Origin of the sequence: Mesorhizobium sp. NFR06, assembly GCF_900115245.1 — a bacterium.
Taxonomy (GTDB): Bacteria; Pseudomonadota; Alphaproteobacteria; order Rhizobiales; family Rhizobiaceae; genus Mesorhizobium.
Genome location: NZ_FOVT01000006.1, coordinates 274,857 through 323,307, shown reverse-complemented (window position 1 = coordinate 323,307; position 48,451 = coordinate 274,857). Strand labels below are relative to the sequence as shown.

The 48,451-nt window shown below is 64.8% G+C and carries 59 protein-coding genes and 1 riboswitch; of the genes, 36 read left to right on the top strand and 23 right to left on the bottom strand.

Features of this window, described 5'->3' with window-relative positions; genetic code table 11:
* From F3H96_RS14280 to lptF, 8 genes are all read right to left on the bottom strand, one after another.
* Window positions 1-246 (bottom strand): hypothetical protein (locus tag F3H96_RS14280; protein WP_149802358.1); only part of this gene is annotated, 246 nt, incomplete at its 3' end.
* A 38-nt stretch (window positions 247-284) separates the two neighbouring features.
* Window positions 285-626, bottom strand: coding sequence for a type II toxin-antitoxin system RelB/DinJ family antitoxin (locus F3H96_RS14275; protein ID WP_149802357.1), 342 nt, complete (start codon window positions 624-626; stop codon window positions 285-287).
* 114 nt (window positions 627-740) lie between these two features.
* Window positions 741-1,586 carry a 16S rRNA (adenine(1518)-N(6)/adenine(1519)-N(6))-dimethyltransferase RsmA gene (gene rsmA, locus F3H96_RS14270; RefSeq protein ID WP_149802356.1) on the bottom strand — a complete coding sequence of 282 codons (846 nt, stop codon included), beginning with the start codon at window positions 1,584-1,586 and terminating at the stop codon, window positions 741-743.
* A gap of 7 nt (window positions 1,587-1,593) precedes the next feature.
* Window positions 1,594-2,625 (bottom strand): 4-hydroxythreonine-4-phosphate dehydrogenase PdxA, encoded by a 1,032-nt coding sequence (pdxA, locus tag F3H96_RS14265; protein ID WP_149802355.1) that lies wholly within the window; start codon window positions 2,623-2,625, stop codon window positions 1,594-1,596.
* A gap of 177 nt (window positions 2,626-2,802) precedes the next feature.
* A complete protein-coding gene (locus F3H96_RS14260) occupies window positions 2,803-3,726 on the bottom strand; it encodes a peptidylprolyl isomerase (protein ID WP_149802354.1) in 924 nt (307 codons plus the stop codon).
* A 233-nt stretch (window positions 3,727-3,959) separates the two neighbouring features.
* Window positions 3,960-6,374: an LPS-assembly protein LptD gene (locus F3H96_RS14255; RefSeq protein WP_188131393.1), complete on the bottom strand. Its 2,415-nt coding sequence runs from the start codon at window positions 6,372-6,374 to the stop codon at window positions 3,960-3,962.
* The gene (gene lptG, locus F3H96_RS14250; protein WP_149802352.1) at window positions 6,374-7,456 is read right to left on the bottom strand and encodes an LPS export ABC transporter permease LptG; all 1,083 of its coding nucleotides are present in this window, start codon (window positions 7,454-7,456) and stop codon (window positions 6,374-6,376) included. The genes F3H96_RS14255 and lptG overlap by 1 nt, the downstream gene beginning before the upstream one ends.
* Before the next feature lie 2 nt (window positions 7,457-7,458).
* Window positions 7,459-8,655 (bottom strand): LPS export ABC transporter permease LptF, encoded by a 1,197-nt coding sequence (gene lptF / locus F3H96_RS14245; RefSeq protein WP_149802351.1) that lies wholly within the window; start codon window positions 8,653-8,655, stop codon window positions 7,459-7,461.
* A gap of 570 nt (window positions 8,656-9,225) precedes the next feature.
* On the opposite strand from lptF, the gene F3H96_RS14240 reads away from it, so the two are divergent.
* From F3H96_RS14240 to F3H96_RS14225, 4 genes are all read left to right on the top strand, one after another.
* Window positions 9,226-10,437: an MFS transporter gene (locus F3H96_RS14240; RefSeq protein ID WP_149802350.1), complete on the top strand. Its 1,212-nt coding sequence runs from the start codon at window positions 9,226-9,228 to the stop codon at window positions 10,435-10,437.
* A gap of 65 nt (window positions 10,438-10,502) precedes the next feature.
* Window positions 10,503-10,877, top strand: a complete 375-nt coding sequence (locus F3H96_RS14235) for a VOC family protein (protein WP_149802349.1) — start codon at window positions 10,503-10,505, stop codon at window positions 10,875-10,877.
* Window positions 10,878-11,004: 127 nt separating this feature from the next.
* Entirely contained in the window at window positions 11,005-12,531 is a 1,527-nt protein-coding gene (locus F3H96_RS14230) for a leucyl aminopeptidase (protein ID WP_149802348.1), read from the top strand.
* A 3-nt stretch (window positions 12,532-12,534) separates the two neighbouring features.
* Window positions 12,535-12,984, top strand: coding sequence for a DNA polymerase III subunit chi (locus F3H96_RS14225; protein ID WP_149802347.1), 450 nt, complete (start codon window positions 12,535-12,537; stop codon window positions 12,982-12,984).
* A gap of 2 nt (window positions 12,985-12,986) precedes the next feature.
* On the opposite strand, the gene F3H96_RS14220 is transcribed toward F3H96_RS14225, so the two are convergent.
* Window positions 12,987-13,877 (bottom strand): LysR family transcriptional regulator, encoded by an 891-nt coding sequence (locus tag F3H96_RS14220; protein WP_149802346.1) that lies wholly within the window; start codon window positions 13,875-13,877, stop codon window positions 12,987-12,989.
* A gap of 113 nt (window positions 13,878-13,990) precedes the next feature.
* On the opposite strand from F3H96_RS14220, the gene F3H96_RS14215 reads away from it, so the two are divergent.
* From F3H96_RS14215 to F3H96_RS14185, 7 genes are all read left to right on the top strand, one after another.
* Window positions 13,991-14,788 (top strand): alpha/beta fold hydrolase, encoded by a 798-nt coding sequence (locus tag F3H96_RS14215; protein ID WP_149802345.1) that lies wholly within the window; start codon window positions 13,991-13,993, stop codon window positions 14,786-14,788.
* A gap of 85 nt (window positions 14,789-14,873) precedes the next feature.
* Window positions 14,874-15,863, top strand: coding sequence for a 3-oxoacyl-[acyl-carrier-protein] synthase III C-terminal domain-containing protein (locus tag F3H96_RS14210; RefSeq protein WP_149802344.1), 990 nt, complete (start codon window positions 14,874-14,876; stop codon window positions 15,861-15,863).
* Window positions 15,864-15,866: 3 nt separating this feature from the next.
* Complete coding sequence (locus tag F3H96_RS14205; protein ID WP_149802343.1) at window positions 15,867-16,850, top strand: NAD(P)-dependent oxidoreductase; 984 nt, start codon at window positions 15,867-15,869, stop codon at window positions 16,848-16,850.
* Window positions 16,847-17,671 (top strand): MBL fold metallo-hydrolase, encoded by an 825-nt coding sequence (locus F3H96_RS14200; RefSeq protein ID WP_149802342.1) that lies wholly within the window; start codon window positions 16,847-16,849, stop codon window positions 17,669-17,671. Before F3H96_RS14205 ends, F3H96_RS14200 begins: the two co-directional genes overlap by 4 nt.
* Window positions 17,668-18,918, top strand: coding sequence for a F390 synthetase-related protein (locus F3H96_RS14195; protein ID WP_149802341.1), 1,251 nt, complete (start codon window positions 17,668-17,670; stop codon window positions 18,916-18,918). The genes F3H96_RS14200 and F3H96_RS14195 overlap by 4 nt, the downstream gene beginning before the upstream one ends.
* The gene (locus F3H96_RS14190) at window positions 18,918-20,045 is read left to right on the top strand and encodes a GNAT family N-acetyltransferase (RefSeq protein WP_244620009.1); all 1,128 of its coding nucleotides are present in this window, start codon (window positions 18,918-18,920) and stop codon (window positions 20,043-20,045) included. The genes F3H96_RS14195 and F3H96_RS14190 overlap by 1 nt, the downstream gene beginning before the upstream one ends.
* A complete protein-coding gene (locus tag F3H96_RS14185; protein WP_149802339.1) occupies window positions 20,042-21,037 on the top strand; it encodes a Rieske 2Fe-2S domain-containing protein in 996 nt (331 codons plus the stop codon). The genes F3H96_RS14190 and F3H96_RS14185 overlap by 4 nt, the downstream gene beginning before the upstream one ends.
* A 228-nt stretch (window positions 21,038-21,265) precedes the next feature.
* Here F3H96_RS14185 and F3H96_RS14180 read toward each other — a convergent pair whose 3' ends face one another.
* The 4 genes from F3H96_RS14180 to F3H96_RS14165 form a co-directional block, all read right to left on the bottom strand.
* Window positions 21,266-22,423, bottom strand: a complete 1,158-nt coding sequence (locus tag F3H96_RS14180; RefSeq protein ID WP_149802338.1) for a hypothetical protein — start codon at window positions 22,421-22,423, stop codon at window positions 21,266-21,268.
* 89 nt (window positions 22,424-22,512) lie between these two features.
* Window positions 22,513-23,589, bottom strand: coding sequence for a glycosyltransferase family 2 protein (locus F3H96_RS14175; RefSeq protein WP_149802337.1), 1,077 nt, complete (start codon window positions 23,587-23,589; stop codon window positions 22,513-22,515).
* A gap of 5 nt (window positions 23,590-23,594) precedes the next feature.
* Entirely contained in the window at window positions 23,595-24,512 is a 918-nt protein-coding gene (locus tag F3H96_RS14170; RefSeq protein ID WP_149802336.1) for a lysylphosphatidylglycerol synthase domain-containing protein, read from the bottom strand.
* 258 nt (window positions 24,513-24,770) lie between these two features.
* Window positions 24,771-25,244 (bottom strand): carboxymuconolactone decarboxylase family protein, encoded by a 474-nt coding sequence (locus tag F3H96_RS14165; RefSeq protein ID WP_149802335.1) that lies wholly within the window; start codon window positions 25,242-25,244, stop codon window positions 24,771-24,773.
* Between the two features lie 135 nt (window positions 25,245-25,379).
* Here F3H96_RS14165 and F3H96_RS14160 point away from each other — a divergent pair, with 135 nt between their 5' ends.
* The 3 genes from F3H96_RS14160 to F3H96_RS14150 are packed head-to-tail and all read left to right on the top strand — an operon-like array spanning window position 25,380 to window position 27,512.
* Window positions 25,380-26,018 (top strand): TetR/AcrR family transcriptional regulator, encoded by a 639-nt coding sequence (locus F3H96_RS14160; RefSeq protein WP_244620008.1) that lies wholly within the window; start codon window positions 25,380-25,382, stop codon window positions 26,016-26,018.
* A gap of 12 nt (window positions 26,019-26,030) precedes the next feature.
* Window positions 26,031-26,657 carry a hypothetical protein gene (locus tag F3H96_RS14155; RefSeq protein ID WP_149802333.1) on the top strand — a complete coding sequence of 209 codons (627 nt, stop codon included), beginning with the start codon at window positions 26,031-26,033 and terminating at the stop codon, window positions 26,655-26,657.
* Between the two features lie 6 nt (window positions 26,658-26,663).
* Window positions 26,664-27,512 (top strand): 23S rRNA (adenine(2030)-N(6))-methyltransferase RlmJ, encoded by an 849-nt coding sequence (locus F3H96_RS14150; protein ID WP_149802332.1) that lies wholly within the window; start codon window positions 26,664-26,666, stop codon window positions 27,510-27,512.
* A 16-nt stretch (window positions 27,513-27,528) separates the two neighbouring features.
* On the opposite strand, the gene F3H96_RS14145 is transcribed toward F3H96_RS14150, so the two are convergent.
* Window positions 27,529-28,284, bottom strand: coding sequence for a helix-turn-helix domain-containing protein (locus tag F3H96_RS14145; RefSeq protein WP_149802331.1), 756 nt, complete (start codon window positions 28,282-28,284; stop codon window positions 27,529-27,531).
* Window positions 28,285-28,457: 173 nt separating this feature from the next.
* Here F3H96_RS14145 and F3H96_RS14140 point away from each other — a divergent pair, with 173 nt between their 5' ends.
* The 3 genes from F3H96_RS14140 (at window position 28,458) to F3H96_RS14130 (ending at window position 29,814) form a co-directional block, all read left to right on the top strand.
* A complete protein-coding gene (locus F3H96_RS14140; RefSeq protein ID WP_149802330.1) occupies window positions 28,458-28,880 on the top strand; it encodes a VOC family protein in 423 nt (140 codons plus the stop codon).
* A gap of 19 nt (window positions 28,881-28,899) precedes the next feature.
* On the top strand, window positions 28,900-29,262 hold the full coding sequence (locus F3H96_RS14135) for a DoxX family protein (protein WP_149802329.1): 363 nt from the start codon (window positions 28,900-28,902) through the stop codon (window positions 29,260-29,262).
* 99 nt (window positions 29,263-29,361) lie between these two features.
* Entirely contained in the window at window positions 29,362-29,814 is a 453-nt protein-coding gene (locus F3H96_RS14130) for a hypothetical protein (RefSeq protein ID WP_149802328.1), read from the top strand.
* On the opposite strand, the gene F3H96_RS31110 is transcribed toward F3H96_RS14130, so the two are convergent.
* The 4 genes from F3H96_RS31110 to F3H96_RS14110 all read right to left on the bottom strand — a co-directional run bounded on the left by F3H96_RS31110 (window position 29,815) and on the right by F3H96_RS14110 (window position 31,887).
* Complete coding sequence (locus F3H96_RS31110) at window positions 29,815-30,345, bottom strand: DUF6596 domain-containing protein (RefSeq protein ID WP_244620007.1); 531 nt, start codon at window positions 30,343-30,345, stop codon at window positions 29,815-29,817.
* Entirely contained in the window at window positions 30,287-30,742 is a 456-nt protein-coding gene (locus F3H96_RS14120) for a sigma factor (protein ID WP_244620006.1), read from the bottom strand. The genes F3H96_RS31110 and F3H96_RS14120 overlap by 59 nt, the downstream gene beginning before the upstream one ends.
* A complete protein-coding gene (locus F3H96_RS14115; protein WP_149802327.1) occupies window positions 30,739-31,143 on the bottom strand; it encodes a YciI family protein in 405 nt (134 codons plus the stop codon). Before F3H96_RS14115 ends, F3H96_RS14120 begins: the two co-directional genes overlap by 4 nt.
* Before the next feature lie 153 nt (window positions 31,144-31,296).
* Window positions 31,297-31,887, bottom strand: coding sequence for a TetR/AcrR family transcriptional regulator (locus F3H96_RS14110; protein WP_149802385.1), 591 nt, complete (start codon window positions 31,885-31,887; stop codon window positions 31,297-31,299).
* Between the two features lie 104 nt (window positions 31,888-31,991).
* Here F3H96_RS14110 and F3H96_RS14105 point away from each other — a divergent pair, with 104 nt between their 5' ends.
* The 5 genes from F3H96_RS14105 (at window position 31,992) to F3H96_RS14085 (ending at window position 35,133) form a co-directional block, all read left to right on the top strand.
* Window positions 31,992-32,522 (top strand): DinB family protein, encoded by a 531-nt coding sequence (locus F3H96_RS14105; protein WP_149802326.1) that lies wholly within the window; start codon window positions 31,992-31,994, stop codon window positions 32,520-32,522.
* A gap of 414 nt (window positions 32,523-32,936) precedes the next feature.
* Window positions 32,937-33,299 carry a hypothetical protein gene (locus F3H96_RS14100; protein WP_149802325.1) on the top strand — a complete coding sequence of 121 codons (363 nt, stop codon included), beginning with the start codon at window positions 32,937-32,939 and terminating at the stop codon, window positions 33,297-33,299.
* Between the two features lie 287 nt (window positions 33,300-33,586).
* Window positions 33,587-34,183, top strand: a complete 597-nt coding sequence (locus F3H96_RS14095) for a glutathione S-transferase family protein (protein ID WP_149802324.1) — start codon at window positions 33,587-33,589, stop codon at window positions 34,181-34,183.
* An 81-nt stretch (window positions 34,184-34,264) separates the two neighbouring features.
* Window positions 34,265-34,642 carry a TfoX/Sxy family protein gene (locus tag F3H96_RS14090; protein ID WP_149802323.1) on the top strand — a complete coding sequence of 126 codons (378 nt, stop codon included), beginning with the start codon at window positions 34,265-34,267 and terminating at the stop codon, window positions 34,640-34,642.
* Window positions 34,643-34,719: 77 nt separating this feature from the next.
* Window positions 34,720-35,133 (top strand): GFA family protein, encoded by a 414-nt coding sequence (locus tag F3H96_RS14085; protein ID WP_149802322.1) that lies wholly within the window; start codon window positions 34,720-34,722, stop codon window positions 35,131-35,133.
* 87 nt (window positions 35,134-35,220) lie between these two features.
* Here F3H96_RS14085 and F3H96_RS14080 read toward each other — a convergent pair whose 3' ends face one another.
* Window positions 35,221-35,868 carry an outer membrane protein gene (locus F3H96_RS14080; protein WP_149802321.1) on the bottom strand — a complete coding sequence of 216 codons (648 nt, stop codon included), beginning with the start codon at window positions 35,866-35,868 and terminating at the stop codon, window positions 35,221-35,223.
* Window positions 35,869-36,276: 408 nt separating this feature from the next.
* Between F3H96_RS14080 and F3H96_RS14075 the strand changes: the two genes are divergently transcribed.
* The 11 genes from F3H96_RS14075 to F3H96_RS14025 all read left to right on the top strand — a co-directional run bounded on the left by F3H96_RS14075 (window position 36,277) and on the right by F3H96_RS14025 (window position 44,441).
* Entirely contained in the window at window positions 36,277-37,041 is a 765-nt protein-coding gene (locus F3H96_RS14075; RefSeq protein WP_149802320.1) for an SDR family oxidoreductase, read from the top strand.
* Window positions 37,038-39,128: an excinuclease ABC subunit UvrC gene (gene uvrC, locus F3H96_RS14070; RefSeq protein WP_149802319.1), complete on the top strand. Its 2,091-nt coding sequence runs from the start codon at window positions 37,038-37,040 to the stop codon at window positions 39,126-39,128. Before F3H96_RS14075 ends, uvrC begins: the two co-directional genes overlap by 4 nt.
* A 346-nt stretch (window positions 39,129-39,474) precedes the next feature.
* Window positions 39,475-40,071 (top strand): CDP-diacylglycerol--glycerol-3-phosphate 3-phosphatidyltransferase, encoded by a 597-nt coding sequence (gene pgsA, locus F3H96_RS14065; protein ID WP_149802318.1) that lies wholly within the window; start codon window positions 39,475-39,477, stop codon window positions 40,069-40,071.
* A 1-nt stretch (window position 40,072) separates the two neighbouring features.
* Window positions 40,073-40,330, top strand: a complete 258-nt coding sequence (gene moaD, locus F3H96_RS14060) for a molybdopterin converting factor subunit 1 (RefSeq protein ID WP_040972157.1) — start codon at window positions 40,073-40,075, stop codon at window positions 40,328-40,330.
* A 1-nt stretch (window position 40,331) separates the two neighbouring features.
* Window positions 40,332-40,811: a molybdenum cofactor biosynthesis protein MoaE gene (locus F3H96_RS14055; RefSeq protein WP_149802317.1), complete on the top strand. Its 480-nt coding sequence runs from the start codon at window positions 40,332-40,334 to the stop codon at window positions 40,809-40,811.
* Between the two features lie 80 nt (window positions 40,812-40,891).
* On the top strand, window positions 40,892-41,659 hold the full coding sequence (locus tag F3H96_RS14050) for a YbaY family lipoprotein (RefSeq protein ID WP_149802316.1): 768 nt from the start codon (window positions 40,892-40,894) through the stop codon (window positions 41,657-41,659).
* A gap of 216 nt (window positions 41,660-41,875) precedes the next feature.
* A complete protein-coding gene (locus tag F3H96_RS14045) occupies window positions 41,876-42,145 on the top strand; it encodes a hypothetical protein (protein WP_149802315.1) in 270 nt (89 codons plus the stop codon).
* A 191-nt stretch (window positions 42,146-42,336) separates the two neighbouring features.
* Window positions 42,337-42,834: a sulfocyanin-like copper-binding protein gene (locus F3H96_RS14040; RefSeq protein WP_244620005.1), complete on the top strand. Its 498-nt coding sequence runs from the start codon at window positions 42,337-42,339 to the stop codon at window positions 42,832-42,834.
* A gap of 223 nt (window positions 42,835-43,057) precedes the next feature.
* A riboswitch (Fluoride riboswitch) is annotated at window positions 43,058-43,119 on the top strand.
* A gap of 98 nt (window positions 43,120-43,217) precedes the next feature.
* Window positions 43,218-43,610: a fluoride efflux transporter CrcB gene (crcB, locus tag F3H96_RS14035; protein WP_149802314.1), complete on the top strand. Its 393-nt coding sequence runs from the start codon at window positions 43,218-43,220 to the stop codon at window positions 43,608-43,610.
* Window positions 43,611-43,633: 23 nt separating this feature from the next.
* Window positions 43,634-44,068 carry a fluoride efflux transporter CrcB gene (gene crcB / locus F3H96_RS14030; RefSeq protein WP_149802313.1) on the top strand — a complete coding sequence of 145 codons (435 nt, stop codon included), beginning with the start codon at window positions 43,634-43,636 and terminating at the stop codon, window positions 44,066-44,068.
* 28 nt (window positions 44,069-44,096) lie between these two features.
* Window positions 44,097-44,441 carry a DUF190 domain-containing protein gene (locus F3H96_RS14025; protein ID WP_149802312.1) on the top strand — a complete coding sequence of 115 codons (345 nt, stop codon included), beginning with the start codon at window positions 44,097-44,099 and terminating at the stop codon, window positions 44,439-44,441.
* Window positions 44,442-44,458: 17 nt separating this feature from the next.
* On the opposite strand, the gene F3H96_RS30540 is transcribed toward F3H96_RS14025, so the two are convergent.
* Both F3H96_RS30540 and ndk read right to left on the bottom strand, forming a co-directional pair.
* Window positions 44,459-44,665 (bottom strand): hypothetical protein, encoded by a 207-nt coding sequence (locus tag F3H96_RS30540; RefSeq protein WP_188131392.1) that lies wholly within the window; start codon window positions 44,663-44,665, stop codon window positions 44,459-44,461.
* A 274-nt stretch (window positions 44,666-44,939) separates the two neighbouring features.
* Entirely contained in the window at window positions 44,940-45,362 is a 423-nt protein-coding gene (gene ndk, locus F3H96_RS14020; protein WP_149802311.1) for a nucleoside-diphosphate kinase, read from the bottom strand.
* A 177-nt stretch (window positions 45,363-45,539) separates the two neighbouring features.
* Here ndk and F3H96_RS14015 point away from each other — a divergent pair, with 177 nt between their 5' ends.
* Entirely contained in the window at window positions 45,540-45,746 is a 207-nt protein-coding gene (locus F3H96_RS14015) for a hypothetical protein (RefSeq protein ID WP_149802310.1), read from the top strand.
* Here the strand turns inward: F3H96_RS14015 and F3H96_RS14010 are convergent.
* Together F3H96_RS14010 and F3H96_RS14005 are read right to left on the bottom strand one after the other, a co-directional pair.
* Window positions 45,743-46,039 (bottom strand): DUF1905 domain-containing protein, encoded by a 297-nt coding sequence (locus F3H96_RS14010; protein WP_149802309.1) that lies wholly within the window; start codon window positions 46,037-46,039, stop codon window positions 45,743-45,745. The two genes, F3H96_RS14015 and F3H96_RS14010, sit on opposite strands and share 4 nt — an antisense overlap.
* 23 nt (window positions 46,040-46,062) lie before the next feature.
* Entirely contained in the window at window positions 46,063-46,755 is a 693-nt protein-coding gene (locus F3H96_RS14005) for a glutathione S-transferase family protein (protein WP_149802308.1), read from the bottom strand.
* Between the two features lie 54 nt (window positions 46,756-46,809).
* Here F3H96_RS14005 and F3H96_RS14000 point away from each other — a divergent pair, with 54 nt between their 5' ends.
* A complete protein-coding gene (locus F3H96_RS14000; RefSeq protein ID WP_149802307.1) occupies window positions 46,810-47,322 on the top strand; it encodes a DinB family protein in 513 nt (170 codons plus the stop codon).
* Between the two features lie 189 nt (window positions 47,323-47,511).
* On the top strand, window positions 47,512-48,324 hold the full coding sequence (locus F3H96_RS13995) for a GGDEF domain-containing protein (protein ID WP_149802306.1): 813 nt from the start codon (window positions 47,512-47,514) through the stop codon (window positions 48,322-48,324).
* The last annotated feature ends 127 nt before the right edge of the window (window positions 48,325-48,451 follow it).

The window sequence follows — 48,451 nt, the reverse complement described above, 5'->3', positions numbered from 1 at the left end:
CGTCAGATCGCCATTCTCGGCCATCCGCTGGCGCACGAAGTCGGCGTGAGCGGCCAACTTGCCGCCGCCAGTGCCATGGCCTTGCCGGCGCGGCTCAAGCGAGCCCCGCTCGGCGCGCAGCTTCATCAGATCGTTCACGAACTTCGGCGAAACCCGGAAATGACGCGACGCCTCACGGTTGCTGTTGCCCTCATCCACAAACGCCGCAACACGCTTACGCAACGCCATCGGTAACGGCTTGCCCATCACGGTTCTCCCTTCCGCCGCAATGAATCATCAAACCGTCATTCAGGGAATCCCGAATCCTTTAAAGGGCGACGTGCTTTAGGTTCACTGGCCTTGCGACGCGCCGCCGCGCGTCTCTCGGCAAAATGCAGCTCGACTTGTTCGTTCGCAATGTCGGGTCGGGTGTCGTCTAGCGCTTCGCGCACTTTGGCGCGGAACCAGATGTCATACGCTTCGCTGTTGGTGACCAGGTCGATGGGGAGCGTACCCTCGTTAGCGGTACGGGTGAGGAGTATCCGGACTGCATCGGAAACCGTGAGTCCCATGCTTTCAAGCACGGCGGACGCCCGATCCCGGATATCGGCATCGATACGCGTCTGAACAAGTGCGTTGGCTGGCATTGGCAGTCTCCTTGGGTGACCAATGTAATGCATTTGAATGACAGCCGCTAGCCCTGTCGTACTTTGAGCCGGTGATGGGAGCCAAGCACGCTCGTTTTCTCATCCCAAGGGCGGCTACACCATGTTCGTCAATCTAACGAATTCTTCCACGCTGAGCGTTTCCGCCCGGCGCGTCGGGTCGATCCCGGCTCGCATCAGCAGCGCCTCGCCGCCCAGGCTCTTCACGCTTTGCCTCAGCATCTTGCGGCGCTGGCCGAAGGCCGCCTCGGTGACGCGGCCGAGCTTTTTGCCGTCGACGGGCAGGGGGGTGGCACGCGGCACCAGATGCACCACCGAGGAAGTCACCTTCGGCGGTGGCGTGAACGCCTGCGGCGGCACGTCGAAAGCGATCCTTGCCTCGGTGCGCCAGCCGGCCAGAACGCCGAGCCGGCCATAGGCGTCGCTGCCCGGATCCGCGGTGATGCGCTCGGCCACCTCGCGCTGGAACATCAGCGTCATCGAGCGGTAGAAGGGCGGCCAGTCGGCCACGGTCAGCCAGCGGATCAGGAGCTCGGTGCCGATATTGTAGGGCAGGTTGGCAACGATCTTCACCGGCCCGCCGTTCGCCGTGCCGGCAAGGGCCATAAAATCCGTTTTCAGCGCGTCGCCCGGAAGGACCTCGAGGCGGCCTGGATAGTGGCTCGAAACCTCGGCCAGCGCTTCAAGGCAGCGCTCGTCGCGCTCGATGGCGATCACGCGGCGCGCGCCGTTGAAGAGCAGCGCCCGGGTCAGTCCGCCCGGGCCCGGACCGACCTCGATCACTGTTGCCTCGCCGAGATCGCCGGCGGCGCGCGCGATCTTGCTCGTCAGATTGAGGTCGAGCAGGAAATTCTGGCCGAGCGCTTTCTTGGCCTGCAGGCCGTAGCGTTCGATCACGTCGCGCAGCGGCGGCAATCCGTCGATGGTGGCGCGGCCGGTCAAGTGAACCTCATGCGGCGGCCTGCCCGCCGCTGTCGGCCAGCTGGCGCGCCAGCCGCAGCGCGGCGATCAGGCTGTCGGCGCGCGCAATGCCTTTGCCGGCGATGTCGAAGGCGGTGCCATGGTCGGGCGAGGTGCGGATGAAGGGCAGGCCCAGCGTCACGTTGACCGCCTCGTCGAAGGCTAGAGCCTTGGCCGGGATCAGTGCCTGGTCATGATACATGCAAAGCGCCACATCATAGGAGGCGCGTGCGCGCGGATGAAACATGGTATCGGCCGGCAGCGGCCCAACGGCGTCGATGCCTTCGGCTTGCAGCGCCTGCACGGCCGGCGCGACGATCGCACCGTCTTCCAGACCCATGGCGCCGCCTTCGCCGGCATGCGGGTTGAGCCCGGCGATCGCCAGCCTCGGCCGCGCGATGCCGAAACGGCCCTTGAGATCGGCTGCGGTGATGCGCGCGGTGGCGACGATCAACTCCGTCGTCAGCACTTTTGGCACGTCGGCCAGAGGGATGTGGATGGTCACCGGAACGGTGCGCAGATCGGGGCCGGCCAGCAGCATCACCGGCGTCACATCCCGTCCGGTGTGGCGCGATGCCAGATGCGCCAGATACTCGGTGTGGCCGGGAAAGCCAAATCCGGCATCGTAGAGCGGCTTCTTGGCGATCGGGCAGGTGACCACCGCGGCGGCGCGGCCGGCGAGACAGTCGTCGACGGCCCGGTCGATGGCCTCGATGGTGCCGGCGGCGTTGGCGGAATCCGGTTCTCCCGGGCTGTCGACATGACGCGCATAGAGCGGCACGACAGGCAGGGTACGGGCGAAATTATGCGCCGCCTGTCCCGGCAACGTCTCGGCGATCGTCACATTGGCGCCGACAAGGCGGGCGCGGGCCTCGATCAGGGCGGGGTCGGCGAGCAGATAGAAGGGCGGCACCCCAGCACTGTCGCCTGCCCGCCAGGCGGCGATCGCGATCTCGGGTCCGATGCCCGAGGGATCGCCGACACTGAGCGCCAGCGGCGCATCGGTCCTCTGCGTGCTCATGCGAGCCCGCAGATCGGGCTGCTCATGCCTCGGCCTGGAGCAATTCCAGGAAAAGTGCGTAGCGGTTTTCCGTAGGGAATTGCGCAAAAACAAAGACTTGGAGCAGTCCGCCGTTTCCGTGAAACGATGAACCGCTCTAGGCTGAATTTGTTGCGGTGTCGAGGCACGCCTGTCGCTCTAGCGTTCGACGATCTTGGCCTTCTGGCGCAGCTCGGCGACATATTTCTTGCTGAGTTCGTCGGCGTCCTTGTCGTTGCCGCCTTCGGCCTGGAAAACCATCTGCGCGGCCTTGTCGTCGGAAACCTCGCGCGAGGAGCAGATGCCGATGAATTCGACGCCGCGCTCGGTCTCGCGCGTCGGCGTCGCGGCGCCGACCTTGGTCGACTTGATCTGCTCGGCCCAGTCGGGCGGCAATTGCGGCGCCAGCACCCGGCCGAGATCGCGCACGGTGACGTCGAGCAGGCCCTTGGCGAATTCGCGCGTGGTGTTGCAGCCGCTGAAGCGGGCGCGCATGGCGTCGGCCTCGCGCTTGCGCTTGGCGAGCGTGGCGGCGCGCTCCGATGCCGGCACCACGAAGATCACCTGTTGCAGCATGTATTCCATGGCGGTCGGCTTGGCGCCGCCCTTGTCGAGCATGCGCCGCACGGCGTCCTGTTCGGTCACCGAGCCGCCTTCGCCGGACCGGTAGCGCGCGCTGAGCGCCTGGTTCCAGGCCATCTGGGCGCGAATGAATTCCTTGAAATGTTCCTTGGTGACGCCTGACTGCGTCATGATCGCGTCGAGCTTCGCCAGCGGCATCTTGTTGGTTGAGGCGAAGCGCTGGTAGGCGGCGTCGACCTGCTGATCGGTGATGTGGATACCGAGGCGCTTGGCCTCGGCCAGCCGCAGCGTCTGGTCGATCATCTCCTGCGCGGCGTCGCCTTTCTTGTGCTGCAGCTTGAAGAAGGCGGCGCGATGCGCGATGTCGCCGGTGGTGATCGGTATGTTGTTGACGACATATTTGATCTCCACGGCGAAAGCAGGCTGCACGGCAGCCGTGAGCGAAACCGAGGTCGCCGCCATCAGAAGCGCGAATCCTGCCGAAAACAGGTATTTCCTCATCTTACCTTCCCAATTTTCCCCGCCCGATTTCCCGGCCATTGCGGCGCCGCGCGTCCTCCGAACGCCGGCGCGATGCAGTCGACCCCATGCCCATCCTATGCGGCGAAACGATGTCGCCAGCGCATGACCCTGAGAATCAGGCTCATTTTCGAAGGATCACGCCCCAAATCAAGACCGAAGCCCATCAGCGTCCGAAACGACGCACGGCTCGCAGGCCGTGCGCCTGCTCTTGGTCATTGGATGGTGTCGACCGCGCTCGTTGACGAGCCGAAATCGCCGAGCGTGCGGAACGACAGGTTGAAGCCGATATTCTGCGACACTTCCCTGGTGACGGTGTCACGCGTCTGCGAATACGTCATGATGTAGGTGAAGCAGGAATCGTTGTAGGCGAAGCCGACACCGTCCTTGACCAGCACGTTTGTCTGAAGGTCGTAGGTGCCGGTGCCGAACAGCCGCCAGTTCTGCGCCAGATGCGTCGAGGCGCCCAGCGTGACCTCGTGGCGGTCGGTGGCAAAGCCATAGAGCGGCTGCGCCTCGATGAAGGCATATTTGGCGCTGAGCGATACCGGCAGGCCGGAATAGGCGGCTTTCACTTCGGCGCGCCTGACCTCGAACGTCTGCTCGTCGAAACGCCCGCTCACCGACCCGGAGAAACCGCTCGGGCTGTTGAAGCCGACCAGGCCGACGTAATCCGAGGTCGGCTTGTCGAGGCCGGATTCAGCCCCGGCATTGACCAGATCCGGCGCGGCGAAAGAGTTCTCGCCCGCCAGTTGATAGGACTGGCCGAAAATAGCGTTCGTGGCCCAGCCATTGTCATAGGCGCCCGAATAGCGGAAGCCGACATTGGCGCGCGTCCCGCCCTCTATGCGGTCATAGCCTGAGAATTTGTCGCGCTCGAACAGCGTGGTGGCGTCGAAGACGAAGCTCTGCGAGTCTTCGTTGGGGACGGCCAGGCCGCCGACATATTGCTCGTTCGGACGCACGAAGACCTGCGCGGTCGGCTCCAGCACATGGCTGGAATTCGCCATCGAGAACAACAGCGGCCAACGCGCCTCGAGGCCGAGCGTGGCCATGTAGCGGGCAAGCGACGAGCGCATATCGACGTCTTCGCCCAGATTCGTGCCCATCTGGTTGACGGCGGCGAGCGAAGCCGAATTGGCGTTGACGTAGCCTGCGTCGCCGCGGAAGGCGAGCAATGGCGTCAGTTGCAGGCCGTCATCGGTGGTGAAGGTCCGCTTCCACTCGGCTTCGGCGGTGAGCCGGCTGGACTCGCCTTCGATGCCGCGCACGTTGTTGACGGACGTGTCGACAGCGGGATCTGCAAGCACGGCGTCCAGCCGGTTACGGCTGATCACGCGTGTGTTGACGTTGAACGACAGCTGGCCGCCGGCCACCGAAGTGTCGGGAATATAGGCGTAGTCGAGGGACGGCAGCACCCAGGGCTGTTTGGAGGCCCGCGCGGTCGGATCGCTGGAGAGCGTGTCCTCCTGCACTTCGAAGCGCATGGCGCGGACGTCGAAATAATTGCGGCCGCTCAAGCCCGTCAGATAGATCGACGACTGGTGAACGAGGTCGCTATAGCCTTCGATGTTGTAGGTGCGCGAGAAGTCCTTGTCGGTCTGCAGCAGCACGTCCCAGCCGAAGTTCCAGCGCTCGTTGATGGCGAACTGGCCCTTGGTGCCCATCATGCCGCGGAACTTGTTCGGGTCGCTGGGCTCGCCCGAATCGACGACATAACGGTTGCCCGTGCCGATGAATGCGTCTGGATCCTGCTGGTTGATGCCGGCGATCTTCAGCGTGTACTGGCCGTTGTTGAAGCGCTGGCGCCACTCGGCCTCGCCGAGGAAACCCTGCTTGGTGTAGCCGCTGCCGGTGACGGTCAGGTCATAGGTCGGGGACAGCGCGAAATAATAGGGGACTTTGACGCCGACGCCGAGGTGGTTGTTGTAGACGATGCCGGGGATCAGGAAGCCGCTCTTGTGCTTCACCGTCGGGTCGGCGATCTCGAAGGCAGGCAGATAAGCAAGCGGGAAGCCGAAGAACTCGAAATTCGAGTTCTCGAAGCGGACCGTCTTCTTCTCGCCGTTCCAGATGATCTTTCGCGCCTTGACGCGCCAGGTCGGCGCCTTGTCCGGCTTGTCCTCGCAAGGCTCGCATGCGGTGTAGACGCCATTGTGGAAGGTGGTCAGCACGCCGCCCATGCGCTCGGCGCTCTCGGCGGCGAAATAGGCCTTGTCGATCGTCTCGACGCGCAGCGCGTTCAGGAAGCCGTCGGCGAAGTCGTCGGTGATGTCGATATGGTCGGAATTGACCTTGGTGCCGTCACTGTTGATGAGCTCGACGGCGCCGCTGGCGACGAGGCGCTTGGTGTCGCGGTTATAGACGACGCGCTGGGCGACCAGCTTGTTGCCGCCATAGTCGATCTGCACACCGCCGATGGCCGTCACCGTGTGCTTGTCGTTGTCATAGACAAGCGTATCGGCGGCCAGCAGCATCTGCGTGCCGGAGGGGACGGACTTGGCAGTGATGGTCTGCGCCAGCGCGGCTGCCGTCGGCACCGCGCAGGCGAACAGACATGCCAAGGCGGTCGCCCCATAAAGGCGTGCCAAACCGGCCTGCCTATGGCTGCGCAAAACCGCCTCCCTCACTAGCCGTCTTCCTTGTATAGCAGAAACGTCACCCCAAAGAACATAGCCACGACAACCGGAACCCATGCAGCCACCACCGTAGGCACGAATCCGGCGACGCCGAATGCCTTGACCAGTACCGAAACGACATAAAGCAGAAAGCCGGCCACGACGCCACCCAGAATCATCGTTGCCGACTGCCCCATTCGCGCAAATCGCATTGAAACCGTTGCAGCAATCAGCGTCATGGCGACGAGCAGGAACGGCAACGCCACCAGCGAATCGAACTGCATGGCGAAGGCATTTGCCTTGAGGCCAAAGGAGCGTGCAACCTCGATCTTGCGCGGCAGCTCGTAGAAGGGAATGGTTTCCGGGCGCGCCAGGCGCTCCTGCACGAATTCCGGCTTCAGATTGGTCGGCACCTTGTCGGACGCCAGCGCCTGAATATTGCCGCCCTTGAACGCCTTGACGTCCTGCAATTCCCAATACCCGTCGCGCAGGAACGCCTTGGCGGCATCCTTGCGTTCGACGATGTTGCCCTGCGCGTCGAGGATGAAAAACACCGCGTCCGCCATCTCCAGCCCCTGGTTGAGGATGGCGCGGGCGCCGATGATGGTGTCGCCGGATTCGGTTTTCTGCCTGAGCCAGGGCGTGACGTTGGTGGTGACGGCGTTCGACTTGCCGGCCCGCAAGTCGTTCTCCATCTGCTCGGACCAGGAGAAGCCGCGCGCCGCGATCGGATTGATCACGCCGACCGACAGCACGCCGAACATCAGCGCGCCGACGCAGCACGGAAACAGGAACTGCCAGGCCGAAACGCCGGCCGAGCGCGCGATCACCAGCTCGTAGCGGCGGTTGAGCGACACCAGCGTCGCCATCGCCGAGAACAATCCGACGAACGGCACCGTCTGCAGCATGATCATCGGCATCCTGAGCGCCGAGATGGCGAAGGCGGTGCCGTAGGTGAAGCCGGGCAGTCCGGTCGTGCGGCCGGACAGCTCCGTGAAATCGATCAGGAACACCAGCGCCAAGAGGCCCAGGAAGAACCAGAAGGTGATCGAGACGTAACGAAAGAAGAAATAACGGCCCAGCGTCCAGCCCATCGTCAGGCTCCCTGGCCGGAAGTGCGCCGGGCGAGCCAGAGCTTGAACGCCGTCCAGTTGTCGCCGCCGCGCTTGGCGAGGTTCGTCAGCCAGTCGGCCCAGCTGACCGGCAATTCCATGCTGCGCGACGAAACGATGAACCAGATCGAAACCGCGGAGGCGATGAGCGGGATTCCGTAAAGCAGATAGACATAGTAGCCGACCTTGTCGGCCTTGCCGGCGGCGAAGAAGCCGAGCCATCGCACGAACAGCGCAATCGAGATTGCCGTGATCAGCGGATTGATTCTCGCCTCCCGGTGCGAGCGCGCATCGCCGGCGACGGCAAGCGCGATCAGCGCGAACACCAGCGAATAGGACCATTCGGCGAAGCGCTGGTTGAGTTCCGCCCGGTAGCTGCCCGGTTCGCGCTGGAACATCTTGTCGTTGGGATCGGGGTTGAGCAGATATTGCGTCGTGCGGTCCTTGGGCAAAAGCGTGATGTCGTTCGCCGCCGACATGAAGGCCGACATGTCGAAGGCATAAGAGGTAAAGCGGATGACGGAGAGGTCGCCGGTTACCGATTTGCGGTTGATGACGCCGTCATTCATCATCAACACCTTCTCATCGCCCTTTTCGACGATGCTGCCGGTCTTGGCATAATAGGTCAGGCTGGCGCCTTCCTCGCGCGAATCGGCGACGAAGATGCCACCCAGCCTGTTGCCGGGAAGACGTTCGCCGACTTGCAGGAACAGGCCCTCGTCGACCTTGCGGAACGTGCCTTCCTGGATGATCAGCGACAGCAGATCGGCGCGCGAAGCCGCGACCAGCTGGCGGTTCTTCTGCCTGGCATAGGGGTCGACGGCGTTGTCGACGACGAAGGAAAAAGCGCAGGCCGCGAGCGCGAGCAGCAGGATCGGCCGCGCGATCGTCCAGCGCGAGGCGCCGGCGGCGCTGAGCACGGCGAGTTCCGAATCGGTGTTCATGGCGCTCAGCGTCTGCGCCACCGCCACCACCAGCGCGAACGGCACCACGATCGGGATGATCGAGGGGATGATGAGCGCGGCGACCTCGAAGAAGGTCAGCGCCGACTGGCCATTGTCGGTGACGAGGTCGATCTTGGCCAGAACCTGCGTCGTCCAAACGATCGCCAGCGTCCACACCAGCGCCGCCAGGAACATCGCCAGAGCGCGACGCATGATGTAGCGTTCAACGACCTTCATGAAGGCTTTTCTCGATTTTGCCGAACGGCATCATGCCCGCCGACAAGGTAGTCATCCGGCGGCGCCCATACAACTGGGTCATCGGCGGCCAGCTCCGGTTTGTCGCCCCACGCCACATGCCCCGGCGCGGCGGAGTCTCCGCGCCAATGAATAAGAAATGCGAAACATCGATGGTTAACAGCAGGTTGCGGCAGCAAGCTAAGGTCGTGCCGAGGCGAATCCCTTGTCTATGGTGGCGCTGATATAGACTGCGATTTCGGCCAAAGTCTTGCCAAATGGCTGAAAACGACCAAATGTCGCGCCGATCGCGGGTTGCGGGCGCCGCCGCCGTCCTGACCGGCGCCGCCGGTACCGGACACGCGCACCGCCGAGCGCTGATCGAGGCCGGTCTGCCGGTCCTCGAGAACGAAGTCGGGCGTGCGAGCCTGGTGTCGGCGCCACGAAAACCAGCATACCGACACGCACCGCGATTTCCCGGTTTTACCCGGCGTCCGATGCTGATGCCCGCATTGCAACCGCCTCGGCGGCCGTTGCGTTTCAGCCTGACCGGTGGCCGAACGGGGCCGAGCAATGACGGCATCGACGCCAAGCAAGAGCTTCGCCTGGATCTCCCGAAATACGGTGCTTCTGGCGCTGGCGAGCCTGTTTGCCGACATCTCGACGGAGATGCTTTATCCGGTCCTGCCGATCTTCCTGACCGAAACCCTGCACGCCAGCGGCAGCGTCGTCGGTCTGGTCGATGGTTTTGCCCAGGCCACGCAGAACATCGTGCAAGGGCTTTCGGGATGGCTCGCTGACAGGCTTCGGAAGCGCAAGGCGATAGCCCTTGCCGGCTATTTCCTGGCTGCCTTGGCAAAGCCGCTCACGGGTGCTGCGAGCGTGTGGCCGATGGTCCTCGGCGCACGCTTCCTCGACCGGCTGGGTACCGGCTTCCGCTCCGCGCCGCGAGACGCGCTCATTGCTTCGTCGGTTGCCGAGCGGCATCGAGGCAAGGCATTCGGTCTCGAGGGCATCGGCGACAATCTGGGTGCATTTCTAGGACCACTGCTCGCGGTGCTGCTGCTCGTCGCCCTCAGGGTGGATATCCGCTGGATATTCTATCTTGCGCTCATCCCCGGTCTCCTGGCATTCCTCATGGTGCTATTGGTTAGCGAGCGGCCATCGGCCGCCGCCGCGAAGGCCAGCATCGACGTCAATCCTCGGCGGTTCCCCAGAACCTACTGGACCTATCTCCTGGCGACGGCCCTGTTTGGCATCGGCAATTCGAGCAATGCGTTCCTGATCCTGCAAACCAAGGATATCGGCGCTTCCCTGGAGGCGACGATCCTCATCTATGCCGGCTTCAATCTGGTCGCGGCATTGATTTCCTATCCGGCCGGCCTGCTCTCGGACCGCTTCGGCCGCAAGGGCGTGCTGCTGATGTCCTTCCTGATCTTCCTGATCGCCTATCTCGGCTTCGCCCTGACCCGTAACATCTATCTGATTGGGCTGCTCTTCGCCTTCTACGGGCTCTATCAGGGCATCTTCCGCTCGGTCGGCAAGGCGTTCGCCTCGGATTTCGTGCCGCAATCGCTGCGTGCCAGTGGCATCGGCTGGTACAGCGCAACGGTGGGGTTGCTGGAACTGATGGCGAGCCTGGTCGCGGGGCAGCTCTGGGATCGCGTCAGCCACGAGGCGGTCTTCATCTATGGCGCGGTCTTCGCCGTCGTCGGCAGCATCGCCCTGCTGACCCTGGTCCCAGGGCCAAGCCCCCGCAGCCGCGGCGCGTCGGCGGCATCGTGACACCGGCGTTGGCGATTGTGGAAACGCTTTGATAGAAACGCTTCTTGAACGGAAAGGTCTTTGTCATGGCACAGGTCAGCATTCGCTACATCGTCGATGATGTTGCCGCCTCCATCGACTTCTACGAAACCCATCTCGGCTTCGCCATCGAGCGGGATGCGCGGCCGGCTTTCGCCTCGGTCACGCGCGGTGATCTGCGGCTTCTGCTGAGCGGCCAGGGCAGTTCGGGCGCTCGCCCGATGCCGGACGGCCGTCGACCGGTGCCGGGAGGCTGGAACCGCATATTGCTGGTGGTGCCGGACCTCGAACAGGAGGTTGCGCGCCTGAAGGGCGCCGGGCTGGTCTTCCGCAACGACATCATCAGCGGCGTCGGCGGTTCGCAAACCCTGCTGGAGGATCCGTCCGGCAACGTGATCGAGCTGTTCCAGCCGGCCGAATAAGGTTCTAATCGCTGGAAAACGCCAGCAAAAGCAACGAGCTAAAAAAGGGGTGGCATTTCCGGCCGGAAAACGACCAAATGCGCTCCCGAGTCTTCGACCTCCCCAAAATCTCCGAAAGCAGGACCTGATGAATTCGAGACCTTCCATTGCCTTCGCCAAATTCGCTGCGCCCAGGAAGGGGAGTGTCTTCGTGCTTGCGGCGGATGGCGGCGGGCTCGGCGAGGCCGCGAAGGCCTGCGATCCGGCCGGCGCATTGCCGCGCGCGTTTCCGGTCGCTGATTTCTCCGGCAAGTTCGCGAGCACGATCGAGGTGCTGGCGCCGGAAGGGACCTCGGTCGACCGGCTGGTGGCGATCGGCGCCGGCAAGGTCTCCGGCCTTGACGACCATGCCTGGCTGAAGCTCGGCGGCGCCATTAGCGCCTCCCTGCGCAAGGCAACAGAAGTTGCCGTCGTCCTCGACCTGCCTGACCTCCAGCCCGACGGCCGGCAGGCGGCAAACCTCGCTGCCGGCATTCTTCTGCGCAGCTATTCCTTCGACAAGTACAAGACCAGGAAGGACAAGGAGGAGGGCCAATCTGACGCAAGGGGCGCCCAGGCGAAGGCGGCCGAAGCGCCGAAGCCCGCCAAGATAACGATCCATTGCGCCGACCCTGCCGCGGCGAAGAAGGCCTTCGCCGACGAGGCGGCGGTGATCGATGGCGTGCTACTGGCGCGCGATCTCGTCAACGAACCCGCCAATGTGCTTGGCCCGGTGGAGTTCGCCGCGCGCGCCAAGGAACTGGAGGCGCTGGGCGTCGAGGTCGAGATACTCACCGAAAAGGAGATGAAAAAGCTCGGCATGGGCTCGCTGCTCGGCGTAGCCCAAGGCTCGCCGCGGGGCGCCCGCATGGCCGTCATGCACTGGAAGGGGGGCAGGGCCAAGGACGCGCCGGTCGCCTTCATCGGCAAGGGCGTCACCTTCGACACCGGCGGCAATTCAATGAAGCCGGCCTCCGGCATGGAGGACATGAAGGGCGACATGGGCGGTGCCGCCGCCGTCACCGGGCTGATCCGCGCGCTTGCCGTGCGTAAGGCCAAAGCCAATGTCGTCGGCGTCATCGGCCTGGTCGAGAATGCCGTCGACGGCCATGCCCAGCGCCCGGGCGACATCGTCACCTCGATGTCCGGCCAGACCATCGAGGTGCTCAACACCGATGCCGAGGGCCGCCTCGTGCTGGCCGACGCGCTCTGGTACACCAACGATCGCTTCAAGCCGAAATTCATGGTCAATTTGGCGACGCTGACCGGCGCCATCATGGTCGCGCTCGGCCAGCATTATGCCGGCCTGTTCTCCAACAACGACGAACTCGCCACGCGGCTGACCGGCGCCGGCCAGGCGACGCAGGAGCGGCTGTGGCGCATGCCCCTGGGCGCCGAATACGACAAGCTGATCGATTCCAAGAACGCCGACATGAAGAATATCGGCGGCCGCTATGGCGGCGCCATCATCGCCGCGCAGTTCCTTCAGCGCTTCGTCAAGGACACGCCCTGGGCGCATCTCGACATCGCCGGCACCGCCATGGGCGCGCCATCGAGCGAGATCAACCAGTCCTGGGGCTCGGGCTTCGGCGTACGCCTCCTCGACAGGCTGGTGCGCGACCACTACGAAGGGTAGGGGATGGCCGACATCCTGTTCTACCACCTGACCGAATCGACGCTGGAGGAGGCGCTGCCCGCTCTGCTCGAACGCAGCCTCGAGCGCGGCTGGCACGTGGTGGTGCAGACCGGCACCGAGGAACGGCGCGATGCGCTCGACCAGCATCTGTGGACGTTCCGCGACGATTCCTTCCTGGCGCATGCCACGGACCGCGAGGCCTATCCGGCCGAGCAGCCGATCCTGCTCACCACGGGCGAGGGCAACCAGAACGCCGCGCAGATCCGTTTCCTGGTCGATGGCGCAACCCCGCCGGAGCTTTCCGGCTACGAGCGCGCCGTCTTCCTGTTCGACGGCCATGATGCCGCGCAGCTGGAAGCGGCCCGCGGCCATTGGAAGACGATGAAGGAAGCCGGCCACGCGGTGACCTACTGGCAGCAGACGCCGGACCGGCGCTGGGAGCGGAAGGCTTAGCGTCAAAGCGCTTGGCCGTCCCGAAGGTGCTGCCACAAAGCCTCGGCCACAGGTCCATGCGGCCTGTCACGCCGCCGAACCGCGGCCACGCTGTCGGCGCGTCCGGGAATATGCCTGCCGGCGATCGAGATCAGCCGCCCGTCGCGCAATTCGTCCTCGATCAGCCATTCGGGCAAGTGACCCCAGGCGAGCCCGTGCAGGATCAGCTCCTTCTTCATCATATGGTCGGGCACCGAGCAGGAATGGGCGCCGTCGATGACGAAGAAGTTTTCGGATGAGGGACGCCGCGCCGTGTCGCGGATCACGCATTGGGTGAAGGGCCGCATCGCCTCCGGCGCGATGTCATGCCTGTCTTCGAACGGCAGGAAACCCGGCGCTGCCACCGGCACGAAGGCGACCTCGCAAAGGTCGATCCGCTCCAGATGCGGGTCGGACGGGTTGGCGCGATGGAAGATGAGGTCGGCCTCGCCGTCCATCAGCCGCTCGACCGGACCGCTGATCGCTTCATAGTCGAGATGCAGGCGCGTGCGCGGCCGCGCCGCGAAGAAACGGCTGAGCAGGCCGAGTATTCCGGGTCTCGGGCAGACGTCGCCGATGACGACGCGCAGCACGGTTTCCTCCCCGCTCGCCAGCTGGCCAGCATAATCCTGGAGATGTTCAACCTCGCGCAACGCCAGCTGCGCGCGGCGATGGAACAGACGGCCTTCCTCGGTCAGGCTCACCCGGTATCCGCTGCGGTCGAGCAGCGTGAGGCCAAGCTGCTCCTCCAGCCGCGCGACGGCGGCGAAGACGGAAGGGTGGGTGCGGTGCAAGGCAAGGGCGGCTGCCTGGAAACTGCCCCCGGCAACGACGGCATCGAAACATCTGAGATCGTGGAGCTTCACACCATCCATAGTCGAAAAGTCCTACAGAGATTGTCCAATCATAGTAATTTTCGTCGATGGTCGCCAGGCCTAACTTTCCCTCATCGGACGCGGCGAAACCGCTGAACGGATGAGGACCCAAAATGAACGATACACTTCACTTCCCGGCGGGCGACGGCGCCCGTATCGCCTACAGGTTTGACGGCCCAAAAGACCGGCCGGTGCTGATGCTCTCCAACTCCATCGCAACTTCGCTGCATATGTGGGATGGCCAGGTTCCCGAACTAACCAAAGCCTTCCGCGTGCTGCGCTATGATCTTCGCGGCCATGGCGGCTCCGACGCGCCGGCCGGCGCCTATTCGCTCGACCGTCTCGGCCGCGACGTGCTGGAACTGCTCGATTTTCTCGGGCTTGGCCGCGTGCATTTCCTGGGCCTGTCACTCGGCGGCTTCGTCGGCCAGTGGCTGGGCATTCACGCGCCGGAGCGCATCGGGCGCCTGATCCTCTCCAACACCTCGCCGCATCTCGGGCCGGCATCCTATTTCGACGAGCACATAAGCAACGTGCTTGCGGCAAGCGACCTGTCGGCCACGGCGGCGATATTCATGCGCAACTGGTTCCCGCAATCTATGCTTGCCGGTGAAAACAAGACGGTCGAGCCATTCCGCGCCGCCATCATGGCCATGTCACGCCAAGGGCTTGCGGGATGCTTCGCCGCGGTGCGCGACGCCGATCTGCGCCGCCCGATCTCCCTGATCACGGCGCCGACGCTGGTGATCGGCGGCGAGGACGACAAGGTGACGCTGGCAAGCCATAGCGAGGCGATCGCGGCGGCGATCCCCGGCGCCGAGCTTCTGCTTCTGCCCGGCGTCCACCTGCTCAACGTCGAACGTCCGGCGGAGTTCATGGAGGCGGTAACGGGCTTCCTCCAACCCAAGTGATCCGCAGGGCTCCGTGAGTCGCGTGAACATCGCTATCGACCGCATTTTGGGTTAGATAGGGCCAAGCTCATGCGGCGGGGGGAGGATGCGGATCAAGATCGTCGGAACCGGCAGGGCGGTACCGGCTGACCGGGTTACCACGCGCGCGCTGGAGGACAGGCTCGGCTTCGGCAAAGGCGCGCTTGAAACCGCGACCGGCATCGTCGAGCGCTATGTCTGCAATGCCGAATCGCAAATCGATCTCGCCTGCGCTGCGGCGACACTTGCGCTTGCCGATGCCGGCGTCGATCCCGGCGCCGTCGACCTGATGGTCGGCGGCTGCGGCGTACCATACCAGCCGCTGCCGGCAACCGCGCCTCTGGTCATGCAGCGCCTCGGCCTTGCCGACGGTTCGGCCGCCGCCTTCGACGTCAACAGCACCTGCCTCGGCTTCCTCACCGCTTTCGAGACCGCCGGCCGCATGATCGAGGCGGGGCAATGCGAGACGGCGCTCGTTTTCTCGTCCGAAGTCGCCTCGCGCGCTCTGCCGTGGCAGGACGCGCCGGAGATCGCCGCTCTCTTCGGCGACGGCGCGGCGGCGGCGGTGCTGTGCAGGGCCGAACCCGGCGAGGGCAAGGTGGCGGCGAGCCTGATGCGCACCTACCCCTCCGGCTGGGAAGCCTGCGGCATCGGCTCGGGCGGCACGCGCTTCGATTTCCGCAAGGAGCAGGAAGCGTTCGCCGCGCACAGCCTGTTCCACATGGACGGCAAGGAATTGTTCCGGCTCACCTCGCGACACTTCAACGGCTTCGTCGCAGCGCTGCTCGGGCGTGCCGGCTGGCGGCGCGACGATGTCGATCTCGTCATACCGCATCAGGCAAGCCCCTTCGCGCTTGCCCACATGGCACGCCAGACCGGCTTTTCGCCGGAAAGGCTCGTCGACATCTCCGCCCGCTTCGGCAACCAGATCGCGGCCTCCATTCCCTTCGCGCTCGATGTGGCTCGGCGCGAGGGCCGCGTGGCGCCGGGCATGAAGCTGCTGTTCCTCGGCACGTCGGCCGGCGTCTCCTTCGGCGGCATGGCGCTGGAGACCTGAGCGATGGCCGTGCTCGTCACCGGCGCAAGCGGCTTCCTCGGCTCCCATGTGCTCGAGCGGCTGGCCTCATCCGGCACGCTGGCGCTCGGCCTCGGCCGTGATGAAGCACGCTGCGCCGCGCTCGAAGCCCTGGGCCATCGCATTATCCGTCACGACCTCGCGCAGCCGCTCGATGGCGCGGTCGACCCCAGGCTCGGCAGGGTCGAACGGATCATCCATTGCGCGGCGCTCTCGGCGCCGTTCGGACGCCTCGCGGACTTCGAGGTGGCCAATGTCACGGCGACACGCAACCTCGTCGACTTCGCGAAACTGCGAGGCGTCAGCCGTTTCGTCCACATCTCCAGTCCGTCCGTCTGTTTTGCCTTCCGCGATCAGCTTGGGCTCGCCGAGGACGCTGCCTTGCCGGACCCGGTCAATCACTACGCCCGCACCAAGCGCGAGGCGGAGAAGATCGTGCTTGGCCAACCCGCCATTCATCCGCTGGTGCTGCGGCCGCGCGGCATCTATGGCAAAGGTGACCGCGCCTTGCTGCCGCGCCTGATCAAAGCAGCGCGAAGCCGGCCGCTGCCGCTGTTTCGCAACGGCCGGGCGGCCATCGACCTCACCCATGTCGACGATGTCGTCGACGCGGTGATGGCGGCGCTTCTAGCGCCCAGCGAGGCCGAGTGCCGGGTCTTCAACGTCTCCGGCGGCGAGGTGCTGCCGGTCCGCCGCATCGCCGACGAGGCCTGCGCCCGCGCCGGCTTGCGGGCGCGCTGGCGGCCGATGCCGCTGGTGCCGGCGATGCTGGCGGCGGGCGTGATGGAGGCGGTGGCGCTGCGGCTTCCCGGACGTCCCGAGCCGCCGGTCACCCGCTACGGGCTCGGCCTTTTCGCCTATGCGCAAAGCCTCGACCTCTCCAAGGCGAAGCGGATGCTCGGCTGGGCGCCGAAAATCTCGTTCGAACAAGGGCTTGACCGCACTTTTGCCGGCGGGGCGTCGGCATGAGGATCGTTTTCGCCAACAGCGCCTGGGTGAGCGCCGCCGAGCGGCTGATCCTGCGCGGCGGCGGCTGGCAAAGTGTCAGACTGCGCGTCCGCTACGGGCTGATCTTTCACCCGGCTGCCGGGCCGGTGCTGGTCGACACCGGCTATACGCCGGAAGCGCTGGTGGGCAAGGGTCGCGGCCGCATGCTGCGTTTCTACAGCGCGCTGCTGAAACCCGAACTCAATGCCGCCGAGCAGGTCCTGGCGGTGCTCAAGCGCTTTGGCCTGTCGCCCGACGACATCCGCACAGTCGTCGTCACCCATTTCCATGCCGACCATATTTCGGGCCTGGCGCTGTTCCGCAACGCCCGCTTCATCGCCAGCGATGCCGCCTGGGCGCGGGTCAAGGCGCGCAGCCCGAGGCAGAATCTGCGCCACGGCGTCTTTGCTGAACTCTTCCCGGCGGATTTCGAGTCGCGGCTCGAAGGGTTGTCGGCGAAGCGGCGGGTCGAGGCGCGCGAAGACGCGCCCGCAGGCGCCGACCTCTTCGGCGACGGCAGCGTGCTCGCGGTCGATCTGCCGGGTCACGCCGACGGTCAGTTCGGCTTGCTCTTTGCCGGCTTGGATCGGCCGCTGCTCTACGCGGTCGATGCGCAATGGCTGCTCGCCGCCTTGATCCAAAACCGCACGCCGGGCTTCCCGGCCACCCTGATCGCCGAGGATGCGGCGGCGATCGAGCCGACCGGCGCCAAGCTGCGCAGCTTCCTCGCCGCCGGCGGCGAAGTGCTGCTCTGCCACGATCCCGCGCCGACGTCCCACGATCTCGCGCCGGAGGCCGCATGAACGGGCTGGCGGAAGCGGCAGGCTCCTTCGCCTTGACGCGCCGGCTGTCGCGCAAGACCCGTCCGGATTTCGAGCGCTGGCAGGCGGCCGCCGTACGGCGCTTCCTCGATCGCGACCTGCCGCGCGCGCCTTTCTATCGCCAGGCGCCGGCGCGCCTCGCCGATTTGCCGGTCACCGACAAGGCGCTGCTGATGGCGCGCTTCGACGACTTCAACGTCCACGGCCTCACCGCCACTGAAGCCTGGGCGGCGCTGGCGCGAGACGGGCGGGCTGGCGCGTGCACGGTCGGCGCCAGCACAGGCACCTCGGGCAATCGCGGCCTGTTCGTGATTTCCGAAGCGGAGAAATATCGCTGGCTGGGCGCGATTCTTGCCAAAGCCGTGCCCGACTTGCTGTGGCGCGGCATGCGTGTCGCCGTCATCCTGCCGCAAAACACCGGGCTTTACGACAGCGCCCGCAAATCGCGGCTGATCAAGCTCGCCTTCTTCGATCTGACCTTGGGGCCGGAAAGCTGGCGCGATGCGCTCGAAGCCTTCGACCCGACGGTCATCATCGCGCCGCCAAAAATCCTCAGGCATTTCGCGGCCGAGAACCTCCGGCTCCGGCCGAAGCGCGTCTTCTCCGCCGCCGAGACGCTCGACCCGGTCGACCGTCCGATGATCGAGAACTTCTTCCGGCTGCCGCTCGGCCAGATCTACATGGCGACCGAGGGCCTGCTCGCGGTGTCCTGCCGGCAGGGCGGGCTGCATCTGGCCGAAGACTCCGTATTCTTTGAATTCGAGCCGGCGGGCGAGGGGCTGGTGACGCCGCTGGTGACGGCTTTTCGCCGTCAGACGCAGGTCATGGCGCGCTACCGGATGGACGACCTGCTGCGCTTGTCCGCGCAGCCTTGCGGCTGCGGCTCGCCGCTGCGCTGCGTCGACGAGATCGTCGGCCGCATGGACGATGTCTTCCGGCTCGCATCGCAAGGCAGAACGATCCTCGTCACGCCGGACGTGCTGCGCAACGCCGTGCTCAAGGCCGATCGCCGCATCGACGATTTCCGCGTCGTCCAGACCGGTCCGGATTCGATCGAACTCAAGCTGCCGCCGGCGCTCGCGGACGATGCGGCGGCTGCCGCTCATCAGGCGATGCAAGCGCTGCTGGAATCGCGAAAAGCGGTTGCCACCGTCGCGCTCATCCGCGCGCCGCTGCCGTTGGAAACCAGCCGCAAACTGCGCCGCGTCGAATGTCGCCTGGAGCAGTGATGCAAAGGCCAGCCCAGCAGGTCGACCGGGTCGACAACAAGCCAGCAAAGGTCGAGGCGTTTGTAAGCGTTTTCAAAGAGATACTGGTGCGCAATCTCATTGCAAACCTGACGACGAAAGTTGAAGCTTTCGAGGTCGCCGGCCGAACCTTCCCGCTGACGCTCAACGATGCGAGTGAGGCGCCGAATTGCTACATCTGCTGCCCTTCCAGCGCCTATATCGACTACGCGATCGACGAGACACGCAACTTCGCCGCCCGCCCGCTGCTGCGGCGCGCGCTGAAGGCGCTGATTGCCGCCTGCGCGCCCCTGGTCAAGGCGAGCGGCCTCGACCGTCAAGCGCAGGTCAACAACTGGCTCTATTCGACCAACCCGGTGCCGCTGCTCGACCGGCCGACGGTCGCGTCGCTACGCTCGGTCCTGATAGCGCGCTTTCCGGATCGCGCCATCGTTATCCGCTCGTTGAACGATATCGCCGATGCGGCGACCGTCGCCGCCTTGAAGGTCGAGGGGTTCCGCATGCTGGCGGCGCGTCAGATCTACATCTTCGCCGACCGCGGCGCCGCACCCGCGATGACGCACGACATGAAACGCGATCGCTCCCGCCTGCGCGCGACGCCTTTCGAGCGGGTCGGCAACGGCGATTTCACCGCGGCCGATTATGCGCGCGCCGAAACGCTCTACACCATGCTCTACATCGACAAATACACGCCGCTCAATCCGCATTACACCGCCCGCTACATCGCCGAAATGCACCGGCGCGGTATCATCAGCCTTGCGGGATTGCGCAGGCCTGGCGGCGAGCTGGTCGCCGTCACCGGCCTGTTCGAAAACGGCGCCACGCTTACCCAGCCGATCGTCGGCTACGACACGAGCCTGCCGGTTGGCGAGGGGCTTTACCGCATGACGATGGCTATGGCGCAGGACCACGCCACGGCGCGCGGCCTGTTCTTCAACATGAGCGCGGGTGCTGCCGAGTTCAAACGCCGGCGCGGCGCGGTCGCCGCGATCGAATACAACGCCGTCTATGCCGGGCATCTTCCGCTTCGCCGGCGCGTGGCGATCCGCGTCATGGAAACTGTGCTCGCGCTGGTCGGCGTTCCTCTGCTCAGGAGGTTCGAACTGTGAGCGAGCGCCACGGGCAAGATCACTGGCAGGCGGTGGCCCTGTCCGCCGACATCGGCAGGCGGCCGAGGCGTATCCTGTTCGATTGTGCGCCAGTGGTGTTGTTCCGCTCGGCGCAAGGAATTGCAGCGCTTTTCGACCGTTGTCCGCACCGGCTGGTGGAACTGTCGACCGGTAAGATCGTCGGCGGCGAGATCGAGTGCGCCTATCATGGCTGGCGCTATGACGGCGAAGGCCGCTGCACCGCTATTCCCGGCCATGTCGGCGCCATGCCGCATTACCGGGTCCGCCGCTACGCCGCGATCGAGCGCGACGGCGTCGTCTTCATCTCGTCCGGCACGCCGCGGGACGAACCTTACCTGCACTGCATGCAGGGCAAGGACATCATCGTGCGGCGGGTGCGCTCATCGACGCAGTCGACGGTCATCGATGCCGCCGAGAACATCCTCGACGCCACCCACACCCACTTCACCCACAAGGGTCTGCTGCGCGGCCTCACCTCCAAGCGCCATCTGGTGCGGGTCGAGGTCACCGGCGGCGAGGGTTGGGTCGAGGCCTCCTACACCGGCGAGGACCGCCAGCAGGGCCTGATCAGCCGGCTCCTGGAAGGCGAGCGCGCGAAAACCATCGGCCGGTTCCGCCATCCCGGCATCGCCGAGCTCGAATATTGGGGCAAGGACGGGCTGGTGCTCGCCACCACCTTCCACCTGCGCCAGGCCGACGAGCGCACCGTCGAGGGCGTCGGCTGGCTGATCGGCCGGCGCCAGGGCCTGCTCGGCGAACTGAAGGCGCTGGCCTTCAAGCCGCTCTTCACTATCGCGCTGCATCAGGATCGCCGGGTGCTGAAATCGGCGAGCGACAACGCTCGGCTGGCGCCGCAAGCCCTGCCGGTGATCGGCCCGCTCGATTTCCTGCGCCGCGACATCGCGGCGATCTTGGAGGGGAAGATGCCAGCGGTGGCAAGCGAGCCGAGGGTGCATGAGATTGAGCTGTGATTGTTTGTGACTAAGAGGGCAAGTCGCGTTCCTTCGCGCCCCCCTCTGTCCTGCCGGACATCTCCCCCACGGGTGGGGAGATTGGCTGTTGGGCCCGCTTTCGCTAATCGCCAACGGTGCAGAAAGAGCGCCGCCATCGAAGCTGCTGATCACCCCCCTTGTGGGGGAGATGTCCGGCAGGACAGAGGGGGGCGCTGTCCCGCCGTCGTCTGTAATGACGTGCTTAAACTAGTCCGGCCCATTCCACTCAATATCCCGCGTCGAGGCTGCCTGCAGACTGATCCGCTCGCGCCAAGCCACTCCCGCAATCTCCGCCAGCGCCGGCCATTGCGCCCTTACGGGTGCGGAATCGCCCGGCCAGTCGAGCAATTCCTGGCTCTCGTGCATCGCCTTGCGAAACTGGGCAAGCCCGCCCGAACGCAAAGCCGCCGGCAATCCATAAATCCACATCGCAAGCCGCACTGTTTGGGGCGCGGTGACGTCGGGCGCGACTTCCGGGCCCTCGCCGAGCACCGCGTCCACAAACCGCGCCGGATCGCGGAAGAAATGCAGACCGCTGACCGCGCGCGGATTGCATTCGAGCGGCAGCACGCGGCCGCTCGGCTCGCGCATCAGGTCGAAGGAGATCTGCCCGGTCCAGGAAGTGCCGGCGACGATGCGCTCGACCAGCTCGCGCGCGGCGTCGTCCTCGACCCGCTCGAAGAAGATGCCGGCGCCCGTGCCGGCGCGGTAGAGCGAACGGTAGAGCGCAAGCCCCTTGATCCGGCCCTCCCGTGCCACCGCATAGGCGCTGATCTCCTCGCCATCGACAAAATGCTGCGCCACCCAGGGCGTGGCGGGCGAGGGCGTAACGAAATCGAGCGCTTGCGGCGGCGGCCGCAGCAGCACGTGGCTGGCGAAGCGCGACCAGGCGGGCTTGAACACGAGCACTCGCGAGCGGTTGCGGATTGCTTCGATATCGTCGCGGGAGTTGAGTAGTGCCGTTTCCGGCACCTCCAATCCGAGCCGTTCGGCGAGCCGGATGAATGCGTGCTTGTTGTGAACCTCCGCCAACAACTCGATCGCGGGTGCGAACACTTTTGCAGGCATGGCCCCGCCGCGCCAGGCGAGCGCAAGATAAAACACTTCCTCGCAAGTCGGGATGACGAGGTCGATGCCTTCGGCCCGTATCAGCGCCTCGACTGTCCCGGCATAGTCTTGCCGCGCGAAGCGCGGCGGCGGCAGCCGGTGATAGCGCGCGCAAGCCTTGCTCGTTGCCGCGATCGGCCGAGCCGGCGTGTCGGCCAGGACAACCCTGTGTCCGGCGCCATGGAAAAGCCGCGCCAGATGCAGCGCGACCGGCGCGCGTGCGCCGGTAATGAGGATGGATCTGTCAGCCCCCGGCATCGCTCATTCGCGGTCGTTCCTCGCGAAAACCGTTGCGCGAAATCAGCGTGGTTGGCAACGCGGCCGCGATCAACGCGGGGCCGGGCGGATCACTTCCGGCGCGGCCTTGCCTTCCCGGTCGCCGGCTTGGTTGGCCAATGCCAGCCGTCGCCCTCGCCGTGCGCGGGCTGCGGCCGCGCCACATAGGCGAGCGCGCCATTGGCCTCGAGATAGATGCGCGACAGCATCTCGGCCAGAACGCCCGACGTTATCGCCTGCAGCCCGGCAATCACCAGGAAGAAGCCGGTGATCAGCATCGGCCGCGTGCCGATATCCTGCCCCCAGAAAACCTTGATCGCGAACAGATAGGCAAGGATCAGCGAGCCGAGCACGCCAAGCACGATGCCGATGCCGCCGAAGAAGTGGCCCGGCCTGGTGCGGTAGCGCATGAAGAAGAACATGAAGACGAGGTCCAACACCACGCGGAAGGTGCGCGAGATGCCGTATTTCGACTGGCCGTGGATGCGGGCGTGGTGCGTCACCACTTCCTGGGCGATGCGGCGCGGCGTCGTCACCGTCGCCAGCCAGGCCGGGATGAAGCGGTGCATCTCGCCATAGAGCCGCACGCTGCGGATGACGCTGCCGCGGAACACTTTCAGGCTGCAGCCATAGTCCTTGAGCTGTACGCCGGTGACGCGCGCGATCAGCCTGTTGGCGATGCGCGAGGGCAGCCGGCGCATCCAGAAACCTTCCTGGCGGTTCTTGCGCCAGCCCGCGACGAGGTCGAGATCCTCTGTCAGCAGGCGATAGACCATGCGCGGAATGTCGAACGGGTCGTTCTGCAGGTCGCCGTCGAGCGTCGCGATGACGTCGCCGCGCGCGGCGTCGAGGCCGGCCTGCATGGCAGCGGTCTGCTTGTAGTTGCGTACCAGTTCCACGCCATGCACATGCGGCCCGTATTGAGCCGCCAGCCGGCGGATCTCGGCCGGCGTGGCGTCGGTGCTGCCGTCGTCGACCAGCACCACTTCCCAGGGCTGGCTGTAGTTTTCCATCGCCTGATGGATGCGGACCAGCAGCGGCTCGACATTGTCGGCCTCGTTATACATCGGGACGACGATGGAGAGCTTGTGCTCGGGCATGACGGCGCCCTCGGGCAATCCGGAAGCCGGAATGGGAAGCACGTTCATGGCGGTCATTTCCTTGCCGGTCCCGCGGCCGGGGTTTCCGGCAGCGTCGATTTCGAGGGGAACAGCCAGGCGATCGCACCGGTTGCGACCGCCGAGCAAAGGATGAAGAGATGCAGCGCCAAAGCGGCCTGCAGGCCGTCCTTCATGGCGATGCCGGAGTAGAGCAGCGCGGCGGCGGCGCCCGCCTCGTAGGTGCCGAAGCCGGCCACACCCTGCACCGGCAGGATGGCCGCGGCTTCCGCGCCGACCGCGCCGGGAAACGCGGTCTGGAACGAGGTCCCAAGCAGCATGGCGAGCAGCCACCCCTGCACGCCGAGCTTCAGCGCCCAGTTGGCGATCGTCCACCACCAGCCATAGCGCGAGCGCCCCGTGGCCTCGGTGAAGATGTCGCGCAATTTGCCGAGTGTCGAGACGATCTTGCCGCCCGCCGACCAGTCATGCGGTCCGCGCGCCCAGCGCGGCAGATACCATGCGGCGGCAATCAACGCGGCGATGCCGGCGGCCCTGAGCGCCGGATGCAGCCCCGGCCAGACGAGGCAGGCAAGCACGCCGACGACGAAAGCGTCCTGCAGCCTGAACCACAGAAGCGAGGCGCTGGCGCGCACGATCGACACGCCGAACACTTGGCGCAAAAGGATCGGGAAGGCCGTCTCGCCGCCACGGAACGGCACGATATTGATCATTGCATTGTGGATCAGGATGACGCGCAGCGTGGCGCCGAAGCGGCCGTTCACATCGTCGCGGAACTCGTCGCAGACACGCAGCGCCCTGAGCACATAGGTGACGAACAGCGCCGCCGCGACCGCCACGAAGGCGCCGGGCGTGATGCTGGCAAAGGCATCGCCGACCATCTTCCAGCGCGAGTCGCCGGCAAGCCATGCCAGCAGCGCCAAGGTGACGATTATCGATATCGCTCGCTTCAATCAGGTCTCCAATGGGCCGCCCTGTCGGGCGCGCGATCCGAGGGCCTGCGGAGGGGCAACTCTCGAATGTCGGCCCCGCCGGCGCCGGTCCGATGTCGGATCTGTGCCGGCTTTGTCAACGCGCTGTTCCTATAGAGCAGCGGCCGCGGCGAATCCATAAGCTTGGTTGGGGCGGCGGTCGGAAGGGTCGGATGGCGCGATGCGGCGGCCCTGTTAAAGCGAGCGGACGTCCCGCCCGCCCGCTTTGCGGAGACAGCGTTATTGCCCGCCCATCTCCTTCTTGAACGTCTCGAAATCCACCTGCATGCCGTTGAACATGGTGCTCCAGTGCCTGGTCAGCGCCGCCATGGCGACGGCCTCCTGGATCTCCTCGTCGGTGGCCCCGGCGCGCTTGGCGTCCTGCGTATCCGACCAGATGCAGTAGGTGCAGGGGATCTGCGCCGCCACCGCCAGCGAGATCAGCGACTTCACCTTCGGCGGCAACGCCGTCTTGTCGCTGAGCTCGATAGCCTTGACCTCGGCCCAGGCGCCGGGCAGACCGGCTTTCGGGAACTGTTTGACGAAGCCCGGCACGCCGCCCATCGTCGACTGGATGTCCTTGAGGGTGGCGTCGTAGTCGTCGGCATGGGCGGGCACGGACGCCAGCACGCCGGCAAACACGCAAGCCGCGGCGACGAGCGAGGCGGAACGAAGGCGGGAATGCACGGCGGAGGCGATGCGAAAGACTGACATAACGTTCTCCTCTGGTTTTTGCTAGCCTTACGATGTAAGGTGTTTGGAAAATGAACCTTACAGTGTAAGTTGTCAAGCGCAGCCATGGATGCATCGAGCAAAAAAAAGCGGACCCGCGGAAAACTCTCCCGCGAGATGATCGAGAACGCCGCCTTCGAGGTGATCGAAAGGGAGGGGCTTTCCGGCTTTTCGATGCGCAAGCTCGCCGCCGCGCTCGGCTGCGAGGCGATGAGCATCTACCACCACTTCCCCTCGCAGGCGCATCTCTACGAGGCGCTGGTCGACCGGCTGATCGGTCGCCTGAAGATGCCGGACCCGGACTTGCCCTGGCGCGAGAGGATGCGTATCGCCGTCCTGGACTATCGCCGGATCGGTCGCGAGCATCCGGCCTTCGCCACCTACTTCCTAAGCTACCGGATGAACTCCCCCACCTGCCTTGCCTATATCAATGGCATTGTCGGCCTGTTCAACGACGGCGGCTTCAACCAGGAAATGGCGGCAAGGCTATTCCGCGCGATCGGGTACTATCTGGGAGGCGCGCTGCTCGACGAGACCGCCGGTTACGCCAAGGGCCCGTCGGCGGTCACAACGGTCAGCAGCGAGCAGCTAGAGCGCGATTTTCCCAACATCGCCGCCGCTGGACGCTTCTTCAGCACCGCTGAATTCGACAAAACCTTCGATCTCGGTTTGGAGATGCTGCTGGACGAGATGGAGAGGATCCGCGACGGAACCAGGACTGCGAACGCCAAGAGCGACAATCTCCGCGAAAAATAACCAAGGCTTTGAATGCGCTTTCTTTCGCTCCTTCTCCTCATAGCCGGTGCCGCCATCGGCATTTTCTATCCTTGGGTGACGGGCAATTTTTCCGGCCACGCGATCGGCGCGTACCGCGTTTATGAGGGCGGCCGTTTCCGGCCGGCCACCGCGCAACTCGCCGCAAGCGATGCGCCTGTCAGGGTGCTGGTCGATCTCACCGCGCGCGCCGAGCGCATTGCCGGGCAGCAGCGCACGCTGCTGACGCTGACCGCGGCGAGCGGCGGCCGCACGGCGCTCGCCTCGACGCTCTCCTTCAGCCACACCGACAATCCGCGTCAGGTCAGCCCGCAACTGCCCGACAAGATCTTTCGCGACGAGGCCGGGGTCATCGAGGCGGTCACGCCCGGTCCTTACGTCTTCACCGTCGGCCCAGGCGACGCCGACGGCATCGACATGCGCGCGGTCGATCTTATCCTGCGCGCCGGCGCCGGCTCGATCGACGAACGCGCGCAGCCGGCCGGCTATACGCTGATGGGCATAGGCTTGACCGGACTGGTGCTTTCACTGGTCTTTGGCCGCCGCGGCGGAGGCCATCCGCAGAATCCCAATTCGCAGCCGCCACCGCCGCGTTGGGGCCGCAACGGTTCGCCGAGGTAAGCGCGGATGAACTATCGCCACGCCTACCACGCCGGCAATTTCGCCGATGTCGTCAAGCATGCCGTGCTCGCCCGCCTCGTCGAATATCTGAAACAGAAGGACAAGGCCTTCCGCGTCATCGACACCCATGCCGGCATCGGCCGCTATGACCTTGCCTCAGTCGAGGCCGGCAAGACCGGCGAGTGGCAGGGAGGCATCGGCCGGCTGGCCGAGGCCGCGCTCGAACCGCAAGCGGCCGCTCTTCTTCAGCCCTATCTGGAAGCGGTGCGCGCGCAAAATCCCGACGGCGGTCTCAAGCATTATCCCGGTTCGCCATTGATCGTGCGCCATCTCCTGCGCAACCAAGACCGGCTGACGGCGATCGAGCTGCATCCCCAGGATGCCGCGCGGTTGAAATCGATTCTCGCCGGCGATTTTCAGGCAAGGGTGATCGAGCTCGACGGCTGGCTGGCGCTCGGCGCGCAATTGCCGCCGAAGGAAAAGCGCGGCCTCGTCCTCATCGATCCGCCGTTCGAGGACGAGGGCGAGTTCTCCCGTCTCGTCGATGGCCTGCGCAAGGCGCACCGGCGCTGGCCGGGCGGCATCTACGCGCTGTGGTACCCGATCAAGGACCGCAAGGCGGTCACCGCCTTCCGCGCGGCGCTGACGCAAACCGGCATTCCGAAGCTGCTCGACATCGCCTTCGAGATCCGGCCTGCTTCTCAGGAGCCCAGCCTCGACGGCAGCGGCCTGGTGGTGGTCAATCCACCCTACACGCTGGAAGGCGAATTGCGGCTGATGCTGCCGGCGCTGCACAAGGCGCTCGCCGTGCGGCAGCCGTCACGCTGGACGCTCGACTGGCTGGCGCCGGAGTAAGGGCGCCTGCGTTGCCTCAGGCCAATGCCGAGGGCGTGACCCCGGTCAGCCGCCGGCTTTCGCGGATCAGATGCGCCTGGTCGGCATAGCCGGCCTCGATCGCCAGCAGCGCGGTCGAGGCATCGCCCTGCAGCCGTTGCAGGCGCCGGAAGCGGTGGAAGCGCAGGATGCGGTCGAGCGTCTTCGGGCCATAGCCGAAGGCGTCCTCGAAACGCCGGCGCAGCGTCCGTTCGCTCAAATGCAGGTGGCGCTGCAGGAACGGAACCAGCGGCGTTTCCGGCGGCAGTCCCTGGCAGATGACGTCGAAGGCCCGGCCCATCTGCGGGTCGAGCGCAGCGCGGCCTTGCGTGTGCATGCCGACGGTCTCCTCCAGTTGCCGCACCAACTCGACAAGGTCACGCGCCGCCTTGACGCGGTCGGTCAGCGCGCGGGCGCGCGTGCCCCACACCTCGCCGAGATCCAGCCGCCCGCCGACGATTTCGCCGGCCGGCACGCCGAGCCAGCCGGCGGCCGCGCCCGGCCGGAAGCGGAAGCCGACGATCACCGCCCCGGCCGGCGGCGTCTCGATCTGCGGCTCCTTGTCCGGTCCGGCCACGCGGAAGCGGCCGTCGATCCATTGCAGGTCGATCGTCGCATCCGGCGTGATGACGATGGGCGGGACGGCGCGATCGTCCATGCGGTGGACCCAGACCGCGGAGAAGGCATCGGCCAGGCCTGGAGAGGCGGGCCGCTCCCGAAAGAAGCCGGTTGTCTGCGCCAGGACCGGTTCCATCTTCTCTCCGATCTGTTCCGCCCGGATCGGTGCGACGGTCATTTTGGCCGAAATCTTCAAGGATGGCCGCGTCATCCGTGGCAAAACGGATGGAGCTTCACGGCGCTTCGCGCGCCTCCATCGGACCATCCCGTTCGCCAATGTGGTCACGAATATAGAAAGGAGTGAGAGAAATGAAAGCTCGCATCACCGTATTGACGCTCGGCGTCGACGATCTGGAAGCATCCCTCAAATTCTATCGCGACGGCCTGGGCTTGCCGACCGAAGGCATCATCGGCCGCGAATTCGAGCATGGCGCCGTCGCCTTCTTCGAACTCGCCGGCGGCCTGAAATTCGCCGTCTACGAACGCGCCAACATCGCCTGGGATGCTACGGTGCCGCAGAGCGGCCGCAGCCCGACCGAGTTGACCATCGGCCACAATGTCGGCAGCGAGGCCGAGGTCGATGCCGTAATGGCCGAGGCCGTCAAGGCCGGCGCGCGCTTGGTCAAGCCAGCGCAGAAAACTTTCTGGGGCGGTTATGCCGGATACTTCCAGGATCCCGACGATCATCTGTGGGAGGTCGTCTACAACCCGGCTTTCATCCCGCAGGATTGAGGCTTGGCGGGAGGCCGAGATGTCCGTTCAGGCGATTCAAGCGCTCGGCGCTCTTCTCATTGGCGGCGTCTTCGTCATCGCCGGCATCGAACATTTCGTGAAGTTCCGGGCGATGAGCGACTATCTGGCGAGCCGGGGATTCCCGGCTCCCGCCCTGATGCTCGCGGCCGGCTCGGCGGTCGAGATCGTTGGCGGCCTGGTGCTTGCGCTCGGCTTTGCGCCGCCGTTTGCCGCCGGGGCGCTGGCCCTCTTCACGTTGGCGACGAACCTCATGCTGCTGCGCTTCTGGGCGGTGCCGGAGCCGGAGCGGCAGGTGCTGCGCAACGCGTTCCTGATCAACATCGCCGTCATCGGCGGGCTGCTGCTTGCAGGCACGCTTTGATTGGCCGGTGAAGTCTTGCGGAAACCATTGTTTTCGCAACCGCTTGACCGCCGCCAAGCGAATCCGCACAGTGCGCGGAACCGACCTTGAGAGGCTGTCATGACTCGCTTCGCCCATTCCGCCCTTGCCGCGCTGATTTCGCTGTGCACTCCGATGGCCACCTCGCTGGGTTTCAGCCAGGCGGCGCATGCCGCCGACCTTTCCGTCTACACCGAGAATGACGGCAGCGTCTGCGGCGAGGCATGGGTGTTGAGCAAGATCACCGACCGCTTCTCCTACCAGGTGCACCATGTGCCGCATCTGCCTCAGGTCGCGATCGCCGATTTCCGCAACATCCGCCAGCATCGCTATGAGCCGGCGAGCGACGAATGGCCGATCGGCCGCCACTATTGCCGCGCCACCGTCAACCTGTCGGACGGCCGCGACCGCTCGATCTTCTACCTGATCGAGGAAGGCCAGGGTTTTGCCTCGATTGGCGACAATGTCGAATTCTGCGTCTTGGGCTTCGACCGCTGGCTGGTCTACAACGGCCGTTGCCGCGTGCTGCGGTAATCAATGCCGGCCGGCAAACAGTTGAGGTAAGCGCTCTACGGCGCCCCCCTCTGGCCTGCCGGCCATCTCCCCCACGAGGGGGGAGATTAGCGGCTTCGGCGTCCCGCCTAATCCTGCAACGTTGGAGATTGGCGAAAGCCGTCGCGACATCTGATCTCCCCCCTCGTGGGGGAGATGCCCGGCAGGGCAGAGGGGGGCGCTGTCCCGCCCGGCCTGTCGTAAGTTGGCTCTCTTTCTCTCAAACGTCTCCGCCACCGGCCGGCGGCCAAGCCGCATCGCTTCGCCGCTCAGGTCTGGGCGCAGCCAGTCCGGCCCCGCCGAGGCGACGTAGCTTTCGTTGAAGATCAGGTAGATCACTTCCAGCACAGCGCCCAGGCGCTCGCGCCGCTCCTGCCCGCGCGGCGTCTCGAAGGCAATGCCGGCATCGCGCAACGTCCGCTTGGCGCGCACGATGCGCTGGGCGACGGTGGCCTCAGGCACCAGGAAGGCGCGCGCGATCTCCGGCGTCGACGGTCCGCCCAGCGTGCGCAAGGCAACGGCCGCGCGCTGCTCGGCCGGCAGCACCGGGGTGGCAGGCGGTGAAGATCAGCCGCAACAGGTCGTCGTCGATATCCTCGTCGAGCGCGGCCTCGATGTCGGGCATGTCGCGCTCCAGTTCGGCGAGATCGACGGCAAGCTGCCGATGCTTGCCGTCGATCAGAACGGTGCGGCGCAGCCGATCGAGCGCCCGGTTGGTGGCGACCCTGGTCAGCCATGCCGCCGGATTGTGCGAAATACCGTCCCGGGGCCAGCGCTCCAGCGCCAGCACGAAGGCATCCTGCACTACCTCCTCGGCCAGCCCGACATCGCGCAGAATGCGGGTGAGCCTGGCGGCGAGCTTCGGCTGCTCGATGCGCCAGACCGCTTCGATCGCTGCCTTGGCGGTCAACCTTTCAGGTCGCCGAAGCCTTCGGCCGCCTTTTGGACGTCTTCGGGAAAATCGGTCATCTTCAGGACGCGCCGGACCTCGATGACGTCGTTTTCCCCGGCGGGACAGCGCCGCGCCCATTCGACGGCTTCCTCAGGCGAGCGCACGTCGATCATCCAGTAGCCGCCGAGCACTTCCTTGACCTCGGCGAACGGCCCGTCGGTGACGGCCGGCTTGCCGCCCTTGAAGGAGACCCGTGCGCCCGATGACGGCGGATGCAGTCCGTCGAGCGCCAGCACCACTCCGGCCCGCTTCAGCTCTTCATTGTATTTCATCATCGTCGCCACGGCCTCGGCTTTGGGCCTGGTGTCGGGAGCTGCGGTCGCGTAGCCGCCAGGGATCATCAGCATCATGAAGCGCATCTTTGTGTTCCTTCGGTTTGGTTGGTTGCGATCATACGACGAACGGCGTCCGGCGGATTCGACAGGCAATGCGAAAATTAATGTGCGATGCCGGTGACGGGGAAAGAGGCGTGGTGGCGGCGGACCGTCGCCAGCGTCTTCGCTGTCGCTGCCTCAGGCTGCCTTGCTGCCCGACAGATAGGCGCAGATCAGCTCGCCGAGCTGCTTTTGCAATTCCGGCGCGTCGAGCATGTTGCGCCGCGCCGCGTTGTGGATCACGCCCTCGATCGCCGAGGAGAGCACGCGCGCCATCGTCTCCGTATCCTTGCGGCGTTTTCGGTATTGCGCGACGGCCGCCGCATAATGTTCGAGATAGCGCGCCTGGAACGAGGCATGCGCGGCACGCGAGCCGCGGTCGCCGGGCGCCTCGTCGAGCAGCACTTGGTGCAGCGTCGGATGGATCGAGTGCGCGCCGATCATGCCGCGCACCAGCTCGCGCGCGAATTGCCTCAGCGGCTTCTCGTCCGCCGCCGCTTCGCTGATCACCGACAGCACATGGTCGAAGTGACGGCGCCGGATTGCTTCGACCAGAGCGAGCTTGTCGGGGAAATACTGATAGAGCGAACCGATGCTGACGCCGGCGGCCTCGGCCACCTTGTTGGTGGAAAAGCCGGCCCAGCCGAGCTCGCTCAAAACGTGAGCACCGGCTTCGATGATCGCCTCGACGGTTGCGATCGAACGCGCCTGGCGCGGCTGCTTGCGCATGCGCGCGGCCGGCTTTGCAATGCGAGTAGACATCCTGGCCGGTCTCCCGAGAATATAAACAGGATACTCACATTCATTCCACCAACGCAAACAGGGCCGGAAAGATGAGCGCCAAGACCTTGCTGAAGAGCCTGCTTGCCTACCAGGCCTGGGCGAATGACGAGCTCGCCGGAAAGCTTGCCGGGATGGATCCGTCTCGCGACGGTGAGGAACGCCGCGCCGCGACCAGGCTGATGAACCATATCCATGTCGTGTCGCGGATATTCGCCGCGCATCTGAAGGGCATCGCCCATGGCTATACGAGCGACAGCCCCGTGGAAACTCCTGGGCCGGCCGAGCTGCATGCCGCGTTGGCCGAGGCCGACGGCTGGTATCTCGACTATCTCGAAGCCGTTTCGGAACAACAGCTTGCCGAGCCGGTCGCCTTCACCTTCACCGACGGCGACAAAGGCTGCATGACCAGGCAGGAGATGCTGACCCATGTCGTCCTGCATGGCAGCTACCATCGCGGCGAGATCGGCTGCATCCTGGCCCGGCTCGCGATCTCGCCGCCATGGGATACTTACGCCGTCCATCTGCATCGAGCCGAGCCGGCACGTCGGCTGCGGGGTGAGCGCGAACCGGCGGAGGCTTGACACCACCGGCATTGAAACATGAGCCTGAAGCTCGCTTTGCACGGCACAAGCTTCGGCCGTCGCTTGCGGCTTGTTCATCTGTAGATGTTTGCGCTGGACAAGTTGAAGCTGATGTTCGGGGGTTTCTTCTCTATTGTGAGCGCTTTGCTCACATTGCGTTGTAAAGTCACGCCGCGGGCCAATGGATGATCGGGCGATAGAAGCCGGGCGAAAATCTGTGCGGCGGCAAGTCACTTCGAAAGTGACAGATTCGCTCACAATTTTTCGATGCAATGCATCGTCGCGCGCCTGGCGTAACCAAAATTCAATAACTAAAAATCATTGTGTTGCTTCGCTGGCTAGATAGCCGCGAGTCAGATATGCATGAGCACGCCGGGTCACTCACGACCTTCGGCAAAACGCAAGGGGCATCGCATGGCAAAGACGACAACCAAGGCGCCGGCGGCGAAAGCGCCGGCAAAGAAGCCGGCAGCTAAGGCTGCCGCGAAACCTGCAGTGAAGAAGGCAGCGGCGCCGAAGGCAGCCGCAAAGGCTCCGGCCAAGGCAGCGGCGAAGCCCGCGGCCAAGGCTGCAGCGAAGCCTGCCGCCAAGAAGCCGGTAGCGAAGGCAGTTGCCAAGCCCGCGGCCAAGGCAGCAGCGAAGCCTGCCGCCAAGAAGCCGGCAGCGAAGGCAGCGGCCAAGCCCGCCGCCAAGGCTCCGATGAAGGCAGCGGCAGCCAAGTCGACGGCTGCGGTCAAGAAGGCAGCTCCGGCGAAGAAGCCGGCCGCCAAGAAGTAATCGCGTAGCTTCGATCGCGACGGCCAACAGGTGAGGGTGGGCGCCGTCGCGTCGCCCCTCTCGCCGGTTCGGCGTGACGGCGAACGAAGTCGGAGCGAACGCTCCCCCTCAAAGCTCCCGGGTCTTTGCCCCATGGCGAAATTCCCGGGGGCTTTTTTGTTGCCCGGAACTTACTCCGGACGCCGACGGCAGCCCGGCATATCGGTTGCCCGGTTTTTGCATCGCTGGCCGTTGCTTAGCCGTACAGGATCGGCCAACACTGGCGCCCCGCAACCAGGAACCCGGTCATGCCCAAGCTGCTCTATGCTCCCACCTCTCCCTATAGTTCCAAGGTGCGCATGGCGGCTGCCTGTGCTGGCATTGCGGTCGACCTCATGCCGATCAAGACCGAGGACAAGCCCGCCGAGCTGATCGCGGCCAATCCGCTCGGCAAGATCCCGGTGCTGGTCCTGGACGACGGCCGCGCGATCCACGACAGCCGCGCCATCACCCAGCATCTCAACCGGCTGTCGAAAAACGCGCTGTTCCCGCGCAACCCCGACAAGCGGCTCGAGGCGGAAGTCCTCGAGGCGCTGGCCGACGGCATTTGCGACTGCGCGCTGTCGATGGTTTATGAGCGGCGCACGCGGCCCGAGGCTTATGTCTACCAGCCCTGGCTCGATCGCCAGTGGACGAAAATCACCACCGCGCTCGATCTGCTCAACGCCAACCCGCCGAAACTGCCGAAGAAGATCACCGCCGGCCAACTGGCGCTGCGCGCGACCCTCGGCTATCTCGCTCTGCGCTTTTCCGGCCAATGGGAGAAGGGCCGCAGCCGGCTGGTCCGTTGGGCCGCGCGCTTCGACGAGAAGTTCCCGGAGCTGAAGGGCAGCGTGCCGGGGTAGATTGGCAGCTTTGGCCTCGCGCCACCTTGAACCCCATTCTCTTCCATGCTTGCCTGACATTACCGAAGCGGGATTGGTGACATGGCAAAGCCCTCAACCAGCGTCGCGCCCGACCCGATGGTCGCGCGCCTGCGCGCCGCCCTCGGCCGGCGTGCATTCACCGAGCAAAAAATGTTCGGCGGCACCTGTTTCATGATCAACGGCAACATGCTGGTCGGCACCTCCAAGCGCGGCCTGCTGGTGCGTGTCGGCAAGGAGGGGCATGCGGCGGCCGCTGCCCGTCCCCATGCGCGGCCGATGGAGATGGGCGGGCGCTCGATGGAAGGCTATGTCCATGTCGCACCGGAAGGGACGGCGAGCGAAGCCGATCTCGCCGGCTGGCTCGACCGCGCGCTGGCCTTCGTCGGAACTTTGCCGCCGAAGGTCAAATCGGCCAATGTCGCAAAGAAGCGCGCCTGAGCCGCTGCCTTGGGGAATATTCTGCGCTTGGAGATGCCGGTGTCCGGCATCGGGTTCGAGCGGCGCGAGAGGGAACGATGGCGTTCAGCGGACATTGCATGTGCGGGGCCGTGGCTTGGACATACTCGGGCGACATAACCCGCAATCTCGTTTGCCACTGCACCGACTGTCAGCGCGCGACATCCTCTCCCTTCACGGCCTTCCTGGGAATGAGGCCGGAGCAACTGCGCTGGACCGGCGACATCACGCATTACGAAAGCAGCCCCGAGACGTTCCGTGGCTTTTGCCCGGCCTGTGGCACGCGGCTCTATTTCCGCTCCGCCAGGTGGCCGACCGAAATTCATGTCCACGCAGCCACGCTGAGCGAACCCGGCCAATACCGGCCGGATGCGCAGGTCTTGACGCGCTCCAGGGCGGAATGGCTCGACCAGCTGCAGTCCATTCCGGCCCATGAAGGTTTCCAGCAACCGCCGTCGGCCGCGAGGCCTTGAAAGGCGGCCTCCATCAGGGAGGACAGCGCCGGTCACAAAAAAGCCGGGCGCAAGGCCCGGCTTTTCCGTGTCGTGGGTTCTAACGACTTAGAACTTCATACCGACGCCGAAGGTGACGCGGTTGTCCGAAGACTTGACCTTGCCGGTGTCGCCGAAGTTCTTGCTGCCGTAGTCGGTGTAGCGATATTCGACGCGGCCGAACACGTTGTCCGTGATCTTGATGTCGGTACCAGCACCGGCCGTCCAGCCGAGCATGCCCTTGTTGTCGTGCACGCCGGTGAAGCTGTCGTCGATCTTCTGGTCCTTGGCAGCGAGACCGCCCGTGCCGTAGAGCAGGATTTCGGGGGTCACGGCATAGCCGAGGCGAGCGCGCAGCGAGCCTTCGATGCCGGTCTTGGCCGAAAGGCCGTTATCCGAACCCTTGGTGCCGTTGTAGCCGAGGTCGGCTTCAGCACCGTAGACGAAGTTATCCTGCTGCCAGTTGTAGCCGCCGAAAACGCCGCCGATGAAGCCCTTGGTCTTGGCGTCAACACCGGGGGCCTTCACATGGCCGCCGAAGCCGTAGCCGAGATTGATACCGGCATAAGGGCCGGCCCAGGAAGCAACCGGAAGCTCGGCAACCGGGGCGGGAGCCGGCGGCTCTTCGGAAACGACGTCCGCGGCAAATGCGGCACCACCGAAGGCGAACAGCCCGAGCGCAGCGGCAAGCGGCGCGAATTTGAGATTGGTCTTCATTGTATACTCCTTAAGCCACAATACACTTAGGCTTGTTGTTCATGAATGCCCCGGCCCGTCCGGGGGGATAAACGGGCCTGGCGCTCTACAGTTCCGAATGTCATGCCGAAATACGGCTGAAGCGAACCTGAACTTGGGTCATTACCCGGCACGAATGAGGCCGAAACTTGACGTTGCATCTTCGCAACAGCGAATGTCAGCAGGCTAATCATGTTGCGCTGCACAGCGCTTGGTTCAAGGGGTCCGGCGACATATATTGCCGCATAAGGCGCCCCGAATTCCATGGGGCGGACGCGCGCACGGGCCGCTTCGCCACATTCCTGCCCCAGGTGGAAATGGCATTTAACGCTTGGCCCGTCATATTGTGCCGGCTTCCCGGAATCGTGAAGCCGATTGAGGATCGATAACATGAGACAGGCCACGGCCGTCGCGCTGGTGACGGGTGGAGCAAGACGGATCGGTAGGGCGATCGTGGAGGATCTGGCCGCCAACGGCTTCGCCGTCGCCATCCATGCCAATCGCTCCGGCGAGGAGGCCGAGGCGCTGGCGAGGAGGATCACGGGCGAGGGCGGCCGCGCCGCCGTGGTCGCCGCCGACCTCACCGACATGGATGCCGTGGGCGACCTTGTCGGCCGGTCCGAAGCGGCGCTCGGACCTGTGACGCTGCTCGTCAACAATGCTTCCTTGTTCGTCGACGATCGCGTCGAGGATTTCGACTGGCGGGCGTGGGACCGCCATTTCGCCATCCATGTGAAGACGCCGGCGCTGCTGGCGCAGAATTTCGCCCGCGCTCTGCCCGAAGGCGGGGAGGGGCTGATCGTCAACATCATCGACCAGCGCGTCTGGCGGCCGACGCCGCGCTATTTCTCCTATGCGCTGTCGAAATCGGCCCTGTGGACGCAGACGCAAATGCTGGCGCAGGCGCTCGGGCCGCGCATCCGCGTCAATGCCATAGGCCCCGGCCCGACACTGAAGAACAAGCGCCAGGATGACGATGATTTCGACCGGCAGGTCGAGGGCCTGATCCTGAAGCGCGGCCCGCAATTGCCCGAATTCGGTGCCACCATCCGCTATCTCTGGCAGGCGCGCTCGGTGACCGGCCAGATGATAGCGCTCGATGGCGGCCAGCATCTTGCATGGCAGACGCCCGATGTGACAGGCATGGTGGAATGAGTCCCGCAGCCCAAAGACATAAGACAAACGGCTCCGCCGACGATATGCCGCCCGATGTCGACCCTGAAATCGACATTGAAGACGAGGCGGCGGAGGAGATCGTCGAGCCCGAGGCTTCGCCAGCTGGCCCCGACGTCGCCTTCACGGCCATCGATTGGACGCCGCATGCCGGCGATGCCGACGGCATGGTCGGCGCCGAGGTGATCCAGACCCTCGTCAAGCGGTTGCCCAACCAGCCCGGCGTCTACCGAATGATGAACGCCGCCGGCGACGTGCTCTATGTCGGCAAGGCGCGCAGCCTGAAGAAGCGCGTCACCCAATATGCGCAGGGGCGTTTCCACACCGCCCGCATCGGCCGCATGGTGCGCGAGACTTCGACGATGGAGTTTGTCGTCACCCGCACCGAGATCGAGGCGCTGCTGCTTGAGGCCAACCTCATCAAGCGGCTGAGGCCCCGCTTCAACGTCTTGATGCGGGACGACAAGTCGTTTCCCTATATCCTGTTGACCGGCGACCATGTCTCGCCGGGCATCTACAAGCATCGCGGCGCGCGTTCGCGCAAGGGCGACTATTTCGGCCCCTTCGCCTCGGCCGGCGCGGTCGGCCGCACCATCAATTCGCTGCAGCGCGCCTTTCTGCTGAGGAGCTGCACGAACTCCTTCTACGAGAACCGCACGAGGCCGTGCCTGCTCTACCAGATCAAGCGCTGCGCCGGGCCTTGCACCGGCGAGATATCGCAGCAGGGCTATGCCGAGCTGGTCGCCGAGGCCAAGGATTTCCTCTCCGGCCGCAGTCAGAAGGTGAAAACCGAAATCTCGGCCGCCATGCAGCAGGCTGCCGAAGAGCTCGATTTCGAGCGCGCCGCGATCTACCGCGACCGGCTTGCGGCGCTCTCGCATGTGCAGGCGCATCAGGGCATCAACCCGCAGACGGTGGAGGAGGCGGACGTCTTCGCCATCCACCAGGAAGGCGGCCAGACCTGCATCCAGGTGTTCTTCTTCCGCACCGGCCAGAATTGGGGCAACCGCGCCTATTTCCCCAAGGCCGATCCGGCCCTGGAGCCGGCCGAGGTGCTGGGCTCGTTCCTGGCCCAGTTCTATGACGACAAATTGCCGGCGCGCACGCTGCTGCTCTCGCAGGCCGTGCAGGAGCAGGAACTGCTCGCCGAGGCGCTGTCGACGCGTGCCGGCCGCAGGATAACGATCTCGGTGCCGCAGCGGGGCGAGAAGAAGGATCTGACCGACAACGCGCTGCAGAACGCGCGCGAGGCGCTCGGCCGCAGGCTGGCCGAGACCTCGACGCAGGCGCGGCTGCTGGCCGGCTTCGCCGAAACCTTCGGCCTCGAAAAGCCGCCCGTGCGCATCGAGGTTTACGACAACTCCCACATCATGGGCACCAATGCCGTCGGCGCCATGGTCGTCGCCGGGCCGGAAGGGTTCGTGAAGAACCAGTACCGCAAGTTCAACATACGCTCGACCGACATCACGCCCGGCGACGATTTCGGCATGATGCGCGAAGTGATGCAGCGGCGTTTTTCGCGGCTGCTCAAGGAGCATGGAGACGAGCAGCCGGGCCGGGCCGCGGAAGACGACGCCGGCGAGGACGATCTGGTCGCCGGCAACGGCGGTTTCCCGGCCTGGCCGGACGTCATCCTGATCGACGGCGGCCAGGGCCAGATGACGGCGGTCCGCCAGATCCTCGCCGAGCTCGGCGTCGAGGACCGGGTCGTCGCCATCGGCATCGCCAAAGGCCCGGACCGCGACGCCGGCCGCGAGCGCTTCTTCGTCAAGGGCAGGGACTCCTTCATGCTGCCCGTGCGCGACCCGGTGCTTTATTTCGTCCAGCGCCTGCGCGACGAGGTGCACCGCTTCGCCATCGGCTCGCACCGCGCCCGCCGCAAGAAGGAGATGGTCAAGAGCCCGCTCGACGAGATCGCCGGCATCGGTCCCGGCCGCAAGCGCGCGCTGCTCCACGCATTCGGCACCGCCAAGGCGGTCAGCCGCGCCGCGGTCGAGGACCTGGTCAAGGTCGACGGCATTTCCGAGCACGTGGCGAAGCTGGTCTACAATCATTTTCATGAGAGTTGAGGACCGGTCGCACGAACGGAAGGTTGACGAAGGTGTCGGCAAGTCGAGAGATGCTGTACCTTGGCGATTAGCCCGGACGCCCGTCCGGTCTGCGCGTCCGCTTCGCTCCCGCTCCGCCCGTGGATGACGAAGTTGCCTGGGCTTCGCCCAATCCCCGACGTTGCAAGAAGAGCTTGCATCGAAGCTGCCAATCTCTGCCTCTGACGTGGGGATGCCGGGGCCAGAGGGGGACGCCTCACGCCAACCTTCGCGCCATTTTTCCCTGGTCAATCGAATCTCGCCTGTTGACCCCCTACGTTGGCTTCTGATTTGAGTACCTGTGGCGGAGGAGATTTCCCGAGACGACATGGCACAGCGCGCGTTCAACCTGCCGAACATCCTCACCTACGCCCGCATCGTCGCGGTGCCGCTGGTCGTGCTGTGCTTCTTTCTCGAGGGGCATCTGAAGTCGTCCGACTTCGCCCGCTGGTCGGCGCTCGCCATCTTCCTGCTCGCCTCGATCACCGATTACTTCGACGGCTATTTTGCGCGCGCCTGGCAGCAGACTTCCAACATTGGCAAGATGCTGGATCCGATTGCCGACAAATTGCTGGTCGCCACCTGCCTGCTCTTGCTCGCCGCCGACACCGATCGCCATGGCGGCATCGCCGGCTGGTCGCTTTGGGCGGCGATCATCATCCTGTGCCGCGAGATCCTGGTTTCCGGCCTGCGCGAATACCTGGCCGCCTTGAAAGTGTCGGTGCCGGTGACCCAGCTCGCCAAATGGAAGACCACCATCCAGATGGTCGCCATCGCTTTCCTCCTGGTCGGTCCGGCCGGCGACAAGATTTTTCCGCTGACCACCCAGATCGGCCTGGTGCTGCTGTGGATCGCGGCCCTCGTCACCCTATATACCGGCTACGATTATTTCCGCGCCGGCCTCAAGCACATCATGGACGAGTGATATGTCCACCAAGCTCATCTATTTCGCCTGGGTGCGCGAGCGGATCGGCAAGCCGGAGGAGCATGTCGAATTGCCCGCCGGCATCGAGACCGTCGCCGACTTGCTGCGCTGGCTGAAGTCGCGCGGCGAGGAATACGAAAACGCGCTGCAGTATCCGGACGTCATCCGCGTCGCCATCAACCAGGAACATGTCGGCCACCGCGAGAAGATCGCGGGCGCGCGCGAGATCGCGCTGTTTCCGCCGATGACCGGGGGCTGAGATGGCCGGCGCGATCGTGCCCGCCATCCGCATCCAGCACGAGGATTTCGACGTCGCCGCCGAGATCGCCGGCCTGACCAAAGGCCGCGCCGACATCGGCGCCGTGGTCACCTTCTCCGGCCTTTGCCGCGACGAACAGGGCGCGCTGTCGGCGCTCGAGCTCGAGCATTATCCCGGCATGGCGGAGGCCGAGATCGGCCGCATCGCCGCCGAGGCGGTCGCGCGCTGGCCGCTGCAGGGGCTCACCGTCATCCATCGCCATGGCAAGATAGCGCCTGGCGAAAACATCGTGCTGGTGGTGGCCGCCTCCGCGCACCGCCAGGCGGCCTTCGAGGCGGCGAATTTCCTGATGGACTATCTGAAGTCGCGCGCCCCGTTCTGGAAGAAGGAGCACCGTGCCGACGGCACCCAGGGCGGCTGGGTCGAGGCCAAGGAAGCCGACGATCACGCGGCGGACCGCTGGACGAAACCGCGCGAATAAAGATCCTATTTCGGCCATCGAACGACCGCAATCCTTGCCAAGCTAGCCGTTCGGTTTGATTTGCTTGGCGGAGCAGGGTCATGCTGGACAGGATCGCGGAATTCTTCATCTTCGGCCTGGTGCCGCTGGTCGTCGGCGTGCTTGCCGTGCCGGATCTCTCGGGCGCAGCCGAAAAGACGCTTGTCGGCGAGGTGACTTATCGCGAGCGCATCGCCTTGCCGCCCAATGCCGTGCTTTCGGTCGAGCTCGCCGATGTCTCGCTGGCCGACGCTCCGGCGACGATCATTGGCCAGCGCAAGATCGTGCCGGCCGGCCAGGTGCCGATCAAGTTCGAGATCGGCTTCGATCGCACGGCGATCAAACCCGGCAGGGCCTATGCGCTGCAGGCCCGCATTACCGTCGATGACCGGTTGCTGTTCATCACCGACACCCGTCATCAGGTCGATCCGCTGGACGGCAAGCAGCAAACCGTCGTGCTGAAGATGGTCGCTCCCGCCACCGAGCCTGATGCCGCATCGCTCTATGGCCAGAGCTGGCTCGTAATATACATCGACGGCATCGGTGCCATCGCCGACCCGCAGGCGACGTTCCGCGTCAGCCAGGCCGGCAAGGCTGGTGGCAAGGGCCCCTGCAACACCTACTTCGCCACCGCCTCGGTGGAAGGGCAAAGGATCGCCATCGGCGATGTCGGCTCGACTCGCATGGCTTGCGCGCAGGATGTGATGGCTGAGGAGAAGGCACTGTTCAACGCGCTGGCCAAGGCGGCGTCCTACCGGATCGACGCCGGCAAGCTCACCATCGCCGACAAGAACGGCCGCGACATCCTGCGCTTCAACGCCGCGAGTTGAGTCTCGACGGATCGCTTTGCGACCTCTGCGCGAAGAACTGCCGCGCCGCATCTTGCTCGCGGCCCAACCACCACCTCGTGTCGGCGCCGGGAATAATCCGCGCCGCAGAGGCGTTAACTCTCCCATATGGCGGGCAGGCAAAAAGGGACTTGTCCCTTTACTGAAACCGCCAGACCGAATGCGCGGGTCGATCTGGCTACTCAAGGGAGACCAGAAATGAAAAGACATGCGCTTGTTCTTGCCGCCGCCGGCGTTTCGCTGATCGCCTTCGCCGGCCTTGCCAGGGCGGACGACCATCTGTTCAACGCCACCGAGCACGGGTTAAGCCCTGACGGCCAGCCCTTCCAGACCAACAAGGCCGGCCATAGCGGCGACCTCGCGCCTGGGCAGGGCAGTCCGTTCACCGGTGAGGAGACCAAGACGCCCGCCACCGACACGGACGCGGCAAACGATCATGCGAATGTGAAGGAGCGCCAAGCGAAGTGACGTCAACGAAGTAAAGTCATACCTCGCAGCGAAGGCTAAGCGGCGGTGCAGAACTTTTGATGCCGGCAGGAAAACGTCCCTGCCGGATATCTCCCCATTGTCGGCAGATTGGCTGCCGAAGCGTCCTGCCGGCTCTGCAACGCTGCAGATTGACGAACGCCGCACCCGCTGTCGTTTGGATGGAGGTCACCATGAAACGCACATCAACACGAGCGGCGGTCGGGCTGACTGCTGCAATGCTGATTGCAGGAGACGCAAGCGCTACTCAGGCAGCATCGCTTGTCAATGTCTCGCTGTGGGACAAAGGCGCGAGGATGCCGATGGCGATTGGGCTCGCTTATGCGACGCCAAGCGCCGATACCGCCAAGGCGACCATGGGCATCAAGGTTTCGCCCCCAGAAGTGAAGGCCGGAAATGTCACATTCAATGTGAAGAATGACTCCAAGGACAGGGTCCACGAAATGATCGTCATCTACCTCGCCAATCCTGGTCGGCAGCTTCCATACATCAACGCCCAGAACCGCGTTGACGAAGACAAGGCCGGCGACAAGGGCGAGGTTTCGGATCTCAAACCCGGCGCGTCTGGCACGTTGAGAGTTAATCTCAAGGCTGGAAAGTATCTGCTGATCTGTAACCAGTCAGGTCACTATGCAGCCGGCATGTGGACCGAATTCACAGTTGATCCGTAGGCCCGGCTCTGATGGGAGCGTCTGCCCGCCGGCGCAGCAGGTCGCCGTCAATCGGCTAGCGCGGGATGGTTCCGGGCATCGAACAGTCGAATGCGGGGGAGCTTGGCTGGGTATAGGAAACGAGTCTGGGTCGCGCGGGCCGGCGGGGGCGCGCAAGCGATTGCCACGGCCGGCGATCTCACGAGAGCCGATTGACCGTCTTGCCGGAAGCACATAGTTTCCCATGAAAAATGGGGATGGGGTTCCCCCGAAACCGCCCTTTGGGCTGATGACTCCTGCCAGGCGTGCTTTGCGCGGCAGGATTTGTTTTTTCCGCTCGCATCGTGCCTGCTTTGTTGAAGTGATTCCCTGGGTGGAATCGCCAGAGAGAAGGTATTGAAGCGATGACCCTTGCGGCTTGCGCCCTGGTCCTGATCGGCGGTTTCTTCGGCGGTATTTCCCGCTTTTTCCTCTCCGGCGTGGTCGGCCGCAGCGTTGGCGAGACCTTTCCCTGGGGCACGCTTGCGGTCAACGTCTCCGGCGCCCTTGCCATCGGCGCCTTCGCCGGCGCGGCGCGGGCGCTCGGCGGCGTCTTCGCCAGCGATCTCGTCCGCGACCTGATCGTCGTCGGCCTGTTCGGCGGCTACACCACAGTGTCGTCCTTCTGCCTGCAGACGCTCAACCTGGCGCTCGACGGCGAAGGGCGGCTCGCCGCCTTCAATGCAGTCGCCTCCTCGGTGCTGTGCGTGTTGTCCGTCGCCCTCGGCTTCCGGGCGGTCCTCTGGATGGCCGGTTAGCCATCGGCATGACGGGTGAAGCGATGACAGACAGACAGGCGGCGATGCGGCTTTATCTGGCGGTCGGCTGCGGTGCGGCGATCGGCTCGCTGGCCCGCTTCCTGTCGGGCCATGTCATCGTCTCGCTGCTGGGGCTCAACGCGCTTTGGTCGACCGCTTTCGTCAATGTCGTCGGCTCGTGGATCATCATGGCCTTCGCCACGCTGACCGGGCCGGACGGCCGCCTGATGGTCGCTCCCGCTAGCCGCAATTTCGTCATGGCCGGCTTCTGCGGCGGCCTCACCACGTTTTCGGCGATGAGCCTCGATACCTTCATCCTGCTGTTCGAGGGCGACTTGCCGCTGGCCGCGACCTATCTCATCAGTGTGGTCGGGCTGTCGCTCGCCGCGGCGTGGCTGGGCTATCTCATGGCGTCCAGGCTCAACCGCTTGCCAGGAGGCGATCAGGCGACCAGGTGATCAGGCCAACCCGTACGAGGAGGAGAACATGGAACTTCCCGCGCAATGCGCGCTGCTCAGGATCTTCTTCGGCGAAGACGACAGGGCGGCCGACGGCAAGCCGCTGCACGAGGCAATCGTCATCAAGGCGCGCGAGACCGGCATGGCCGGTGCCACGGTGCTGCGGGGGCCGCTGGGCTTCGGTCGCTCCAGCGTGCTGCACACCGCCAAGATCCTGCGCCTGTCGCAGGATCTGCCCATCGTGGTCGAGATCGTCGACGCGTCGGAGAAGATCGATGCGCTGATCCCCGAGATCAAGGCGCTGACCAGGACGAAGAGCTGCCTGATGACCAGGGAGAAGGTCGAGGTCATCCGCTACGGCGAGGACGATTGAGCCCGTTTTTCGCTCGATCAGTGGTGGCGAAGACGGCGGCTGATAGTATCTTCGTCGAAAATACCGGCGGAAAAGAGCTTCATGGCTTCGATCGCCAGCTCCGACGCCTCCGGGCTGCCGGGGACGATGCCCCGTTCCTCGCAGACCTGGTCGTAAAGGCGCTTCAACAGGACGAGATCGTCCGGATACGCAGCGCCACTCCTGGAAACATGGAGTTGGGCCATGCTTCCCTCCCTTCTACTAGGAGCATGATGCCGAAAAGTGCGAAGCGGTCTTCAGACGACATCATGCTCTATCTCTTTGATTTAGAGCCGGTTTCATGAGATCGACTCGACCTGAAATCATCCGGTTCTAGACGCAAGCGCGATAACCGCTTCCAGCCGGCGACATCGCTTCGCCGGCGAGGGCGGACTTAGCGCACCCGATCAGCCTGCCAACCCCGTTGCGACAAAAAAGCGGCCCTTCGGCCGCCTTTGTTGCAAAGCCGAAATTGTCGGTTCAGCCGACGATTTCGGTGTCCGAGAACCAGTATTTGATCTCCTGCGCGGCGGTCTCCGGCGCGTCCGAGCCGTGCACCGAATTCTCGCCGATCGACAGCGCATGCACCTTGCGGATGGTGCCTTCGGCGGCATTGGCCGGGTTGGTGGCGCCCATCACTTCGCGGTTCTTGGCGATGGCGTCCTCGCCTTCCAGCACCTGCACGACGGTCGGAGCCGACGACATGAATTCCACCAGCTCCCCGAAGAACGGGCGATCCTTGTGGACGGCGTAGAAACCCTCGGCCTCGCGGCGGCTCATCCACACGCGGCGCGACGCGATGACGCGCAGGCCGGCGTCTTCCAGCATCTTGGTGATGGCGCCCGTCAGGTTGCGCCTGGTCGCGTCCGGCTTGATCATGGAAAAGGTGCGTTCGATCGCCATAGGGTGGTCCTTGTTGTGGGAATGGAAATTGGAGTGGCGGGCTCTATACAAGCCGCTTGCCGGCTTGCCAAGGGGAGGCGGCTTCTGGTCAAGGCGGCCGCTTTGCGGGATAATTAGGCGGCTGCATGCGCCTCCGGCGCTTGGTCCCGGAGTGCCGTGACAGCGGAGCCTGAGGCGATGAACTGGCCTTATCTCAGACGCGGCGACATCCTGGGCGTCGTCTTCATGGCACTCATATGCGCGGCGATCGTCTTCGTCCTGCTGGTCCTGCCGCCGAGGGATCACAATTTCGGCTTCGGCCCGGAATGGCGATGCGCCCGCATGGGCGAGGGCGACCCGATCTGCGTCAAGCTGGTCGAGAAGGATGCGCCCAGGCAGGATTAAAGCTCGATCTCCACCGTCAATGTCGGCGCGTCGCCGGCGTTGAGGCCTTCGCGCTGGCGCACCGAGGCCTTGACCGGCAAAAGCAGGCTGCCGGACGCCTTGTCGGGAAATAGTGACGTTTGCCACCTTGTCTTGCCGATGATCGCCGTGACGCCGAGCGAGCCCCAAGGGCGCGCCAGTCCCGCCATCGCCGCTTTGATCGGCGCCGCGAACTCCACAGGCAAGGTCACGAAATGCCAGCCGCCTTCACCAGGATAAATCCAGATCTCGGCCTGCACCTCATAGCGCAACATGGCAATTCCGACGCTCGCTGCCGTCACGCCGCCGCCGCGACCTGTCTGCCGATCCCGCCATGCAAGTCGAGGCAGCGCTCGAACCAGTGGGCGATGATGTCGCCATCGTCGAGCAGTTGGAAAGGCGAGGCGATGCGACCCCATTGCAACGCCCCGAACACGATGTAATCGGCAAACAGCGGCGCCTCGCCGCCGATGAAGGCTTGGCGGGCGAGCGTCGAACGCAGCGGCTCCAGCGCGGCGCGAAAAGCCGAGAGCCCGGCATCGCGGTTGGCCACGACATCTTCCAGCCGCTTGCCGTAGCGCCGTTCGCGATCCTCGCGGAAATAGGCGGCGTTCGGCTCGTCCTGCATGGCATGCAGGTCGGTCAGCGCCACCGTCGCGATATAGGGGTGGATGGTGAACTGCGACCAGCGCTCGATGAAGCGCGCCGTCGCCTTGCCGCCTTCACCGGAAAACAGCGTCGGCCGCTCCGGATAGGCTTCCTCCAGATAGAGCGCGATGGCAAAGGAATCGGCCACCACGCGCTCGCCGTCGCGGATCACCGGCACTGTCTTCGATACGCCGCCCTCGACTTTGGGCACTTCCAGGAAGCGCGTCGGCACCTTGGTGGCGTCGAGCCCCTTGTGGGCCAGCGCCATCTTCGTCTTCCAGCAATGCGGACTGAACGGGCGTTGGTCATCATGGCCGACGAGGTCGTAGAACAGAATGGTCATTGAAGTCCCTGCGGGTTACGAAGAGCCAGGATTCGCTGCGAGCCGGATGGAATAATGAGACAGCATTTCATGATGTTTGCGGCCTATAATCAATGGGCCAATGCGCGCATCTACGATGCCGCCGCCGCCCTCACCGACGAGGAATTCAACCGCGACACCGGCGCCTTCTTCGGCTCGATGATGGGAACGCTCAACCATATCCTGGCCGCCGATCGCATCTGGATGAAGCGTTTCACCGGCGAGGGACACGCGCCATCGTCCCTTGACGCCATTCTTTACAAGGCGTTACCACCTTTGCACAGTGCGCGCGAGGCCGAGGACAGGCGGATCATCGACTGGGTCAGCGGCATGAGCGAGAATGCGCTCACCGGCCGCTTCTCCTACATGACACTCTCCGACATGCGCACCGTCTCGCAGCGGCTTTCGCCGGCGCTCAGCCATTTCTTCAACCACCAGACCCACCATCGCGGCCAGGCGCACATGGTGCTGACCGTGCTCGGCAGGCCGTCGGTGCCGCTCGACCTGATGCTTTTCCAGCGTTCCGAGGAAGGCCGCGCCTACGCCTGAGACCGGACGAGCCAGCCGATACTTTGCTGGCGCCCGGCCCTTGCTTGCAACTGGGTTCCAGTCTCGGCAGCGCGGCGGTTCCGTGCAATTCGCGCGGCATAGCTGCCGTTTTGGCAGGGTAGGTCGTCGGCGCAAATGTTAGCGGAATTGATAACGCCGTGTTTAGCGTCGATTCTGTAAGCTGACGGCATGAGTCCGCGCACCCGACGTATCCTGGGCAAGTCGATCGTTGTGACGATAATTGCGGTCGTCGCAACCTTCGCTCTGTCGTTCACGGCGAGGCTCGCCCTGCAGATGCCGATCGACTGGCTCAGCTGGGTGGAATGCACCTTCATTCCCATACTGATTGGGATGCCTGTCAGCGCTTACATCTTCGCCCAGGCAGAAACCATCCAGGACACATACGACAAATTGGAGAAGTCGTATGCGGCACTGAGAGAGACGCATGACAGGCTGGCCTTCGTGACCAGTCACGACCAGCTGACGGGGCTGCTCAGCCGCGGTGAATTCATCGCGCGCGTGGACAGAAAGCGCGATGAAGGTGAATGTGACACGCTTCTGCTTGTCGACATGGATCACTTTTCCTTAGTCAATGACAAGCATGGACATGCCAAAGGTGACGAGACCTTGATCCGGATCGCGAAGGCGCTCGTCTACATGACGCGCCCCGGCGATTCGATCGGTCGCCTCGGTGGCGAAGAGTTCGGAGTTCTTCTGCGCGACTTGCGCAAGGACCAGGCGATGATCATTGCGGAGAACATCCGCCGCCACATCGAAGGAATTCCCTGGGTCCAGGGCCGCCGGGACGACGTGAAGGTGACGGTCAGCATCGGAGGGGCGGAAATCGCTCGCAACGGAGATGCCGAGGATGTCCTTCGCCTTGCCGGCCGATGCGTTCGCGAAGCAAAACAACGCGGACGAAATCGGGTGTCGTCTGAATTTGAGATAGCTGGCTTGCGAGACCGCGCAGCGGGTTCGAATGAAAGCCGCCGCCGCGGCTGACGACGCGAAGCGGAACAATCGCCTGTGATAAGTCCGGATATCTGGGGCCCGCGGACGATCGCCAGCCTCTCGGGGCCTCCATGAGACCAACGTCTGGCTCACATTCGAATTGGAGACTGCACATTAG

What these genes read in the sequence shown, in the direction of transcription:
- F3H96_RS14165 (WP_149802335.1), bottom strand. Translation starts at nt 25,244, where the DNA reads ATGTCAGTCTTTCGCATCGCCTCCGCCGTGCATTCCCGCCTTCGTTCC.
- F3H96_RS14095 (WP_149802324.1), top strand. Translation starts at nt 33,587, where the DNA reads ATGCCCAAGCTGCTCTATGCTCCCACCTCTCCCTATAGTTCCAAGGTG.
- lptG (WP_149802352.1), bottom strand. Translation starts at nt 7,456, where the DNA reads ATGGGCTGGACGCTGGGCCGTTATTTCTTCTTTCGTTACGTCTCGATC.
- F3H96_RS14235 (WP_149802349.1), top strand. Translation starts at nt 10,503, where the DNA reads ATGGCACAGGTCAGCATTCGCTACATCGTCGATGATGTTGCCGCCTCC.
- F3H96_RS14130 (WP_149802328.1), top strand. Translation starts at nt 29,362, where the DNA reads ATGACTCGCTTCGCCCATTCCGCCCTTGCCGCGCTGATTTCGCTGTGC.
- F3H96_RS14080 (WP_149802321.1), bottom strand. Translation starts at nt 35,868, where the DNA reads ATGAAGACCAATCTCAAATTCGCGCCGCTTGCCGCTGCGCTCGGGCTG.
- pgsA (WP_149802318.1), top strand. Translation starts at nt 39,475, where the DNA reads ATGGCACAGCGCGCGTTCAACCTGCCGAACATCCTCACCTACGCCCGC.
- F3H96_RS14135 (WP_149802329.1), top strand. Translation starts at nt 28,900, where the DNA reads ATGTCCGTTCAGGCGATTCAAGCGCTCGGCGCTCTTCTCATTGGCGGC.
- F3H96_RS14090 (WP_149802323.1), top strand. Translation starts at nt 34,265, where the DNA reads ATGGCAAAGCCCTCAACCAGCGTCGCGCCCGACCCGATGGTCGCGCGC.
- F3H96_RS14025 (WP_149802312.1), top strand. Translation starts at nt 44,097, where the DNA reads ATGGAACTTCCCGCGCAATGCGCGCTGCTCAGGATCTTCTTCGGCGAA.
- F3H96_RS14180 (WP_149802338.1), bottom strand. Translation starts at nt 22,423, where the DNA reads ATGCCGGGGGCTGACAGATCCATCCTCATTACCGGCGCACGCGCGCCG.
- F3H96_RS14085 (WP_149802322.1), top strand. Translation starts at nt 34,720, where the DNA reads ATGGCGTTCAGCGGACATTGCATGTGCGGGGCCGTGGCTTGGACATAC.
- F3H96_RS14000 (WP_149802307.1), top strand. Translation starts at nt 46,810, where the DNA reads ATGAGACAGCATTTCATGATGTTTGCGGCCTATAATCAATGGGCCAAT.
- F3H96_RS14075 (WP_149802320.1), top strand. Translation starts at nt 36,277, where the DNA reads ATGAGACAGGCCACGGCCGTCGCGCTGGTGACGGGTGGAGCAAGACGG.
- F3H96_RS14015 (WP_149802310.1), top strand. Translation starts at nt 45,540, where the DNA reads ATGAACTGGCCTTATCTCAGACGCGGCGACATCCTGGGCGTCGTCTTC.
- F3H96_RS14215 (WP_149802345.1), top strand. Translation starts at nt 13,991, where the DNA reads ATGAACGATACACTTCACTTCCCGGCGGGCGACGGCGCCCGTATCGCC.
- F3H96_RS14110 (WP_149802385.1), bottom strand. Translation starts at nt 31,887, where the DNA reads ATGCGCAAGCAGCCGCGCCAGGCGCGTTCGATCGCAACCGTCGAGGCG.
- F3H96_RS14005 (WP_149802308.1), bottom strand. Translation starts at nt 46,755, where the DNA reads ATGACCATTCTGTTCTACGACCTCGTCGGCCATGATGACCAACGCCCG.
- F3H96_RS14100 (WP_149802325.1), top strand. Translation starts at nt 32,937, where the DNA reads ATGGCAAAGACGACAACCAAGGCGCCGGCGGCGAAAGCGCCGGCAAAG.
- F3H96_RS13995 (WP_149802306.1), top strand. Translation starts at nt 47,512, where the DNA reads ATGAGTCCGCGCACCCGACGTATCCTGGGCAAGTCGATCGTTGTGACG.
- F3H96_RS14240 (WP_149802350.1), top strand. Translation starts at nt 9,226, where the DNA reads ATGACGGCATCGACGCCAAGCAAGAGCTTCGCCTGGATCTCCCGAAAT.
- F3H96_RS14055 (WP_149802317.1), top strand. Translation starts at nt 40,332, where the DNA reads ATGGCCGGCGCGATCGTGCCCGCCATCCGCATCCAGCACGAGGATTTC.
- ndk (WP_149802311.1), bottom strand. Translation starts at nt 45,362, where the DNA reads ATGGCGATCGAACGCACCTTTTCCATGATCAAGCCGGACGCGACCAGG.
- F3H96_RS14145 (WP_149802331.1), bottom strand. Translation starts at nt 28,284, where the DNA reads ATGGAACCGGTCCTGGCGCAGACAACCGGCTTCTTTCGGGAGCGGCCC.
- F3H96_RS14115 (WP_149802327.1), bottom strand. Translation starts at nt 31,143, where the DNA reads ATGCGCTTCATGATGCTGATGATCCCTGGCGGCTACGCGACCGCAGCT.
- pdxA (WP_149802355.1), bottom strand. Translation starts at nt 2,625, where the DNA reads ATGAGCACGCAGAGGACCGATGCGCCGCTGGCGCTCAGTGTCGGCGAT.
- F3H96_RS14205 (WP_149802343.1), top strand. Translation starts at nt 15,867, where the DNA reads ATGGCCGTGCTCGTCACCGGCGCAAGCGGCTTCCTCGGCTCCCATGTG.
- F3H96_RS14040 (WP_244620005.1), top strand. Translation starts at nt 42,337, where the DNA reads ATGAAACGCACATCAACACGAGCGGCGGTCGGGCTGACTGCTGCAATG.
- lptF (WP_149802351.1), bottom strand. Translation starts at nt 8,655, where the DNA reads ATGAAGGTCGTTGAACGCTACATCATGCGTCGCGCTCTGGCGATGTTC.
- F3H96_RS14210 (WP_149802344.1), top strand. Translation starts at nt 14,874, where the DNA reads ATGCGGATCAAGATCGTCGGAACCGGCAGGGCGGTACCGGCTGACCGG.
- uvrC (WP_149802319.1), top strand. Translation starts at nt 37,038, where the DNA reads ATGAGTCCCGCAGCCCAAAGACATAAGACAAACGGCTCCGCCGACGAT.
- F3H96_RS14220 (WP_149802346.1), bottom strand. Translation starts at nt 13,877, where the DNA reads ATGGATGGTGTGAAGCTCCACGATCTCAGATGTTTCGATGCCGTCGTT.
- F3H96_RS14150 (WP_149802332.1), top strand. Translation starts at nt 26,664, where the DNA reads ATGAACTATCGCCACGCCTACCACGCCGGCAATTTCGCCGATGTCGTC.
- F3H96_RS14175 (WP_149802337.1), bottom strand. Translation starts at nt 23,589, where the DNA reads ATGAACGTGCTTCCCATTCCGGCTTCCGGATTGCCCGAGGGCGCCGTC.
- F3H96_RS14155 (WP_149802333.1), top strand. Translation starts at nt 26,031, where the DNA reads ATGCGCTTTCTTTCGCTCCTTCTCCTCATAGCCGGTGCCGCCATCGGC.
- F3H96_RS14050 (WP_149802316.1), top strand. Translation starts at nt 40,892, where the DNA reads ATGCTGGACAGGATCGCGGAATTCTTCATCTTCGGCCTGGTGCCGCTG.
- F3H96_RS14230 (WP_149802348.1), top strand. Translation starts at nt 11,005, where the DNA reads ATGAATTCGAGACCTTCCATTGCCTTCGCCAAATTCGCTGCGCCCAGG.
- moaD (WP_040972157.1), top strand. Translation starts at nt 40,073, where the DNA reads ATGTCCACCAAGCTCATCTATTTCGCCTGGGTGCGCGAGCGGATCGGC.
- F3H96_RS14225 (WP_149802347.1), top strand. Translation starts at nt 12,535, where the DNA reads ATGGCCGACATCCTGTTCTACCACCTGACCGAATCGACGCTGGAGGAG.
- F3H96_RS30540 (WP_188131392.1), bottom strand. Translation starts at nt 44,665, where the DNA reads ATGGCCCAACTCCATGTTTCCAGGAGTGGCGCTGCGTATCCGGACGAT.
- F3H96_RS14160 (WP_244620008.1), top strand. Translation starts at nt 25,380, where the DNA reads ATGATCGAGAACGCCGCCTTCGAGGTGATCGAAAGGGAGGGGCTTTCC.
- F3H96_RS14140 (WP_149802330.1), top strand. Translation starts at nt 28,458, where the DNA reads ATGAAAGCTCGCATCACCGTATTGACGCTCGGCGTCGACGATCTGGAA.
- F3H96_RS14190 (WP_244620009.1), top strand. Translation starts at nt 18,918, where the DNA reads ATGCAAAGGCCAGCCCAGCAGGTCGACCGGGTCGACAACAAGCCAGCA.
- crcB (WP_149802313.1), top strand. Translation starts at nt 43,634, where the DNA reads ATGACAGACAGACAGGCGGCGATGCGGCTTTATCTGGCGGTCGGCTGC.
- F3H96_RS14275 (WP_149802357.1), bottom strand. Translation starts at nt 626, where the DNA reads ATGCCAGCCAACGCACTTGTTCAGACGCGTATCGATGCCGATATCCGG.
- crcB (WP_149802314.1), top strand. Translation starts at nt 43,218, where the DNA reads ATGACCCTTGCGGCTTGCGCCCTGGTCCTGATCGGCGGTTTCTTCGGC.
- F3H96_RS14260 (WP_149802354.1), bottom strand. Translation starts at nt 3,726, where the DNA reads ATGAGGAAATACCTGTTTTCGGCAGGATTCGCGCTTCTGATGGCGGCG.
- F3H96_RS14105 (WP_149802326.1), top strand. Translation starts at nt 31,992, where the DNA reads ATGAGCGCCAAGACCTTGCTGAAGAGCCTGCTTGCCTACCAGGCCTGG.
- F3H96_RS14045 (WP_149802315.1), top strand. Translation starts at nt 41,876, where the DNA reads ATGAAAAGACATGCGCTTGTTCTTGCCGCCGCCGGCGTTTCGCTGATC.
- F3H96_RS14200 (WP_149802342.1), top strand. Translation starts at nt 16,847, where the DNA reads ATGAGGATCGTTTTCGCCAACAGCGCCTGGGTGAGCGCCGCCGAGCGG.
- F3H96_RS14195 (WP_149802341.1), top strand. Translation starts at nt 17,668, where the DNA reads ATGAACGGGCTGGCGGAAGCGGCAGGCTCCTTCGCCTTGACGCGCCGG.
- F3H96_RS14010 (WP_149802309.1), bottom strand. Translation starts at nt 46,039, where the DNA reads ATGTTGCGCTATGAGGTGCAGGCCGAGATCTGGATTTATCCTGGTGAA.